Origin of the sequence: Acinetobacter sp. Gutcm_16, from assembly GCF_028649355.1 — a bacterium.
Classification (GTDB): Bacteria; Pseudomonadota; Gammaproteobacteria; order Pseudomonadales; family Moraxellaceae; genus Acinetobacter; species Acinetobacter johnsonii.
This window is the reverse complement of sequence record NZ_JAQSUV010000035.1, coordinates 57,672-115,342: the sequence shown is the minus strand read 5'-3', so window position 1 is coordinate 115,342 and position 57,671 is coordinate 57,672. Positions and strand designations below refer to the sequence as shown.

Here is a 57,671-nt window from a genome sequence, read left to right as displayed (position 1 = left end):
ATACCTCACGAAAACCACGAAACTGAAATGCGTCGGTGAAAAAGTTTTCACCATTTAAGATGCTCAGCATTTCTGCAGGCGTTGCTCGCCCCAGCATCGCTGTCATAATGGCACCAGCACTTGAACCAGACAGCACTTTCGGCATCAGGTCTTGCTCAAGCAAAGCCTTGCACACACCTGTATGAAACAGTCCTAATGTTGCACCGCCTGAAAACATCATGGCTGGTTGCCCAAAAGCTTTTTGACAGTGCTGAAAAAATTCAATTTTTTGCTGTTTATCTAAACACTGGCAATCCGTAGATGCTACAAATGCTAAACCTCGACTAACTTCTTCAATATAGTCTTCAATAATTTTCTTGGTGCCGACATAGGTTGCAGTAAACAGCATGGGGTGAGCAATATTGGCAATGTCATAACTCAGACCTTCACGTAGCAGGTACATTAAATCGGTCGTACGCTTTTGTTGGCGATAACGCTTCAACAACCCTAAACGATGGGTAATCACTTCTGCATCGAAATAAGGTGAACAGTTGTCATACTTCCACTCTTGCGCCCCTGACTCTTCATCAATTCTAAGCGCAATGCTTTTCCACTCAGTATAGTTGTCTGCCTGAGCCAATTGGTTTTTCAGTTTTTTGATTCGATAGGCTTGGTGCGGGTTGATTTCCCGTGTGAAATCTTTAAACAACATATTCATCCTCACCCACTTTTTTTGTTTTCCTAAAATTTCACTGACACGTTCAACCGTCAGTCTAACTGACTATGTGCAAATTATGTGAGCATTACAATTGCCATTTCAACCCTAAAATTGGCAAATCTACACCACGTTAAGGGTTTGATACGACTAGATCGGATGTTAAGATCGACGACAAGTGTAATTATAAGCTGATTAATCATGGCGACCATTGACCTACCGAACAATATCTTAGAAGCACTATCGACTGTACTCCAACAACTACAGCAAAGCCTACCAGAAGTTAAACAAGCACCTGATTTTTCAGCGATTGCCTTTAAATGGGAAAATGGCGAATTAAAAGCGATTCATCAGCTCAAACGAATCGAATTAAATGATTTAAAAGGCATTGAGCGTCAAAAAGAAAAAGTACTGCAAAATACAGAACAGTTTCTCAATGGTTTACCTGCCAATGACGTCCTGCTTACAGGCTCTCGCGGGACAGGCAAATCCTCTATTGTGCGTGCTTTATTAACGGAATACGCAGAGCAAGGCTTAAGGCTGATTGAAATTGAACGTGATGATTTATCCGAACTGCCTGAAATTCAAAAGCTGATTGCAGAACGTCCTGAAAAGTTTATTGTGTATTGTGATGACTTGGCTTTTAACGCCGAAGATGAAAACTATCGCAGTTTAAAAAGTGTGCTAGATGGGTCTTTGCAGTCAGGTTCAAGTAATTTTATTATTTATGCCACCAGTAACCGTCGTCATTTGCTGCCTGAGTTTATGCATGAAAACACGCCTGTGACTCGAGTCGACGTACCGCAGTACACTGAACTGCATCCACAAGAAGCGATTGAAGAAAAAATTTCACTCTCCGATCGTTTTGGATTATGGCTGTCTTTTTATCCAATGGATCAAAACTTATATTTGGACATTGTGCAGCACTACTTAGCAAAAGCTCAAATCGCCATGGACGATATGGTACGAGCCGAAGCGCTTCGTTGGTGTCAAGCGCGTGGACAACGCTCTGGACGTGCCGCGTATCAATTTTCTAAACACTGGGTCGGTTCACAACAATTAAAGCAGCTTTAGGATAAAAATACTGATAGGAACTTAAGCATCTATTTTATCTAATTTTTACGACTAACAGTTCAGTCTAATCAAAGAAATAACCCAAATTCCACATTAGAATTTGGGTTATTTCTTTAAAAAAATGAGGGATGAATATCAGTTCAAATAGGTTTGATCTGATTATTGATATTTATCCAAGTTTGTTTCTGGCCCATCTTTGACCACAGCTTGCGCTTTTGCATAACTCTCCATCAAGCATTTATATTCTGGGCAGACATGATCTGAAAGAATTTCAGCAAAACGAGAGCCTTCCGGACGGTTCCAAGTACGCATTAACTCAGCCACGATTGCAAAAGTATCAGTTGGAATTGCGCCCGCTTGTGTGATACGAGCAATCGTTGTATCTGTGGCTAACTTGCTCCAGTTACCTGATGCATCCACAACACAATACACATTATAACCTTCCTTTCGTGCACTCACCGCTGGAAATGCAAGACACACACTGGTCAGTGTTCCCGCAATAATCAGTGTCTTCCTACCCGTTTTTTTTACTTCATCTACAAATAATGGATTGTCCCAAGTATTAATTTGTCCAGTCCGCGGTACATAAACTGCGTGCGGAGCAAAGTGGTGAATTTCAGGAATTAAAGGACCATTGGGGCCATCAGGTACAGAAGCCGTAGTAATTACAGGTATATTTAATAAAGTTGCTGCTTTTGCAATTGCAATCACATAATTGCGTAAGTCGGGTACAGGTACATCGCGTACGGTATTAAAAAGTCCACTTTGATGATCAATCAATAGAATTATCGAATCATCAGGGTCTAGCATTCCATTAGTAGCCGCCATGGGTAACACCTCTAAAATTTTCTTCTAATTATGTACTTCCATTGTTGTAATGAAAGTTCCTAAGACAGACCGTCATAGCTTTGTGATTTATACGACCAAGATATTTTTAATAAAATCTATATCTGCCTTTCATATAAACTAAAGAATATCCTTAAGCTCAGGAAGCTAAATCATGTTACGTGTTGTAATTGGCCTTCGTGGCTTTGAGTTTTATCCTCGTATAGAAATAAAAACTTAAGAAAAATACAAACTATTAATATTAATCAATATCTTAAAACCATATAAAATAGAATTTCAATTGAAGTCAAAATACTCAAAGTTTTAATCTTTTGAGATCAATCAAAAACTACGCTAGGCATACTTATCCCCAATTTCTATGGATAAACCTATGGGTAAATACTTTTAACTTGATGCTAAGCTACATTTAAGTAAGTCAAAAAATATTCTTAAAGTCTAAGCAGAGCATTTTTAACAGCCCTTTGGTAAAGACCTAAATGTAAAAAAGCCCAACATTTAGTCGGGCTTTAAGCTTATCAAATGAAAGTCTTAGACTTCACTGGGATTGGTCAACTCAGTCATTGGCCAGCGAGGTGTTGTCGTTACAGCCAAACCGTCATGCTGCCCTGCTTTTAAACGCTGATAACCAGCAAAAGCAATCATAGCACCATTGTCCGTACAAAGTGCAGGTTCAGCATAGTAAACCTGAGCACGAATCTTGGTTAAATCTGCTTCCAAACGCTCTCGTAAACGTTTATTGGCACTGACACCACCTGCGATCACTAAGCGTTTTAAACCTGTTTGCTTCAACGCTTTCACAGATTTTTTAACCAAGGTATCCACAATGGCTTCTTGGAAACTCGCTGCAATATCCGCATCACGGTTTTCGTCACCGAGTTTTTTCATTTGCACAGATACGGCTGTTTTTAAACCACTAAATGAAAACTCCAAACCTTGATGCAGCATTGGACGTGGGAAAGCAAAGGCATTCGGATCACCTTGCTCAGCCAGTTTTGAAATATTTGGGCCACCTGGATACGGTAATCCCATCATTTTCGCAACCTTATCAAAGGCCTCACCTGCAGCATCATCAATTGATTCACCCAATAATTCATACTGCCCAATCCCATAGGCGGCCATCAATTGAGAATGTCCACCTGAGACCAAAAGTGCTACAAAAGGAAATTCTGGCGGCGTTTCCGATAAAAGTGGTGCCAACATATGCCCTTCCATATGATGCACACCAATTGCAGGTTTATTTAAAGCAAAGGCCAAAGTTCGACCAAACAGCGCGCCTGTCATCAACGCACCCATCAGCCCCGGGCCACGCGTATATGCCACGGCATCAATTTCAGATTTTTTTACACCACTTTCTTCAAGCAGTTGATTCATCAATGGAATCAGCTTACGCACATGGTCACGCGATGCCAACTCCGGCACTACACCACCATACTCTGCATGCAGTTTAATTTGGCTGTACAGCACTTGCCCACGCAAACCCAACTCGCTGTCATAAAGGGCAAGTCCTGTTTCATCACAAGATGTTTCTAAGCCTAAAACGATCATTAAACTGCCTATAACCTGTATCAAATCTATTGCGTGAACCATTATAGACTTGTGGTATGAGATGTAAATGAGTAAAATACTGACCTTCACTTGTGATCAGGGCAATATCGCCCAGATCTTATCCATAACTTAATGAGGATTCTTCATGCCACAAGTTAAATTGAAAGAAGGCGAACCAGTAGACGTAGCTATCCGTCGTTTCAAACGTTCATGCGAAAAAGCGGGCGTTTTAGCTGACGTACGTAAGCGCGAATTCTACGAGAAACCAACTCAAGAACGTAAGCGCAAAAAAGCTGCTGCTGTTAAACGCTACCAAAAGAAATTGGCGCGTGAATCAGTACGTACTACTCGCCTTTACTAAGATTAATTTGTGATTGACTGCCTGGACTAAATAATGACTACTTTAAAAAGCCAAATAACTGAAGTTTTGAAAGCCACTATGCGTGCTAAAGAAATGGATAAGTTAACGGTAATTCGTGGTCTACAGGCGGCAATTAAGCAAATCGAAGTCGATGAGCGCAAAGAACTTGACGACGCTCAAGTTCTTGCGGTCATTGAAAAACAAATTAAACAACGTAAAGAATCGATCAAAGCCTTTGAAGGCGCTGGTCGAGAAGATTTAGCTAGTAAGGAACAAGCCGAACTTGAGGTTTTATCTCAATTTCTACCAGAAGCTATGACTGAGGAAGAACTTGATTCCATGATTGCGCAAACGATTGCAGCGCAAGAAGCTACTAGCATGAAAGATATGGGTAAGGTGATGAATTCTCTGCGTCCGCTCATAGCCGGGCGCGCCGATCCTTCTCAAGTTTCAGCAAAAATTAAAGCAAAACTGGCTTAATTTAAAAATCTTTAAATCGATTACGTTGAACTGACCTTAAAAAGGCAGTTCAAAGTTCTACTTTATATAAAAATTATTATTCTTCTTTTATTTTATCTCTTCATTCTCAGCTTTAAAACAGCTCCTGACTCATCTCTGTTTTACCCCCCTATTTGCAATGCCACTTTTCTAAGCTCTAAATTGTCGATCCTTTTGCATTTGGGTTAAACGCGTTTTAATGGTCGCTGACATTGATTCATTATCTTTTGCTAGACGCTGAGCATGCAATAAAGATTTAATCGCTTCTTCTTCAAAGCCCGACCAAAACTGCACTTCAGCCCGATAGCGCAAAACATTAATGGTATGCATTGGCGACTTTTTATCTAAACTTGCGGCTTGTTGCATCAGTCTCCACGCATTCACATCACGCGGATTATTTTTCAAAAAACGATTGAGTACAGGCTGCGCAAGCTCAGGTCGATTCTGACGAATGTAAACTTCAGCCAATTTATAATTTAAAGCCCGATTTTCAGGCATGATGCTCGCAGGTGATTGAATCACTGCTAAAGCCTCATTCACCCGATTTTGTCCAAGCAAAATATCAGTTTGAATTAAGATTTGTAGATTATGTAATTTCTGATCCGACTTGGCCTGATCTAACACTTGTTGAGCAAGCTTATAGTCACCTTGTTTAAGGTAAAAACTGGCCAAAGCCAGGTGTGCTGCATAACTGTTACGGCTTACCAACATCTGTAGTTGCTGTTCTGTCGCCTGATTCGAGATCACCATGGTATACAGCTTCAAGATCTCAAAGTCTTCATCACGCCAAGTAGATTTCACTTTAGGCAACTGATTCGCTCTCAGTCTCGCCTCACTCATTCGCTCAGTCGTGAGTGGGTGTGTGAACCAAAAGTCAGGTAAAAAACTCACTCGACTGGTTGCACGGTGCATCACTTCAAAAAAATCAGCCATACTTTGTGGATTATAACCAGCGCTATACATGTACTGCATCCCTATACGGTCAGCTTCACGCTCTTGGTTACGACTATAAGACAGCTGCTTGTCCATGAGTGCGGCTTGCGTACCAACCATGACCGCTGAACCGACATCACCATCGGCTTGAGACGCAACCAAAGCACCAACCAAAATCCCTGCCAGCGCGAGTAATCCCTGCCCCTTAAACGCCTCTTGCGAACGGCTGTAGTGGCGCTGTGTGACGTGCGCAATTTCGTGCGCCATTACACCAGCAACTTCATCCATATTATTGGCATTGGTAATCAAACCAGCGTTTAATGCAAACAAGCCACCCGGAACTGCAAAGGCATTAATTTGCGGGTCATTAATGACCACCAGACCAATCGGTTGACCAAGTTGGGTTTGACTCAAAATGCTTGAAAAAGCATTCATCAGTTGATCTTCTAGCCACGGATTTTGCGTAACAGGTAGCTGACGCTGTACTTCACGATAAACTTTTTCACCAATATAGCGCTCATTATATTGATCAATAAAACCTATACCCGAACCAATCTCAGGCACATTAAACTGTGGGGCATTCGTAAGAAATTGACCTTCTGCAAAACCAACAGTCGAAATAAGACTTAAACTGCACGCACACAGAAAACGCTTCAACCCTCACCCCGACTTTATTTAAAGGAATCGAATGACTATAACATTGATAATTGAATGAAAATGCAATGAAGTGTTATCAAATTTTTATCTAAATTCAGGATTCACCACATATTGAGGTTGACCACCCTCCAACGCTTTCACCAAGTTTTGGTAAGCCAACTCTGCCATTTTTTTACGTGTTACAGATGTTGCAGAACCAATATGTGGCAACGTTACCACATTATGCAGTTGGAACAGTGCTGAATCTTGTAAGGGTTCTTTTTCATAAACATCCAGCCCAGCTGCAAAAATTTGCTTTTGCTCCAAGGCCTGAATAAGTGCCTGTTCATCCACTACGGCACCACGCGAAATATTTACAAAGACGGCATGAGATTGCATTTTCTTAAAAGCTTCTGCATCAATCAAATGCTGCGTATTCGCGTTTAGATCAACCGCCACGACAATGAAGTCTGATTGCTCCAACAGCTCATCTAATTCACAAAAACGTGCATTTAATGGCTGAGCCAATTCTAATTTTTCTCGGCGCCCGTGATACAAAATATTCATATTGAAACCATGAAAACCACGTCGCGCAATTCCCGCACCAATATTTCCTAAACCAATAATACCCAATGTTTGACCAAATATTTCCTGACCAAATTGTGCCTGCCCGACAGTACGCGACCACTGACCTGTTTTGGTCCATTGATCTAAATAAGGCACTTGACGTGCCGCACTCATCAACAAAGTAAAGGCCAAATCGGCAGTCGTTTCAGTTAGCACATGAGGGGTGTGACTGAGCCAAATTTTTGCTTGGTTTAAGTAGTTCAAATCATAGTTGTCATAGCCAACACTGACACTAGATATAATTTTGAGCTGTTTCGCCGTTTCTAGGTTATTTTGATTAAGTAAACGCCCTGCACCAATCATGGCATCCGCATCCGCAACTTGCTCGCGGATTTGCGTATTTACATCACCTGCTTTCGGGTTGATGACCACCACGTGATAACGCTGCTCTAGGCGCTGTAATACTTCTGCATCTATTTGACTAAAAACAACGACTTTCTGCTTCATACCTATTCCATATTTTGTTGTTTTGCTCGCATCATGTGCCACAGGGCTTTTTTAAGTAATGGCTGATCAAGCATTTCTTGTAAGCTTGCTGCTTGTGTGACTTTTATACCATTAGCATTTGGTATAGAGCCCAATGCAATAACAGTTTTACCCTGACTTAAACCATCAAAGAAACCTTGAATATAACTCTGGACACCGCGCCCATCTTGTAAGTTCAACAAAGGAAAAGGCCAAGTCAGCGCATACTTTTGCGCTGGTAAGGCTTGCACAATATTTTGCCACAGCTGTTGCTGCTCCACGCTCAATTGTGTCGCTTCAATGACCAAGGCGCAGTGCTCCAAGGCAACAGCTTGCAACTGAAAAGCCTCAACATGGATGGCCTCTCGGACAATCTCTTCTTTTAATGCTGTAACAGTTTCTTGTTCAATCGGTTGTGTTGCAATTTCAGCAAGAGGCGCTGGATGTGGAAGCTTATTCTTTACAGGTGGATGTTCAGGAATGCTTTTGGCTTCGGGCTGAGACTGAGGTCGCACAATTTCAGAAATAATCTCAGTCGCGTTTTGATCTCGCCAGATCGATGTGGCTACATTTTGTTGAGACGGCAAAAAATCAGGAACCCACAAATCAATTCCTAAACTCGCCAAAACCTCACGCTGATGCCCGATCATCTTTTACCTTCACACTTAATTCAGTGCATATTCTATCGAGAAATGCCTAGAGATGCTGTTCTTTTCACATTTTATTCGCATAGACACTAGGCAAATATCAAGAACATGCTCAAGGCCAAATTCACCACTCAATTAAACAATCATCAAGCGATTCTTCTTTTGCATTTGCTCAACGATCTCTTCACTGTCAAAACCGAGACGCCAATAAAGCAACTCCAAAACATCCTGCTCATCTTGAGTAATAATGCGGTCATTCCATAGACAAATTTCAGCCACCCCCAAAATACTCAAACGATCTCGCAGCAGCAGCCCTGCCATATCATTTAAAATTTCAGCCAAATCAATCGGCTCATCTGAAATTTCCGCATACTGCTCCAACTCTTGCACAGTTAAAACTCGACGTAAAATTTTCTCTCGTACCTCCAACTGTGTTTCGCTATTGATTTGTTGCACATGTAACAAAGCATCAATTAAACGCACAATCTGCGGTTTAACTTCATCTAGGGCCGCAGGTGTATGTACAGGCAACAAATTCAGCTCAAACTTGACTCGTTCGAGCAACAGCGCATCCAACAGTCCAATTTCACCATCTTCCTGAATAATCCTCGCCAACTTTAATAAAAACTGGCGTGCAATTGTTGCTGGCATGCCACCAATATTTCGGCATGCCTCATGGAAAATTGAAATATGAACACGACCATCTAGGTTTAACAATGAATCAACAATGGCACGGCTGACTTCAGCCTCAGCAGGAATAAACTCACGGAATTGGCGAATCATTAAAATCGCGACCATCAGCTCGCGTGATCCTGTTGCGGTCTGTAAAGCACGCTGAATTAGCTCTGGACGTTCAATATGTGCACGTACTTCAGGGTTAAGCGGTTTAATTGCATCTTTAATGGCAAAACTAATTGGAGACAGTCTTAATAAGGGCAAAGGCTGCGGTGAAGTCCAAGGCGCTTGGAAATCTGCGTACTGCTCTTCTAAGGAACGAAACAAGCCAAATAACGGACGGTTGCGCAGTTTTTCTAGGTTTTCTAACTGTATGTCTTGAACCAAATTCGGATTCATTTCATAAATACGCTCTTCAATGCTTGGATGAATATTCATCCAACTTTGCGCACTTAATGAATTGGCAAAACACATGTGTGCAATCGATTCAGAGTATTCACTGTGAATTTGTGAACCTGCGTGATGCACATAGATACGCATCAAGGTTTGAATATTGGCATCATTTTGCATCAGACGACGTGTTTTCATATCATTTTTTAAAGTACGCCCCCCCAACGTCAGAAACTTAATGCAGCGGGTAACCAGCACCCCCAAACTACCAATCAGCCAGATCACACCACCTGTTGCGACAAAAGTGGTTTCAAAACTTTGCGACTTTTTATGATGGGTTGAAAATCCCAATTTAGCAATTTTACTGCCCCACTGACTAAAGGTCGTGAGAGCACTATATAAAATTTTTAACCGTGTGTTTTCAGCGGTCTCACCCGATAAAATTTGATTAAACTCATGATTCAACAAACCCGTCAGCTCAAGTTCATCGAGATTTTGCAGTGCGCCCCACGTTAAAATAATCGCAATATCTTTGGGATAAAAACCAGCAGTTAAGGCATTTACCCCCACTTCATCGGGCAAAACATACACAGCAGGTGTTTCAATTAAAAAAGTATCCGCTAGTTTTTCTGTAATTTTCAGCGCAATACTTTCTTCTGGTGTGCTTTCAATCAAACTTAAACGTCGTGCACGCAGTTGCTTGGCCAGACTATGTCCGCCTGAACGGAACACATACAGCTCATACACCACGGAATAGCTCATCACTAAGAGCAATAAACCAATGATATAAATACTCAAGCTATGCCAAAAAATGCTTTGACTCGAATCAAAATAAAAAACCAGCAGTCCAGCCACAGTATTTAAAATAAATAGCGACAAAAGTACCGCCAGCAAACAAATACTTGCAGACCACAACATATTTTTATTCTTTATGATTGAATAACTTACACCCTTCAATGTAAATCCCTTTTCTTACATTGTTTGAATCAATCCATCATAAATGAAAAAAGCGGGAAACTCCCGCTTTTCTCAAATCTAAATCAATTAGACTTCTTTCACACCCGTCAAATCAACGGAAGCTGCATCAATATTGACATCAATATAGCTGTCTTTCTTTTTCGATGTTTCACGACGTTTTGCCTGTAATTCATCTAAATAAGCTTCATCGATACCGCCAGCAACATATTTACCATCAAATACCGAGCAATCAAACTCTTGTAAATCTGGCACTTTGCTGGTGCGCACAGCTGCTTTTAAGTCTTCTAAATCTTGGAAAATTAGGCGATCTGCACCAATAATTTCACGAATTTCTTCAACTGTACGCTCAGATGCGATCAACTCTTCTTTTGCTGGCATATCAATGCCATACACGTTTGGATATTTCACCATCGGTGCAGCAGAAGCAAAGAAGACTTTTTTTGCACCCGCATCACGTGCCATTTGGATAATTTCGTTACACGTAGTACCACGTACAATTGAGTCATCCACCAAAAGTACATTTTTACCCTGGAACTCAAGTTCAACAGGGTTCAACTTTTGACGGACTGATTTTTTACGTAATTGCTGACCCGGCATAATGAAGGTACGGCCGATGTAACGGTTCTTCATAAAGCCTTCGCGGAACTTCACACCCAGCATATTTGCAAGTTCAAGAGCAGAAGTACGCGAGGTATCTGGAATTGGGATCACAACATCAATATCGTGCTCCTCACTCCACTCCGTCAGGATTTTCTGAGCAAGCTTTTCGCCCATTTTTAAACGTGCTTTGTAGACTGAAATGCCATCAATAATCGCATCTGGACGCGCAAAGTAAACATATTCAAAAATACATGGGCGGTATTCAGGCGCTTCAGCACACTGCTTGCTAAACATCTGCCCTTGTGAGTCGATAAAGATCGCTTCACCCGGCGCAATATCACGCTCAACTTTAAAGCCAAGTGCCGTAATAGCGACAGACTCAGATGCAATGATATATTCCATACCTGCATCAGTTTCACGCGAACCGTAAATCAGTGGACGAATACCATTTGGATCACGGAAGCCCACTAAGCCATGCCCAGTAAGCATTGCAACCACGGCATAACCACCTTTACAGCGCTCATGTACTTTACTAACCACATGAAAAATGTCGTCTGCTGTAGGCATCAATTTGCCGCGTTTTTGCAACTCATGCGCGAACACGTTTAACAGTACTTCTGAGTCTGAATCCGTATTCATATGACGTAAGTCTGTTTTAAACAGATCGTCATGAATTTCTTCAGCATTGGTTAAGTTACCATTATGCGCTAACGTGATCCCGTAAGGTGAGTTCACATAGAAGGGCTGCGCTTCAGCACTGCTCGATGAACCCGCTGTAGGATAACGCACATGCCCAATACCGTAATTACCTTGTAATGCACGCATATGGCGAGTGTGGAACACATCACGAACCATACCATTGTCTTTACGTAAGAATAAACGACCTTCGTGGCAGGTTACTATCCCAGCTGCATCTTGCCCACGATGTTGTAACATCGTTAATGCATCAAACAACATTTGGTTAACAGCTGATTTACCAGCTATACCAACTACTCCACACATAGCAACCTCGCAGACAAGCTAGGATTAATAAAAAGGATTATTTGTTGACTCACCCTGTCCCTCAGCATTTTTCGAGGAAATTTTCGGTGAAGAATCTGAAGATACATGTGTATCTTTAGACTTGATATGTGACATCGCCTCGCTTGCAGCCTCTTTAGAAAGCTCCATCGCCCATGGCGCGTAAGGCAAAAGTGTTTGGACAAATTTGGATTGTCTCCAATATGGAGAGCTTTCAACCCAAGACCCGACACCCTGCATCGTAATCAGAACAATTAACAACCCTTTTAATGAACCAAAAGCACCGCCGGCTAATCGATTCAAAGGCCCGAGTTTTAAACTCTTCAATATGTTATTCAGCAATGCCGTGACAATCCACGTCAAAACTACAATAACCAATACAATAAATGCAAAAGCTGCAATTTTTTGAACCACTGGATCTTCACTGAGTGAGACCATCGAAGGTGCTAGGACGCTTGCAAATTTAGCACCAACAATCAGCGCTAAAATCCATCCTATCAAGTTCGCAAAGGCTTTAACAAATCCTTGACGCAAACCGTTGAGCCCTCCAATGAGCAATACAATCAATATGAAGATATCAATGGCATTCATGTTGTTTTCATTGCAGAGACGCAGTCTTGAATTAAGGTTGGTCCTGTATAGATGAGGCCACTATAAACTTGTACAAGGTTTGCCCCTGCATTTTGTTTTGCAAGCGCCTGCTCACCCGACAAAATCCCACCCACACCAATCAAAGGAATCTGACCGTTTAAAACCTCAGCAAAGGCTTTTAAACACGCTGTGCTTTTCTCAAACACAGGCGCACCAGATAAACCACCCGCTTCATCACCAAAAGGTAAGTTTTCCACCCCTTCACGAGACAAAGTCGTATTGGTCACAATCAGACCATCAATTTTAAACTGAAGCAGTTGTTTCGCAATAAATTGAATATCTTCCGCTTCCAAATCTGGCGCAACTTTCAGCACCAAGGGTACATAGTGCTGTTGCTCTTCAGCCAACTCTAACTGACGTTTTTTCAGCGTCTCTAGCAGCTCGGTTAAAGCATCACCACTTTGCAAACTACGCAGGTTTTTAGTATTTGGAGAAGAAATGTTAACGGTAATATAAGACGCATAGTTATAGACTTTTTCTAAACAAATGAGATAGTCATCTACTGCCTTTTCGACTGGGGTATCCGCATTTTTGCCGATATTAATCCCCAAAACACCTTTAAATTTTGCTGCTTTGACGTTTTCAATCAGTTGATCCACACCATCGTTGTTAAAACCCATACGGTTAATAATGGCTTTAGCTTGTGGGATACGGAATAAACGTGGCAGAGGATTACCCTGCTGTGGACGCGGAGTAATGGTTCCAATTTCAATAAAACCAAACCCTAGACCTGCCAGTGCGTCAATATAAGCACCATTTTTATCTAGACCAGCAGCCAAACCTACAGGATTGGGGAACTCGATGCCCATACATGTCACCGGTTTAGCCGCTATATTTTGACGCATTAAGCCTAGCTTATGCGTTGATTTCAATAGCGATAGTGTTAGCTCATGTGCACGCTCTGGTGCTAAAGTAAACAACAAAGGGCGGGCAAGAGAATACAACATATCTGTAAAAGTCTACTGCTTTTTAAGTCGCCATATTATAGGCATAGCCTCGCTAAAACACCATGCTTCGTCTGGCTTTATTTTTAGCGATTATTTAACGCTAGCCGATAATTTAATCTGCCCTGCATCTGAGACCAACTCCATTTTTTCAATACTCAAACCATTTTGCGTCAGTTGGGTCAAAAAGTTGGCTAACACTACATAGTTGGCATGGCTTACTACCAACTGAATTTGTTCAGCATTCTGCTGCGAAGCAACCGACAAACCTTGCTGCTGTGCAATACGCTGGATCTGTTCCATCGGGGTTAGTTGACCATCTGAGCTCGATTTCATGGTGACTGCATTGCTCTGCATCCATGTCATGGTTTCTTTGAGCTGGTTCACGCGTTTTTGCTGTTTCTCTGCCGCAGCATGGGTATACCAAAGTGCAGCCCCTATCGAGCTCACCAATACGAAAATGAGCAAGAAGATGACTAATACACGGTCGCGCGGTGTAAGACGATCAAAATAAGTACTGATCAGCTCTAAACGCTGATCCAAAACAGTTTGTAAATTTTGCATGGCTTTCATTATTGTATTTTCACCATTCCAATTGCCCCACCCGTGGTCGGCTGAATATTGCCTAATTCAACCTGAAAACCTTGTTGATTAAGCTGCTGAGTGAGTGTCTGTAAAGCCTCTGCCGAGTTGGCTTTAAGTTGCATATTTAGGCTATTCGCTTCATACACCACCTGATTAGCCACAATTTGCTGTTGCATAAGCACAGGCCCAACGCGACTCAATAAAGACAAAGCTTGCGCATCCGCTTGTTTATTCATATTCAGTTGATATTCAAACTGGCTTCGCAGCGTTTGCTCGGTCACAGGATAGTTCGCACCAAACCAATATTTAAATTGATCGACCGCCTGAACAGCCACTTGCTCTGCAAGCTTTTTATTTTGATACCAACGGGTCGCATCATAGGTCAATTGCGTCACAATCAATGCAGCCAATACCGCTGCACAGGCTTTCCAATAGCCCGTTGAAACATGTTGCTCTTTCACCTTCGGCAAAAGATTCCATGGATGTTGTTTTGCTCTTGGCAATGCCATCCATTCATAATGGAAAGACTCAAGCTGCTCCTGCGTCACACTGGCGTTTAAGCTATGCATGTGCGAAGCACTAAAGTTACAAATTTTATATTTTTGGTTGACTGCTTGATAATCTAAAAATACAGCAAGATCATCAATTGATCCGCCCAACCAAGTATTAGCGCGAAACAGAAGTCGCTCTTCAACATAGCCCAAGATTACCTGTTCTGCGTCAGGTACAGGCAAAATCAGAAAATCAGGCAATAGGCTGACCAGCTTCACAGGAATCAAACTCAAGGCATGCTGTAAAGTCTCTAAACGATGCTTTGAAATACCCAAAACAGTGAGTTGCTCAGGCGCTTGAAAGTGATGTAATACTTTCATCTGATCGATTGAGCTCAATACATATTCTTCCAGCAAATACTTCACACCTTCAGCCCCCAACTGCTTGTATTGGGCCATAGGCATATTTTGCTGAATAATTTGCACATCACGGCTTGGAAAGAAAACAGTTGCTTCCTCACCATGATGCGCTTGTATATCTTGGATCAATTGCTCAATTGTATGAGCTGATTGCCATCTTTCCCCTATAGACCAGTGCCATGTTCCATCGGCTTCGGGCATCCAAATTTGCAACATGTATTATATTCTGCCGTTTTAATTCGTTTTTTATATGCTAGGTATAAATGCTTTTGTTTGTGTCGACAAGCCTTCCGCAATAACCGCTTGCTCATAAATCCGCGCTTCAGCCAAAGCATAAGGATTGAAAGATTCTGTCACCAAAATCGAGGCCATATGTGCCACCACATTCATATGGCACACCACCACAATAGACTCATACGGCAAATGTGATAACCATTCCACAGCCGCTTTTGCATCATCATCCGGCTTAATGGTATTGCAGATTACAACAGGCACATCCGAAAAATGCTGTTTAACGTGTGCCAATGTTTCTTGTGCACGCAGCAATGGGCTAACTACAAAGACATCAGGTTGGATCCGTGACTTTAAAAAGTCAGCAGTTTGCTCTGCCTGTGCATGCCCACGTTCGGTGAGTTGGCGTTTAGTGTCATTCCCCATGATCGGTGGCGCAGCTTCGCCATGACGTACCAAAGTCAGTTGCATAAAAAATCCTTATTCAAATCCTGATTATTTTAATTAATTTTTATGACAATTCAGTCATTCTACCCACTTAAACGCTCATTTTATTTCGTTTTTTAAGTGACTTTATACCTCATGATGCGGCAAAACAAACTCCACATCACTGCGGTGTCCATTTTTCATTAAGGATAATGCAATTGTCATTGGTGGCGCATTTTCAAAAATAACACTGTATAAAGCGCTAGTAATCGGCATATACACATCTAGCTCTTCAGAACGTGCTTTGACTTGTACAATGGTGTTAATGCCTTCTGCTGTTTGTCCCAATTCAGTGGTCGCCTGTTCCAAGCTCTTACCTTGACCCAGTGCAAAACCGACTTGATAGTTGCGACTCAGTGGACTGCTACACGTTGCAAATAAATCACCAACACCAGACAAACCCAAGAAGGTCAGTGGATTTGCCCCTAACTTCACAGCAAAGCGACTCATTTCCGCCAAAGCACGGGTCAAAATCATACTCTTGGTATTTTCACCGACTTTGTATGCAGCAGCCATTCCCATCGCAACCGCATAAATATTTTTAAGCGCACCGCCGAGTTCTACACCATGCACATCATCGCTGGCGAAAACACGGAACAAGGCACTATGTAAAGCTTGCTGTACCGCATAACGCACCAAGTCAGACTGGCTTGCAATGACCGTCCCAGCCGGTTGTCCTGCCACAATTTCCTTGGCTAAGTTTGGCCCAGATAACACGCCATAAGGCACTTCTGGTAGCTCTGAGCGAATAATATCACTCATAAAACTAAAAGTATTCGCTTCGATACCCTTGGTCAAAGACACCACGGCTTGCGAAGTAATAAACGGTTTAATTTGTTTGAGTACATCACGGAAAGAATGACTCGGAATCGCCACCAAAATAATATCGCGATCACGAACAGCCTCTTCTATATTTGAAACTGCACGTAAACCGTCTTCAAGTTTAAAATCGGGCAAATAGCGTTTATTCACATGTGTCGCATTGATATCAGCCGCAACCGCTTCATCACGAATCCAAATCATGGTATCGCAGCCATTACGAACCGCGGTATTCGCCATCGCTGTCCCAAAACTACCACCACCCAAAACGGTAATACGTAGTGCCGTTTTTTGATCTACTGCTACAGGTTCAACCAAATCTGAAAACTTCAACTCTGACATTATTTTTATATCCTAAAATGGAACTATTGATTCCAATAACTTACATAATCTTGGGTTTGAATTTCGGCACGTGGCGGAATCGCTTTAACTGCCGTACCAATATATAAAATACCTGAGATCAAATCATCTGCGCTGAGGCCTAAAGCCTGTTTGAAATGCACCGACTCCACCACTGCCCCACTACGCCACATACTCGAAAAACCTTGAGCTTGTAGGGACAAAATAAAATTCTGAATAGTAGCCCCACTACTTAAAGTCTGCTCAAAATTAGGGACTTTCGGATGCGATTGAAATTTAGTCAATGCCAAAACCAGTAATGGGGCACGAAAAGGATGATTTTTAACACGCTCTAACTGTGCTGACTCAGTCTCACCCAAATCAGCCAAGGCTTGTGACAATAACTCACCAAATGCCTCACGTTGATCTTCAGCAATTACGATAAAACGTGTCGGCTTTAAACGATGATGATCTGGTGCAGTCAATGCGGCTTGAAATGCCCGCTCTAATTGTTCTGCATTGGGAGCAGGCTCGACCAAATGGCCAATCGATTGACGTTGATGCATATTCTGGTGAACGATATCTACCGCGAGTTCCGTCATTAGGCTCTTAATCTTTCAAATTAAACAATACGTTTTAGAGTAGCACACTCTGAAAAGTTTGCTCTAGGGCTTCAGTATGAAATACCCAGTTTCGGCAAAACTAATTTTAAAATTTTGAGCACTTTTCAAACTGTTCGATAAGACTGCATTTTTCATACATTTCTTACATGATTCATCCTACAAGCTATGTTCCAATAAACAATGATTTAATAAAACATGACTGGGGTATGAAATGAAAAAGAATATCGCTATTGCTGGAGCAGCAGCACTAACACTACTTCTAAGCGCTTGTGCATCGACACCAAGCAACTCTTTAGCGATCCAAAAAGCTGACAATCAATACGAAGTTACGGGTATTGGGAAAACTGCATTGATTGCAAAAAACAACGCCATTGAAGCAGCAGCTAAAACGTGTGGCTCTAAAGCAACAGCGATTGTGAGTGATGAAAAAACTGAATATCAAGGTGCTTTGAAAGGCGTGGTGAGCGATGAAACTGGAAAAATGATCCAAGCAGCCGCATCTGTACTAGGTTCTATTTCGGGTACAAACTCAGGCATTAACCAAGACAGTGACTATCAAACAGTCCTGACTTTTTCGTGTAAAGCAAAATAAAGATGCCATAAAAAAACCGCTCATCTGAGCGGTTTTTTTACACCAAACACGTCAAACGATTAGCAATAGCCTTCTAAACGTGTCAGTGGCAGTTTTTGCCCAATGGCTTTTTCAATTTCGGGTAGATAGAACGCATCATCTTCAGATAAGAAACTAATACTCACACCACGCGTACCAGCACGACCTGTACGACCAATACGGTGCACATAGTCATCCGACTGTTCAGGTAAAGTGAAATTGACCACATGCGATACACCATCCACATGGATACCACGTCCCGCAACATCGGTTGCAATCATGATGTTATGTTGACCATTTTTAAATTGATCTAACATTTTCAAACGTTTGTCTTGTGCAATTTCACCTGACAGCATCACCACTTTATAGCCATCACGCTTCAAGTTGTCATAGAGCTTACGCACTTGATCGCGACGATTTGCGAAAATCATCACTTTTTCAATGGGCTCATCACGCAGAATGTCTTGTAGCAATTTATATTTATCAGACTTTGCGACCATGTACACCCGTTGTTCAACGTCTGCATTGGTCTTCTTCTCTGGCTCAATTTCAACAGTTACAGGTTCAAACAACCACTGCTGCGCAAGGTTTAAAACATCGTAACTAAACGTTGCAGAGAACATCAGAGTCTGACGTTGTTCCTTACGCGGTGAGAAACGAACAATACGTTTGACTGAAGGAATAAAGCCCATATCTAATAAGCGATCGGCTTCATCAATCACTAAAAATTCAATCTGGTCGAGCCAAACTTCTTTTTGTTCAACAAAGTCAATCAGACGACCTGGCGTCGCCACCATAATATCGACAGGTTTTTTATCAAGTTGTGCTTTTTGTTTATCAAAGTCAACGCCGCCTAAAAGCGTCACGACATGTAAATCTGAGAATTTTGTGAGTTCTTTCGCATCGCTTTCGATTTGCAGTGCAAGCTCTCGAGTCGGTGCTAAAATCAAGGCACGAGGTTCACCGCGGTAGCGCTGCTCTTGAATTGGATTATTCAGCAAGTCGTTAATCACGCTCACCAAAAATGCCGCTGTTTTACCAGTCCCTGTTTGCGCACGACCAATTGCATCGTGTCCCGCCAAAGTGAATTTTAAAACCTTTTGCTGAATAGGCGTCATATCCTTAAAACCTAAAGCATCAATAGCTCGTTTAAGTTGAGGATGTAAATTTAAGGTTTCAAAACCTGATGACATATAAGTGCGCTCTGACGAAAAATCACGAAAATTGATCTGTAGTATAAACAAAAACGCCCCAATTTACATTGGGGCGTTTTAAAGTACGTTCAGACAATTAGTCTAAAGGTTGTACTTCTTCAGCTTGGAAGCCTTTTTGACCTTTTACAACGCTGAATTCAACGCGTTGGCCGTCACGTAGTGAACGGTGGCCGTCGCCTTGGATTGCACGGAAGTGAACGAATACATCGTCGCCGCCATTGCGTTGGATAAAGCCGAAGCCTTTAGTGTCGTTGAACCATTTAACTACGCCTTGTTCACGAGCTGTCATAAGTTAATCCTCATTGTATCTAAAAGAAGGACCACCCGGTGTTGCAAACAGCAGACCAAACAAGGTTTAAAAATATTTATTATTTCTAAGCTTGTAATCATTCTGTATAACTATTAACAAAATCCCGGTTACATCCATTTGTAAAATAGGCTTTAAAACAATTTATGGTTGTGTTAAATCCCAGTACGCGACGAGCTTAACATGGGTTAAAAACAATTCATACCCTTTTTTTTGATTAATCGTCTTTTTAATTCAGCATATTTTTTAACTAGTTATTTGTAATTTTAGATATAGCGACTATAGGCCTATAACACATGAAATATTTGGGTTTTGGCACTGAATTTGCTACTATTTCTATCACCCTGAATGTTGTGAAGCCTTACTAAGCTATATGAGTGATATCGAACAAAATACCAACATTATTGATGTAATGGGGCAACCATGTCCTATGCCTCTGTTGTTGCTTAAACGCGCACTTAAGAAGAGTCCGGCGCAGCATTTTCTATTAAAATCGTCTGATCCACACAGTCAGATCGATATCACGCGTTATTGCGAAATCCATCATTTAACTTGCGTTTTGAAACAAATTAATGAGCATGAATTTCACTACTTCATTGAATCTTAATTCTTTTCAATTACACTAAGTCTATTCACATTTGCATAAAAGTTTACATTTCTATACCCAATTTTCCATTATTCAGCGGAAGATTGGATTAAGATAAATTCAATTGTTGGGTAAAAATGAAATCCCTAAGGAGAACACATGAGTGACAGCAGCAATCAATTGATGCCCCTGTCATTATCGGCACCAGGTGTAAACTTGGGCGCTTATATTAGTACTGTCAACCAAATCCCGATTTTGACAGCGGAACAAGAAAAAGAGTTAGCTGAACGCTACTATTATGACCAAGACCTCGATGCCGCTAAACTTTTAGTCATGTCGCATCTGCGTTTTGTGGTTCATATTGCCCGCAGTTATGCAGGCTACGGCTTACCTCAAGGTGACCTCATTCAAGAAGGTAACTTGGGCTTAATGAAAGCTGTTAAACGCTTCGACCCAAACATGGGCGTACGCTTGGTCTCTTTTGCGGTACACTGGATTAAAGCCGAAATTCACGAATATGTGATTCGTAACTGGCGTATTGTCAAAATTGCAACGACTAAAGCACAACGTAAACTGTTCTTTAATTTACGTAGTCTAAAAAAATCGTCTAAAAAGCTCACTCTAAAAGAAGCTCAATCGATTGCAAATGACCTCAATGTGACACCTGAACAGGTGTTAGAAATGGAAGGTCGTTTAACTGCTTATGATGCAGCGTTTGAAGCTCAGGGCGATGATGACGATGAAGGTTCAACCCATGTTGCACCTGCACTCTATCTTGAAGATAACCGCTACGACCCAGCGCGTTTGGCTGAAGAAGAAGATTACGAAGAACAGAGCACCAATGCTTTGCATGATGCGATGGAACAACTTGATGACCGTTCGCGTAATATTTTACAGCGCCGTTGGTTAGATGATGAAAAATCGACACTGCACGAACTGGCTGCTGAATATAATGTTTCGGCCGAACGTATTCGTCAGCTTGAAAAAAATGCCATGGAAAAAATTAAAGTGGCAATGTCATCAAACTAAGATGATACAGAAAAGGGCGAAATGCCCTTTTCTTTTTACCAATAAATGAGGCTTTTTGTCTTTTAACCTTTCTTCAAAATATGCTACTTTGTTGCGCACAGTGATATAAGTAAAGCATTGCATATGTGGATTGCGATTTCAGCGCTGAATTTAGCGTTTGCCGTTATATTAGGTGCCTTTGGCGCACATGGTCTCAAAGCACGTGCTACTGAAGCCCAATTGGCTTGGTGGCAAACTGCAACTGATTACTTTTTTTACCATGCGCTTGGTTTACTGGCGCTCGGCATTTTGGCCAAAGTTATTCCTCAACTTCCCATCAAAACCAGCTTTTTACTGATTCAAATCGGCATCTTCTTTTTCTGTGGTTCCCTCTATGTCATGGCATTGGGCTTACCGCGTGGCCTAGGTGCGATTACCCCGATTGGTGGTGCATTGATGATTGCAGGTTGGTTGGTTCTGGCATGGAATGCCATGAAATATGCCAAGTAAACAACTAGAGATGAGCACGATGCAGATTTATTTAAACGGCGAACTACAGCACACCGAATGTAAAAACCTGCTTGAACTGGTGCAAACCTTTGCACTTGAAGGCAAACGTTTTGCTGTTGAGCAAAATGAAAATATTATTAGTAAAAGTAAATTGGAACACACTCCAATTTGTGCAATGGATCGAATTGAAATTATTCATGCCGTCGGTGGCGGTTAATACGGAGTTCACATGCAAGACAGCCCTCTCATCATTGGTTCTAGATCATTTCAATCTCGTCTACTGGTGGGCACAGGTAAATATAAGGACCTGCTAGAAACCGATTTGGCCATTCAAGCCAGTGGTGCAGAAATCGTGACGGTTGCGATTCGTCGCGTCAATATTGGTCAGCATCCTGATCAACCAAACTTATTGTCCGTGGTCCCACCTGAAAAATACACCATTCTCCCAAATACAGCAGGCTGCTTTGATGCCAATAGTGCCGTGCGCACCTGTATGTTGGCGCGTGAATTATTAGACGGTCATAACTTGGTCAAGCTTGAAGTATTGGGCGATGAAAAAACGCTATATCCAAACATTACCGAAACATTGAAAGCGGCACGCACCTTGATTGACGATGGTTTTGAAATCATGGTCTATACCTCGGATGACCCAATTGTGGCACAAGAACTTGAAAGCATGGGCTGCGTTGCCATCATGCCTTTAGGCAGTTTGATTGGTTCGGGTCTAGGAATTTTGAATCCACACACGATTTCTATTATTAAAGAAAATGCCAAAGTGCCAGTATTGGTGGATGCAGGTGTGGGTACGGCAAGCGATGCAGCCATTGCCATGGAACTCGGCTGTGACGGCGTGTTGATGAATACCGCGATTGCTGCCGCTCAACATCCAATTTTAATGGCTTCTGCAATGAAAAAAGCAGTTGAAGCGGGTCGAGAAGCCTTCCTCGCAGGTCGTATGCCTCGCAAACGTATGGCCAATGCAAGCTCACCAGAAACAGGTTATTTCTTTAAGTAATGTCTTAATCTGTGTTAAGCAATCAAAAAGGACTCTTCGGAGTCCTTTTTTATTTATCTCAACACTAGGACAACACTTTATGATCACCTAGTTTGTAAGGACATTTCACCACACGCTTTGATACACTCAACCATCTTTATTTATTAACATCGATAACCATATAAAAATGAGAGGAAATGATGCCCATGCAAAAATGGATTAGACCAACACACATAGTCAATGCCCTATTTTTCATAACTTTTACCAACAGTACTTGGGCCAAAGTAGAGGCAAAACCTACGCTCAAAACGAGCTACCAATCTTTTGTGCCAAAAAACTGGAAGATTTTAGAAAAAGTCCAAGGCGATTTAAACCAAGATGGTCAAGCGGATATTGCCCTGATTATTGAAGACACCAATCCTGAACATATTGTTAAAAATGATCGCTTAGGGAGTGATGTCCTCAATATCAATGAACGAAAGCTTTTGGTTTTATTGAAGCAAACGCATGGTTATCAACTTGCGGCAACTAATACTACTTTGCCGACAGAAGGCGATATAGAGTCCCCTTGCCTTGCTGATCCACTCGGTGAGACTGAAGCGTTAAGCATTCAAAAAGGTGTGCTCAAAATTCATCTGCACTACTGGTTAAGCTGTGGTTCGTGGTATGTGACCAATCACACGTATACCTTCCGATACCAAGACCGTGCATTTAAACTGATTGGTTATGATGTCGATGATTTCCACCGTGCATCAGGCGACATCACGGCGCGAAGTATTAATTTTATGACAGGCAAAGTAAAAAGTACGACAGGCCAAAATGAGTTTGCTGAAAGCACTCAACCTGTCAAAGTTCAATGGACAACACTCAAACAGCGCTACACATTGAAACTCGAACAGGTTCAGTTCAATGAGCCACTGGAGTTTAAATAAACAGAGCGAAGAAAAGCGCTGTTAAACTCATATGTGTAGCTTATTTCACTTCTAAAATACGAATTTGTACATGAGCAACTGCACCTTCAGTTGCTTGAGCATGTTGCTGCATATTGATACTGTGCATATGTGTTTCTAAATGCTTCATGCTTTCCCATTTTTCATACATCATGATTGAAAACGGTACTTTGGTTTGTAATGCACTCTCAACAGCAGGATGGTCGATATGCACATCATAGAGATGGCAACCGGGCTCTTGTAATACTTGCTCACGGATGTTGTTGAATGAATCAAGAACCGTTGTAAAATCTTGCTCTGAATGACAAATAATTTCAGCAATGACAGTTAACATGGTCACTTCTCCCGATTAAGCAAAAACTTGCGTCAAATGGTCACGGTACTGTGCCATATAGGCTTCAACTTCAGGGGCTTTAATCACATCATTGACAATAAACGTCGGTAAGGTTTGCATCCCTAAAAATTGATTGGCTTTGTGAAAAGGTAAATAAACCCCGTCGACCCCAACCCCATGGAAAAATTGTTCAGCGTCGTTAAATGCATCCATCGGTGCATTCCATGTCAACGACAGCATATAGTTTTTATCGTGAATCAGACCGCCTGAACCATACTTTTTTGAAGCATCCGAACGTGAGCGACCATCATTGGCATACAGACTACCGTGCCCTTCGGTAAAGACATCATCGATATATTTTTTCACAGTCCATGGTGCACCCATCCACCAACCCGGCATTTGGTAAATCACGCTGTCTGCCCACAGAAATTTCTCCACTTCAGCTTTTGTATCATATTCACTGTCGGCACGGGTCACTTGAACCTGATGTCCTAGACCTGACAAGACCTCTTGTGCAAGTTGAGTTAAGGTATCGTTTAACTGACCATTCGAGTGTGCAAAAGTTTTTGCACCGTTAATTAATAAAATATTTTTCATGGGAATAGCCTAAAAGCCAAAATCTATGCAGGCACTATAAAGATTCTGTTCAACACTAAAAAGGAGTGAATCTGCAAAATATTATTGACTAAATATCAACAATAAACTTTAGAGTAATAAAAAAGCGCCTCTCGGCGCTTCTTCAATGCATCAAAATTAAGGAATTAGACCTTCATCTCGCATTGCAATTTGTACTGACTGACGTTCAGCTACTTTATTACGGATAAAGATAATATTTTTATATGGTGATAAATCATGTTCGATGCCATTTGACCAATTGGTAAGGACAAATAAATATGCATCTGCGGGGCCAAAATTATCATCGACCAAATAGTCATGATCCGACTCACCAATTTGTTTGTCGATATAACTGAGTAAACGATCAATCTCTGCATAGGCTTTTTCTTTGGCAGCAGCATCTAATGGTGCACCGAAAAAAACGGCATAAGCATCGTGCAATTCAGAGTTTAAATAACCTAACCATTCTAAAACTTTGGCACGCCCCAAACCCGATGGCGGAATAAGATCTTGTTTTGGATCATGTTGTGCTAAAAATGGCAAAATGGCTACATTTTCAGTCAGAATCAAACCTGGATTAATCTCTAAAGCGGGGACATATCCTTTTGGATTAATTTCGTAATAATCAGCACCTTTTTCTGTTTTATGTGTTTTTAAATCTACTCGGACTAAATCAAAGTCAACATTAATTTCATTGAGGATAATGTGCGCCGCAAGCGAGCACGCACCCGGTGCATAATAAAGCTTCATATCTGATCCTTGTTATAACTCTATTCTCTGTTTTAAATGGCTTCTAACAAACTTTCAAGTGATCAAAACCTGTAAATTGCAAAAAAGCGTAAACGAAAAATCATCCGTTCGCCTATTGAATATTGTCTAATTCACATTTTTTTTCAAGTACAACAACACTGCAATTTGCAACAGAGTTGTTTTATCATAGCCCCCTTGACCCTAAAATGAATTTGATCTGTGATTAGCTTTAAAAAAGATGAATGGTTTTCTAACATTCGTACCGATGTTCTTGCTGGTTTAGTGGTAGGACTTGCACTGATTCCCGAATCTATTGCTTTTTCAGCAATTGCAGGTGTAGACCCTCAAGTCGGACTGTATGCCTCCTTTTGTATCGCAGTGAGCATTGCTTTTTTTGGTGGTCGTCCAGCCATGATTTCAGCAGCAACAGGCGCCATGGCCCTACTCATGATCACGCTGGTCAAAGAGCATGGTTTACAGTATTTACTGGCGGCAACCATTCTCACTGGGGTCATTCAAATCATTGCAGGTTATTTTAAAGTCGCCAAACTGATGCGTTTTGTGTCGCAGTCAGTGGTGTATGGTTTTTTAAATGCACTGGCGATTTTAATCTTCGTGGCACAACTTCCAGAGCTCAGCCAAATGAATTACTGGGGCTATGCATTTGTCGCTCTTGGCCTCGCTGTGATTTATCTGTTTCCTTATTTGCCTAAAGTGGGGAAAGCCATTCCTTCACCGCTTATTTGTATTCTTGTCCTGACCGCTTTGGCGCTGTTTTTAGGCACAGACATGCGTATGGTCAGTGACTTAGGTCATTTCCCCGATACTTTACCTATTTTTCTATTACCTGATATTCCACTAACCTTTGAAACGCTACAAATTGTCTTCCCTTATGCCATTACATTAGCGACCGTCGGTTTGCTTGAAAGCATGATGACCACGACGGTGGTAAATGAAGTCACAGGCACTGAAGGTGATCGTCATCAAGAATGTCGTGGACAAGGCATGGCCAATATTGTGAGCGGTTTTATGGGCGGTATGGCAGGCTGTGCCATGATTGGACAGTCTGTGATTAATGTCAGCTCAGGTGCACGTACTCGGCTTTCAACCTTAGTGGCTGGTGTGTTTTTACTGTGTTTGGTGGTGTTTTTTAAAGACTGGCTGTCTTATATTCCAATGGCAACTTTGGTTGCCATTATGATCATGGTGGCATTTACAACCTTTCAATGGGACTCGGTTAAAAACTTCTCTAAACACCCGCTACAAAGTAATGTGGTGATGCTCAGTGTCGTGATCATTGTCTTAGCCACACATAATCTTGCCTTGGGTGTCTTTGTCGGAGTTTTGCTGTCCGCATTATTTTTCATCAATAAACTGGAAAGTACGGTTCATGTTCATTCCGAACTACACAATCATACCCGTCGCTATCTGGTAAGTGGTCAAATTTTCTTTAGCAGTTCAGAGAAATTCTTTCAGTTTTTTGACTTTAACGAACATATTCAGAAGGTTGAAATTGAACTCAGCCATGCACATATTTGGGATATGACTTCAGTCAATATGTTAAATGCGGTAGTTGAAAAGTTTGAAGCCCAAGGTGTTGTGGTCGAGGTGTTAGGCTTAAATGAAGCCAGCAGCACCCTCATTGACCGTATCAGCTCATAAAGTTGAAACCATAGACAAAATAAAAGGGCGATGACGCCCTTTTATTGTCAATGAAGCGGATTAAAACTGATGCTTGCGGCGTCTTAGACTGCCATACAAGGCCAAACTAATTAATCCTAATGCAGACCACAGTCCTGTACTTCCCGCACTGGTTTTATCCTCATCGTTAACCACTGCATCGTTTAAGTCTAAATCCACAATCACAGGATCATGGTCAGAAGAGCGGTAAGCATCGTCCGCATAGAATGCAGCAATTTGCTCCTCCGTTTTATATTCTTCGTTATAGTCTAGTGCCGTCGGTTCATCTGCATTGATATGCCATGCAAATGCTTTTTTCACCAAAGGATAAAGTGCTGCATCGGCAATCGCATGATCTAGATTTCCTGCACCACCATAACCTTGAGCATTACTGGCTACGCCGAAAACATAGCTATAAGCTGCTTTCCCCTGACCAATTTTTTCATCATTCAACAATACTTTATAGTTGGCTTGTTCAAGCGCCAGAATTGGATCTTCTTTGGCATAACTGTTCAGATCACCTAACAGTAAGACATTCGGTTTACTCACCTGTGTTGGATTCTTAGCGAGCCACTGCATTAACGCTTGTACCGCTTTAACGCGGGTTGGATTCCAACAACCTTGACCATCGCCCTGATCTGCCTCTATCGAAGTTTTATCATCTGGACAACTACCTTTAGACTTCAAATGGTTCGGAATAACTGTAAAAGTCTTCCCGCCTGATAAGGCTTGAAAGGTCTGCGCCATCGTGACTCGGTTTTTCTGGCTCTGGTCATCAAAGACCGCTGCAACATTGATTGGTTTGACCCGCTTAGCATTATAAATAATGGCAACAGCAATCGCATCGGTTCCAAGTTTGTCAGCATTCGGAGGCGTTACATATTTCCAGTCGCTTCCAAGCGCCTGAGCTAAATAAGCAACTGCGCTACGCTCGCTATAACCATTGTTGGCAATTTCCATCAGACCATACACATCTGCATCAATCGCTTTTAATGCACTGACAATTTTCAGATGTTGCTTTTTAAACTCAGCCTCAGAACTTGCACCACGTTCCGTAGGAAAACCTTGCGCCAAACCATTGTCATAATTCAGTACGTTAAATGCTGCAATACGAACTTGTTGTGCAGCTTTTGCTGGAACGCTTGCACGTGGGTTTGTCGCATCTAAGACTTGTGGCGCTGTTGCCCCAAGCACAGGCTGAATTCGCCATTGGTTATAGCGGTATTCTAAAATGCCTTGTACATTTTGCAGTTGTGCACCTGTACGTAGGGTGTTTTTAGCACTAAAGGAAGTTGGCAACCACGGCGTTCTGTTCTGATTGTTATAGCCATCATCCAAAATAAGTTTAGAACGTAAATTTTGTTGTGCAAGCGCTTTGGCTTCCGTTGAGTTGGCAGGATATAAATTGGTTGGAATATATAACCGCGCAGGGCTTAAAGCCAGTTCTCCAAAACGCCCATGGTTATAGTTTTCACTGACCGTTAAGGTTTGAGGAATATTGACCAACATGCCTTGATAGCGTTTTGGTGCATGGCCTGACATTTCAGTCAAATTATCAAAGGGCAAATTGATCGCCATTGGCTTAACCAAGTCACTCGCCGAAGGATTACAGACGTTAATATCGCTGCTTAAATCTTGAAGCTGTAATTGGTTTTGATAGGTTTTCAATTTGCCTTTGAAAATGACTTCCTGCCCCACTTGACCACCTGTCACACTACTTGAAGAAGGAACATAGACAAACACCGCATTACTGCTATTGGCTTTGGCTTGAGCATCTGGGGTTTGGACAAAGAAACCTGAGAAACCATTGTTATAACGATAATCTGCCGTAATTACGCCTTTCACCACATATTCCTCCTCTTGCGCTGCACTTTGCAATGTCGCAATTGGGGTCGCTGTCGTACTACAGCTCACGGAGCTTAGAGGGGGTGCCGTATTTCCAGCAAGATAACTGGAAAATGCATTTCGGTCTGACCATTTTTCCCATGCCGATGCCAAATCAAACGGTGCAGTAACGTCAATCCCTGCACTGGAAACATGATTACTTAATAGTGTGCGTTTAAAACTATTCGCTGTTGCAACACTACCCCATCCAGTGCTTGGTCTTTCACCCACTGTGCCAAAGCGGTCAATCGCAACGCCATTATGATAAAGCACCAAAGCATCGTCACCATTGAAAGCTAAGTTCGCCTGCTGTTGCACCGCATCGCCCAGAGCTTCTTTTAAAGCAGAATGTCCGACCAAGTAATGCCCCCTTGCCGCCAATTGACCTGTCAAATTCACTGTCAAATTTGCACTGGTACTGCCATTTGCAAACTGCTTGATCTGATATTCTGCCAAATTGACCATAGTCGGGTCTGGATTATAAATTTCCAATCCTTTCTTATTTGAAGTTCCATCTACATACTGACTAAATAACAGTTGTGCATAGGCAGGAAAGGAGCAACCTGCCAAAATCAGGCTCAGGCTTAATATCTGTGGCTTAAATTTTTTCATCATTTTTTTATCAGTTGGTTAAATCAGCTGGCAGGTTAATTTTTATTCGTTACATCATGATTAATAAATGATGACAGTTTCTAGGCTGCGCAAACATGGTGGTGCTGAATTTAATAAATTCTGAGTAAAAAATTTGACTTGTCCTGCTCAGGACTTACAATACCGCTTTCGAATTTCACATCTGCCAAAATTATGACGAATGATCAATTAGACCAGCAAGTCGTCGAGCTAGACAACTTAAATGAACACCGCGAAATTGTGACATTTATGCGTCGTTCATCTCCGCTGAACACCTCGCAACGCACTGCGCTTGAACAATATGGTCACATGATTTTGGAATATCCTGTAGGTGACTTACGCCAGCAGTTTGAACATCCAGAGCGTCCGCTTACGGTTGAAATCGGCTTTGGTATGGGACGTTCATTGGTCTTGATGGCGCAGGCCAACCCTGAACGTAACTATGTCGGGATTGAAGTGCATGTTCCAGGGATTGCGCAATGTGTGTATGAAGCTGGAATTGCAGGTTTAACCAATCTTCGTCTTTTAGATGCAGATGCTATTCAAGTATTACGTGAAATGCCAGATAACAGCATCAACGCTGTGCAACTGTACTTCCCAGACCCATGGCAGAAAAAACGTCACTTCAAACGTCGCTTCGTGTCACATGACCGTATGCCACTGGTGGAACAGAAATTGGAAATGGGTGGAACATTCCACGCAGCGACAGACTGGGAACCGTATGCAGAGTGGATGATTGATGTACTCGATAACCGTCCAAATCTTGAAAATATGGCAGGCAAAGGCAACAGCTACCCACGTCCGGACTGGCGCCCACAAACTAAATTTGAACGTCGTGGACTCGAAGAAGGTCATAAGATCAACGACTTCTTATTTAAGAAAATTAAATAAATTTTAGATCTCATAAAAATAGGGCCTAGAGCCCTATTTTTATGTCCGATGTTTTAAAACACATGCCGAATTTCAACCGTTGGATCATGTTCATCCAAACGTTTTGCCAAAATATGTAAACGACGAGTTGGCACTGCGGGAAACAAATGATGCTCCACATGATAAAACATGTTGTAGGTTACGACCCGTTTAAACTCATTACGCACAGTACGCGCCATATAGACATGATCTTTTGTATCATGATGCACCGTCCACACCGCAAAAAATGCCGTCATGCATTGCCCAATCAACATGGCACTGACATGGTATTTTAAGATACTGATGTCCAAGATGACAAAGACCAAAAACAATACAATGACGTTGGCAATCAGTTCAGCCGTCATCCATTTTTTCTGCGTTTTAGTCCCAACCTCAAAGGCTTTTTTATGTAACATCCACGGAAAAATAGGTCCAAAAAGCAAAGCTTGCCACCACTTCATAGTTGCACTTTTCGCTTCAATATCCTCTTCTTGCATACAGTGCTGATGGTGGCGGAGGTGATTAATTTGTACTGCATGCATCGCACCAAGCATCATGATGCTTAAGACAAACATGGCCCAATGTGTCGCGGGTCGGCTAATGCCTAAAGCAAAATGAAAAGCATTATGCACTTGTCTAAGCCCCGTTAAGAAAAACATAAACGAGCAAAACAGCGCCAAGAGATACCACTGCAAACCCGCAAAAATGAAAGAGACAACTAACCACGGTAAAGAAATGAATAACTCACTGATGACATCAGTACGGCCTAACTGCACAAGATCTTTCCATTGCACTTGTTCTAATAATGAATGTGAACGCATACGCCCTCTATTTGTTTGTATTTATTTTAAGCAACACTGTACCGAATCTTAGGGCATAAAAAAAGCCACGTTTTCAGTGGCTTTGCTTGTTCTTTGTGACTTGCATCTTCGTTTATTATATTGAATGTCAACTGTGACGTTGACTGATCTGCTGACTCATTAAGGCATACACTTCAGCAAGATCTGCTCGTTGAACTTGTGCAAGCATGTGTTGATGCATCTGTAAAATATTCTGATCTTGACGCATCGCAGGGCCAGTTTGCATCTGCTTCGGATCATTCTGTGTGGCTTTCTGTGCGGTTTCTAAGATCAAGGGATACAAGAGATTAAAATCGACCTGCTCTGCATCCACCACTTGTTTTGCCATGTCATAGCAATAATTACTAAAATTACAGGCAAAAACAGCCGCTAAATGCAAACTTAGACGCTGCGCAGAGCTATAACTATACACGCGTTGGCTCAGGCTTTCTGCCAGTATATGTAGTCTTTGAAGATCCGTATTTTCAGTGGCTTCTACAAACAACGGTGTATTTGACCAATCAATTTCACGTTCTAAGCTAAAGGTCTGTAAGGGATAAAAAACTCCTGCACGTGCATGTTTCGTCGACAAAACTGAAAGTGCTGTACTCCCTGAAGTATGTACAATCAACACATTCGGCAGATATTCAGTCAATGCCGAAATCACGCTTGGAATAGACTGATCACTTACTGCAATCATCACCAAATCCACATCAACATTTAACTGCTGAAAATGACTGACCGCCTTTGCATGTACGACTTGCGCCAAATCTGTAGCTTTGTCGAAGCTTCGGCTATAAATATTGATGATTTCATGCTGAGACATCAGGGCTTTGGCTAAATGATGAGCCACCCGCCCGGCTCCAATTAAACTGATCCGCATCTTCATTTCACTATTTTAAAGTGCCTACAGCATGCCAATAAAAAAAGGATGAAGCAATTCATCCTTTTTTATTAAATTGACACTGACCAACTAAAACTTACGCAGGGTCAAAATCTGTTCACTACGACCAAATGGCCCTTGCTCATCGTGCAAAACCGCACTGGTTAAACCGATACCATCATCACCATATTGCTGAGTCGCTTCCAAACCTAACCATTTCCCTTGGGGTAAACGGTATAAATGCAGTTGTAGATCTAAATTAGGAAAGCCCCATCCAGATGCTGGATTTTGACGTGGCACAATACCGTTGGCTGTGTCGACCATGCCCAATAAGCGCACAAAACTTGATGTTTCCTGAGCTTCCACCATGTCCAAATCATTATGTAACCAGACAATGCCTTTACCCGCACGGTGCCCTTCTGCCGCACGTGTCTCAATACTCTGGATATAACCACCCGGCCAACATTTCATCCCATCCCATACTGGCAAAGTTTCAGGATGTACAATCGATTGATCTTCTAGCCCTGCAATTGCACTGGTATCTTGCTTCATCATTTTCCAAGCACGGGCCACAATACAAGTCTTCCCATTTGCCTGCATTTCCGCCTCGATTAGTTCAATGGTTTTTCCAGCACGAATGACACGGGTATGCACCGTAAACTCACCAAAAGCGATCAGTCCAAAAATATCTAAACTCACGCGTCCAATGCGCATCTCATCACGTGGTTGAAACTGCTCTAACTCTGCACACAAAACCCCTGTTGCAGGTGCCATGTGCTGTTCATGCGGGTTCCATGCTCCTTGTGCATGAATATTGGAAAGATAAGACGCCGTACAGCTCCCATCACTGTGCTGTTCACGATTTAAAAGTTGATAATATGCTGCCATGTATATTCCTTCACTCTTATCTTTAAAATGTATCTTTTTACTGCCATTGGTTTTTACTTTTGTGCAAAAAAACCATAATAATTCAACAGTTGACTATAAATTCGTACTTCATTAAATCCAACTTTAGTCAGAAGCTCTCGCATCTGGTTGACCGAAACCAAATAAAAATCTTGTTGCAGGCGCTCAATCATTTTTTCACTCTGTACCACCGTCAAACCATTGCTCTGACATAAGGTTTGTAAAACCTTGAGTTCAGTGTCACCACTGGAACACATCAGGTCATAACTCAATAAAATGGCTTGCGTCTTAAGACAGCGTAAAATGTCGGCAAAGAAGAATGACTTTGCTTCAAGTGGAATAAAATGCGCCACCAATATGGCTAAAGCGGCATCAAACTGTACACTTTCCTGTAATGCCGTCGTATCACCATGAACAAAGTGAACCCGCGTTAAATCACTATGGGTCTCGCTCAATAACTGCTGCGCTTTTTCAATCATGGTCAAAGATGGGTCAACCGCGGTAAAACTCCACGTTGGATGCTGCGCCAACAAATATGAAAGCTCATAACCTGTACCACATCCCACAATCAATACATGCGCATGTTCTGGTAGATGTGTTTTTAAAATGGCTTGAATTTGCAGATGAACCAACTCATAACCTGGAATGAGCTTACGAATATGTTGATCATAACCATCCACTACAGTTTGACTCTGAAAGTCTTTCGCCATTTTATTGTTCACTCATCTACTTTTATTCGTCGCCCTAAATCTACACTTTCATCACCGCATGTTCTAGCACTTAAGCCACAGCCATAGCATCGACCGTTAACTCAGCAAGTTGCGGTTTGGCTTTTTCTGCATGTAAACCCAGTTTTTGAAAGAGTTGTTGATCCTTGCCTTGCGCTGTATTTGGCGTAGTCAGCAATTTCTCACCAGAAAACAATGAGTTTGCACCGGCCATAAAAGCCAAAGCTTGATCTGCATCGGACAGCGATTCACGTCCCGCGGACAGACGAATATAACTTTTCGGCATAATGATCCGCGCTACGGCAATTGTGCGAATCCACTCGGTCACATCTAACTTTTCAACTTCTGCCAAAGGCGTACCTTGCATTGGAACCAACATGTTGATCGGCACAGACTCAGGATGTATCGGTAAAGTCGCCAATTCAAACAGTAATCCAATTCGATCTTTGGTCTCTTCACCTAGGCCAACAATCCCGCCACTACACACTTTTAAGCCTGCTTCTCGAACATGACTTAAGGTATCTAGACGGTCGTCAAAGCTGCGGGTACTAATCACATTTGGATAGTACTCACGAGACGTGTCTAAGTTATGGTTGTAATAATCGAGTCCTGCACCTTTTAAACGTTCGGCTTGAGAGGCATTCAGCATGCCTAGCGTCATACAGGTTTCTAAACCCAAAGCTTTGACTTCACGCACCATATCCAAGACATAAGGCATATCGCGCTCATGTGGATTTCGCCATGCCGCGCCCATACAAAACCGTGTAGAACCCGAGGCCTTCGCCTGCTGTGCTTCGCTAATGACCTTTTCAACCGCAATTCTTTTTTCAGCTTCAAGCTTTGAGTCATAGCGCGCAGACTGTGAACAGTATTTGCAGTCTTCAGGGCATTTACCCGTTTTGATCGACAGTAAAGTACTGACTTGAATCGCATTCGCTTCAAAGTACTGACGATGAATTTGCTGTGCTTGAAAGACCAAATCTAAAAAAGGCTGTTGGTAGAGTGCTTGTATTTCAGCGCGAGTCCAATCATTTCTCAGGTGCATATGCTATTCCTTTTGCTTTTCACTTCAGACTTTCCTTTGGCTTTAACCCAGCAAAGGAAAGTCCGTCTTCAACCTTATGCGATTTCTTTCAAATCCAGTTCATTACGCATAAATTCCTGCAATTTAAACTTCTGCGCTTTCCCCGAAGCTGTCATTGGGAACTCATTAAAAAACCGAACATAACGTGGAACTTTATTGTGTGAAATATGTTCCGCACAGTACTGACGGATCGACTCTTCAGTAATTTCATGATGCTCATGTAAAATAATACAAGCACACAATTCTTCACCATAACGTGCATCGGGCAGACCAATGACTTGGACATCGCTGACATCAGGATGGGTATATAAAAAGTCTTCGATTTCTTTCGGGAATAAGTTTTCTCCGCCACGAATGACCACATCCTTAATTCGGCCTTTAATTTTCACAAAGCCAGCTTCATCCATTTCTGCGATGTCACCTGTATGCATCCAGCGTGCTGAATCAATCACTTCTTGTGACTTCTCATGGTCTTCCCAATACCCCAACATTACCGAATAGCCACGAACACACAGTTCACCCAACTGACCGCGCGGTACGACTTTGCCTTGCTCATCTACAATTTTAATTTCAAGATGTGGATGGACACGCCCCACAGTTCCGACCCGTTGTTCAACTGAATCTGAAGTTGAACTTTGTGCACTGACTGGTGCCGTTTCAGTCATACCATAGCAAATCGTAATTTCGGACATGTGCATCCGATCGATGACACGTTGCATAATTTCACGTGGGCACGGACTACCCGCCATAATGCCTGTACGTAAACTGGAAAGATCAAAGTCATCAAACTGTTCATGCTCTAAAATGGCAATGAACATGGTCGGTACACCGTATGCAGCCGTACATTTTTCTTGCTGAATGGCTTTTAACGTTTCTAAAGGATTAAACACCGCCGATGGATAGACCATGGTTGAACCATGCGTAATACAGGCCAAATTACCCATCACCATACCGAAACAGTGAAAGAGCGGTACAGAAATACAAACACGATCGGAAGGACTTAAGTGAATGGCTTCACCAACAAAATAACCATTATTTAAAATATTATTATGTGTCAGCATTGTGCCTTTCGGGTTACCCGTGGTGCCCGAAGTAAACTGGATATTGATGGTTTCATCAAACTGCGATTCGCTTGCAACGAGCTCTAGTTGATTGAGCTGTCTCTTGCTGGGGGGAGTGAGCAAATCGCTAAAACGATGCAAACCCGTATACTCTTCTTCATCAATTTTAATAATATATTTCAAATGTGGCAGTCGTTCTGCCTTTAACATTTTATTTTCAGCACCTTTAATTTCAGGTGCAATTTTCATTAGAATATCTTGATAATTCGTGCTTTTAAATTGCGATGCAATGACCAAGCCCTTACAAGAAACTTTATTCAATACATATTCGAGCTCATTACTTTTATAGGCAGGGTTCAAGTTGACTAAAATGATGCCCGCTTTAAACGCAGCAAACTGGGTAATCGTCCATTCCACACAGTTCGGTGACCAAATCGCAAGTCGATCGCCTTTCTTCAAGCCCAGTTTTAGTAAACTACAGGCAAACGCATTGACCTGAGCTTGTAATTCCTTATACGTGAGTCTGACATTTTGATGCAGGCTGACAACAGCATCTTGTTCCGCATACTGCTGACAAGCCTGATCAAATTTCTCACCAATTGTCATGCCTAATAGGGGCTGACTGCTCGTTCCATAGGCATAACTTAACCGTTCTTGTGTCATCGAATCGATCTCCTTGATTCATTGTAATCTTGTTATTCAACTTTAATTGTTCTATGACTACTTCCCTTCAAACACCAAGCCTTTGTGTTCACACCTGCTACTATTTTTCCTCCTGAACCTGAACTGCATTGACACAAAATTCGGCAATTTGTTTCACAAAGTAGTCTTTATAGTTTTGATCAAACATCACATTTCGAGACGGATTTAAAGGCTCAATCACCACAAAAGTCATGGCGCCGACCACACAAAGTGCTGCGGTATTTAAATCTTCAAATCCAAACTCACCGTTAATTTTCCCTGCGGCCAGTATTTCTTTGATGCTCTGTTTAATCAGCTGTTTACTGCGAAAACGTTCATGTTCTAACTCAGCATCGACTGGCTCAAACATGAGTGAATACGCAAGTTGGGGGCTATTCATGGCACGTTTCACAAACGTGGTTACCGCCTTGTCCAATTTCTGTTTTGACGAGAGCTCACTTTCAGCAATGTGATTTAAAATTTTTACCTCATGCTGAATGGCCTCAGACAAAACCTCAATTAACACTTGGCTTTTGTTATCGAAGTATCGATACACCAAACCACTCGAAACACCCGCGCGTTCAGCAATTGCTTGAATTTGCGCGTCTTTAATTCCCCCTTGAGCAATAAGTTCACGAGCGGATTGCAAAATCGCTTCACGATTTTGTTCCATTCGTTCTTGCATCAACGATGATCTTTTATAACTCATAATTCTATTCTCAACCAGATAAAATGAATTGTAAATCAATTTGTGAATTTTAGTTCACTTTTTTAAAAATTCGATGTATTGTAAAAATCAAGCACAACAAAAATGCTTTATCAGGAACAATAAATACACTCATAGGACGAATGAAGAAATGACCCTACAAAGCTTAAATTTCGGTTTAGATGAAACACTCATTGCGCTGCGTGATTCCGTTGCGGCTTTTTGTGCCAAGGAAATTACTCCTATTGCGCAACAAGTCGATCAGAACAACGAATTTCCAGCTCAGTTGTGGAAAAAATTTGGCGATATGGGCTTACTCGGTCTAACCGTCAGTGAAGAATATGGCGGTACAGGCCTAGGTTATTTAGCGCATATCATTGCCATGCAAGAAATCTCACGTGCTTCAGCTTCGATCGGTCTTTCTTATGGTGCACATTCTAACCTATGTGTGAATCAAATTAACCGAAATGGTAGCGAGGAACAAAAGCAGCGCTATTTACCGAAGCTAATTTCAGGTGAGTATGTTGGTGCACTTGCCATGTCTGAACCAAACGCAGGCTCAGACGTAGTCAGCATGAAACTCAAAGCTGAAGATTGTGGCGATCACTTCCTGTTAAATGGTTCAAAAATGTGGATCACCAATGGTGGTGATGCTGATGTGCTTGTGGTGTATGCCAAAACTGATCTGCATGCAGGTGCTAAAGGCATGACAGCCTTCCTTGTAGAAAAAGGCATGGAAGGTTTTAGTCATGGCACACATTTAGACAAGTTGGGTATGCGTGGTTCGAACACTTACCCTCTGTTCTTTGACAATGTGAAAGTGCCAAAAGAAAACGTGATGGGCGGTGTAGGAAACGGCACGAAAGTGCTGATGAGTGGTTTGGACTATGAGCGTGCAGTTCTGAGTGCAGGTCCTTTAGGCATTATGGATGCCTGCATGGACACCGTAATTCCCTATATCCATGACCGTAAACAATTCGGCCAAGCGCTCGGTGAGTTCCAGTTGATGCAAGGCAAAATTGCCGATATGTATTCGACTTGGTTGGCATGTAAAGCGTTGGTTTATGCCGTGGGTGCTGAGTGCGACAAGGCTGACCATAGCCGTAGCCTACGTAAAGATGCAGCCAGTGCAATTTTATATGCTGCGGAAAAAGCCACATGGATGGCAGGTGAAACCATTCAGACCTTAGGTGGAAATGGTTATATCAATGAATTTTCTGCAGGCCGTCTATGGCGCGATGCAAAACTCTATGAAATTGGCGCGGGAACTTCTGAAATTCGCCGTATGTTGATTGGCCGTGAACTGTTTAATGAAACAGCTTAACCCTCCACAACAATAAAAATGACAAGGATGTTCGTGATGAATCAATTACATAGCAAGATCAATATTCGAAGTGAAGACTTCAAAACCAACCAAACCGCGATGCAAAGCTTGGTCGATGACTTAAAGCAAAAAGCAGAACAAATTGCTTTAGGCGGCGGTGAAGCGGCGCGACAAAAACATTTGGCACGCGGAAAACTGTTAGCACGTGATCGTATTGATCAGTTAATTGATGCAGGCACGGCATTCCTTGAAATTGGTCAGTTGGCAGCACAAAAAGTCTATGCAGACGATGTGCCTGCGGCTGGTGTTGTTGCTGGTGTAGGTCAGGTCAATGGTGTGACCTGCATGATCGTCGCCAACGATGCGACAGTGAAAGGCGGCACGTACTACCCACTGACTGTGAAAAAACACTTACGTGCTCAAGAAATTGCGGAGCAAAACCATCTGCCATGTATTTATTTGGTGGACTCAGGCGGTGCCTATTTGCCGATGCAGGATGAAGTTTTCCCTGACCGTGATCACTTTGGCCGTATTTTCTATAACCAAGCACGCATGTCGAGCATGGGAATTGCCCAAATTGCGGTGGTAATGGGCAGTTGTACGGCTGGGGGGGCATATGTACCTGCCATGTCTGATGAAACCATTATTGTGCGTAACCAAGGGACGATTTTCTTAGGTGGCCCACCATTGGTGAAAGCAGCAACGGGTGAAGTGGTTAGCAGTGAAGACTTAGGTGGTGGTGATGTGCATACTCGCCTGTCTGGTGTGGCCGATCATTTGGCTGAAAACGACGAACATGCCATTGCCATTGCTCGTAACATCGTAGCCAACCTGAATAAAACACCACATACACGTGCAACAGAGATTGAAGAACCGTTATTTGATGCAACTGAACTGTATGGTGTTGTGCCAAGTGATGCACGCAAACCATTCGATATTCGTGAAGTGATTGCGCGCATTGTCGATGGTTCACGTTTTGATGAATTCAAAGCCCGCTTTGGCACCACCTTAGTCACAGGTTTTGCCAAAATCTATGGCATGCCCGTTGGCATTATTGCCAACAACGGTATTTTATTTTCAGAGTCTGCACAAAAAGGGGCTCACTTTATTGAACTCTGTACGCAGCGCAATATTCCCCTACTGTTCCTCCAAAACATCACTGGCTTTATGGTCGGTCGCCAATACGAAAATGAAGGCATTGCCAAAAATGGCGCCAAACTAGTCATGGCTGTTGCAACCGCGAATGTCCCAAAACTCACCCTAGTGATTGGTGGTTCATTTGGTGCAGGCAACTACGGTATGTGTGGTCGTGCATATTCACCACGCTTCATGTGGACATGGCCGAACTCGCGTATTTCGGTGATGGGTGGTGAACAAGCGGCAAGTGTATTGTCGACCTTAAAGCGTGATCAAATCGAAAAACGTGGCGAGTCTTGGTCTGCGGCAGAAGAAGATGATTTTAAACAACCTTTCCGCGATCAGTTTGAACGTCAAGGCCATCCATATTATGCATCGGCACGTTTGTGGGATGACGGTGTGATTGACCCTGCACAAAGCCGTCAGGTGCTCGGTTTAAGTTTAGCCGCAGCCTTAAATGCACCCATCCAACCGACCAAATACGGCGTGTTCCGCATGTAGGAGATGAGCGATGAGCTTTCAATATTTACAACTCGAACAACGCGACCAAGTGGCAACGGTATGGATTAATCGTGCAGAAATGCATAATGCCTTCAATACTCAAGTGATTGAAGAACTGCACCGCTGCTTTAGCGAACTCAACACGCGTGATGATGTTCGTGTCGTGATTCTAGCTGGACGTGGCAAAAGCTTCTCAGCGGGTGCTGACCTGAACTGGATGAAAGAAGCGGGACAAGCCTCACAGGCTGAAAATGAAGCCGATGCATTAAAACTAGCGAAAATGCTACAAAGTTTAGCGACTTTAAAACAACCGACCATCGCCCGCGTACAAGGCATTGCTTTTGGTGGTGGCATGGGACTGGCTTCTGCCTGTGATATTTGTGTCGCAAGCAGTGATGCTAAGTTTGCAACCTCTGAAGTGCGCTTAGGTTTAGCCCCTTCAACCATTAGCCCTTATGTGATTCGTGCGATTGGTGCACGTCAGGCTTCACGCTACTTTTTAACCGCAGAGCGTATTTCTGCGGAGCAAGCCCTACACATTGGTCTAGCGCATGTGGTGGCCGATGCTGAACAGTTAGATGAAAAAGTCACAGAAATGGTCGATGCCTTACTTTTGGGTGGGCCAGCAGCACAAACGGCTTCAAAACAACTTATCCAAATGGTCGATCAGCAAGTGTTAACCGAAGCATTGTTGTTGCAAACAGCACAACATATTGCCCATGTACGCCAAGGATCAGAGGCGAAAAATGGCTTAAATGCTTTTTTAAATAAACACAGTCCAGTCTGGATCAAGACGACGGCATAACAACAAGAAAGGATATCGATATGTTTAATAAAATCTTAATTGCAAACCGTGGTGAAATTGCTTGTCGCGTGATCCGAACTGCAAAAAAAATGGGCATTGCCACCGTTGCAGTCTATTCAGATGCTGACGCTCAAGCACAGCATGTGCAACAAGCCGACGAAGCCATTTATATCGGCGAATCTCCTGCTGCACAAAGCTATCTACAAATTGAACGTATTATCCAAGCTGCCTTAGACACGGGTGCAGAGGCGATTCATCCAGGTTATGGCTTTTTGTCTGAAAATGACCAATTTGCCAATGCCTGCCAAAAAAACAACATTGTCTTTATTGGCCCACCTGTAGATGCCATTTTAGCCATGGGCCTCAAAGCCACCTCAAAATCGTTAATGGAAAAAGCAGGCGTACCGCTGACACCGGGCTACCATGGCACCAACCAAGACCCTGATTTTTTAAAACAACAAGCCGATGCCATTGGCTACCCTGTGCTGATTAAAGCCAGTGCTGGCGGTGGTGGTAAAGGCATGCGTTTGGTTGATCGCGGTGAAGACTTTTTAAGCCATTTGGCTTCATGTAAAAGTGAGGCGCGTTCAAGCTTTGGCAATGATGATGTACTGGTTGAACGCTATGTAGTACAACCGCGCCATATTGAAGTGCAAGTTTTTGGTGATACACATGGTAACTATGTGCACCTCTTTGAACGCGATTGTTCGGTACAACGTCGCCATCAAAAAGTATTAGAAGAAGCACCTGCACCCAAAATGGCAGAGCCAAAACTCGAAACCATGCGCCAAGCCGCTATTGATGCAGCACGTGCAGTAGATTATGTCGGTGCAGGGACTGTTGAGTTTATTGTGGAACAAGACGGCACGGCGTATTTCATGGAAATGAATACCCGCCTGCAAGTTGAGCATCCTGTAACAGAGATGATTACAGGGCAGGATTTGGTGGAATGGCAACTACGTGTCGCTTTTGGTGAACCGCTGCCTAAACAACAACACGAGCTCAGTATTCATGGTCATGCATTAGAAGCGCGTGTCTATGCTGAAGAGCCTGAAAAAGGTTTCTTACCTGCGATTGGTAAAATCCACTACCTGCACTACCCTCAGCAAAATGAGCATGTCCGCGTAGACAGTGGCATTGTTGAAGGGGATGAAATCACGACCTTTTACGACCCAATGATTGCCAAATTAATTGTTTGGGCAAAGAATCGTGAAGCAGCACTCACCCAAATGCATCATGCACTGAGTCAATTTCATGTCGATGGCTTGGGCAATAACATTGCATTCTTAGACCGTTTGGTCCGTTCAGAATCGTTTAAAACCGCCAACCTAGACACCAACTTAATTCAACGTGAAGAAGCATTTTTACTGCAACACAATGAAACATCCTCTTCAGAGCTCATCATCACGGCGGCATTAATTGAACTCTTGTCTCGCTTTGCCAGCAATAAAATAGCTGCAAATCCTGTATGGCAAACCGAGTCTCTATGGCGTTTAAATATTAATGCTAGCTATGCCATTAAACTGGCACTAAACGATGAAGAACATAAAGTCTATTTCAGTCCAACGGCAAAAGGCTTTACAGCAAAGTACAATGGACATAGCGTTTTCATTCAGGGTGAATTGTTAGATGCACATTTAGCTAAAATTGAATGTAAAACAAGCAAAAAGACCTATGCTTATAGTTCAAATTCACACGGCCTAACGCTGTATGCAGATGGTCAAAGCTATAAATTTGCACATATTCAGCCTAACTTTAATACGGAAGATGATGCTTCTGATGCCAACAACTTAAAAGCACCAATGCCAGGTGTGATCACGCAAGTCTTGGTACAAAAAAACAGCGCAGTGAAAAAAGATGATGTCCTCCTCACGCTGGAAGCGATGAAAATTGAATATTCAATTCGTGCTCCACATGACGGCATTGTCTCTGCGGCTTACTTCCAAGTCGGTGATCAGGTCAAAGCAGGCGATGAATTGGTTGAGTTTTCAAGCTTGGAAGGTGCCGCATGAGTGAATTTGTCAAAATTATCGAAGTCGGGCCGCGAGATGGTTTGCAAAATGAAAAGACACCGCTCACTTTGGATGACCGTCGCAAACTGATTTTAGATTTAATGCAGACAGGACTCAGTGCCATTGAAGTGGGCTCTTGTGTCTCTGCAAAGTGGGTTCCACAAATGGCGCAGAGTGACGAACTCTTTGCCAGCTTACCTAAAGATCCGAATATCAGTTTTAGTTTACTGACTCCGAACTTGAAAGGGTTTGAGTCTGCTTTGGCTGCCGGCTGTCAAGAGGTTGCCGTTTTTACTGCAGCCTCCGAAAGCTTTACCCAAAAAAACATCAATTGCTCCATTGACGAAAGCTTTGAAAAATTTGCAGACATCATGACTGCGGCGAAAGCCCATAACATCAAAGTGCGTGGTTATGTGTCTTGTATTGTGGACTGCCCCTATGAAGGTGCAATTGCACCGAGCAAAGTTGCACACGTCAGTCAACGTTTGCTAGACATGGGCTGTTATGAAGTGTCCTTAGGTGAAACGATCGGCACGGCGACACCAGACCGTGTGAAAAAAGTCTGGCAGGCATGTTTAGCTGAAATGGATGCCGCGAGTTTAGCAGGACATTTTCATAATACCTATGGCATGGCCATTGCCAACATTTACCAGTCTTTAGAACAAGGCATTCGTGTATTTGATTCGTCCATTGCAGGTCTAGGTGGCTGCCCTTATGCCAAAGGTGCATCGGGCAATGTCTCCACAGAAGACCTTTACTACCTACTCTCAAACATGGGCTATGACACAGGGATTGATCTTGATGCACTGATGATTGCCAGCCAAAACATCAGCCAAGTACTACAACGTACCAATCCATCTAACTATGCCAATGCCTACTGGCAAAAGCGCTGTGCCTAAGCCATTCAATTGATAACGAGAACACTATGGTCAATAAAGTTTATTCAAGTGCAAAGGATGCACTGCAAGATGTGGTTCAAGATGGTCAAACCCTAGCGGTTGGTGGCTTTGGTTTATGCGGTATTCCAGAAAGTCTAATTACGGCCTTAAAACAAACGGGCGTGAAAAACCTCACCTGTATTTCAAATAATGCAGGCGTCGATGGTTTCGGCTTAGGACTCTTATTAGAAAGCAAACAAATCAAAAAAATGATTGCTTCCTATGTAGGTGAAAACAAAGAATTTGAACGTCAGTTCTTAAGTGGTGAGCTTGAAGTGGAGCTCACCCCTCAAGGTACACTGGCAGAAAAACTCCGTGCTGGAGGTGCAGGTATTCCCGCTTTCTTTACCGCAACAGGCGTCGGTACGCTTATTGCTGAAGGCAAAGAAGAGCGTGAGTTTAATGGCAAACCATATATTCTAGAAAACTCGCTCACCGCTGACATTGCACTCGTGAAGGCTTACAAGGCCGATACTGCAGGTAACTTAATTTTCCGTAAAACCGCACAAAACTTTAATCCTGTATGTGCGATGGCTGGAAAAGTCTGCATTGTCGAAGTTGAGGAAATTCTTGAAATTGGCGCTTTAGACCCAGACCAGATTCACCTGCCGGGTATTTATGTCAATCGCATTGTGCTAAATGCAACCCCTGAAAAACGTATCGAACAACTCACATTAAAAGAGGAGGCTTAACCCATGGCTTGGTCTCGTAATGAAATGGCACAACGTGCAGCGCTTGAGCTGGAAGATGGTTTTTATGTCAATTTAGGCATTGGCTTACCCACACTGGTGGCCAACTATATTCCTGAAAACGTCAACGTCTGGTTGCAGTCTGAAAATGGATTGTTAGGTATTGGCGAGTTTCCAACGGCGGAAACAGTCGATGCCGATTTAATCAATGCTGGAAAACAAACTGTTACTGCACGTCAGGGCGCCGCATTTTTCTCTAGTGCAGATTCTTTTGCCATGATCCGTGGAGGTCATGTCAATATCGCCATTTTAGGGGCAATGGAAGTCTCACAAAATGGCGATTTGGCCAACTGGATGATTCCGGGTAAAAAAGTCAAAGGCATGGGTGGCGCGATGGATTTGGTCGCTGGAGTACAAAAAGTGGTGGTGCTCATGGAACACTCTGCAAAAGATGGTACGCCGAAAATTGTCGAGCAGTGTAGCCTGCCTCTGACAGGTAAAAATGTCGTACATCGCGTGATTACTGACCTCGGTGTCATGGACATTACGCAGGAAGGTGTGAAATTAGTTGAACTGGCGAAAGATGTCAGTTTTGAAGATATTCAAAAAGTGACAGGTGTTGCTCTGATCCGCTAATTCGACATCATTTATACAATAGAAAAAATAATCCAATGCCTTTAAAGCAGCGATCCTGTTTTAAAGGCATTTCTATCAGCACGGATAGGCTGAATCAAAAATTCATACCTCATAGATAAAAATGGAATCAATGCATGGAAAACTCTCAAAATATTTTGCAACGTTTTGCACTACGTGTCAGTGATTGGTCGGAGAAATGGTTTCCAGACTCTTATATTTTTGCCCTATTGGGTGTCGTGATCGTCGCGATTGCTTCGATCAGCATTGGCGCACCTGCCAAAGATGTCGCAGTGTCCTTTGGTGATGGTTTTTGGAGTCTGATTCCTTTTACCTTACAAATGTGTATGCTGATTGTGGTTGGTTATGTGGTTTCTGTTTCAAAGCCTGTAGAGCTGCTGATTCAAAAAATGGCTCGAATTCCCCATAGTGGACGTGGTGCGATTGTACTTGTTGCGACGGTCAGTTTATTAATTTCGCTGATTAACTGGGCCATGAGTACAGTACTGACTGCCCTGCTGGTGATTGCGTTAGCTAAACGCAAAGAACTGAATATGGACTATCGTGCTGCCGCTGCCGCCGCGATTATTGGTATGGGAGCAACGTGGGCCTTAGGTATTAGTTCTTCTGCGGCACAACTGCAAGCCAACAAAGCCAGCCTGCCCGAATCGATTTACAATCTAACCGGTGTGATTCCCTTCACCGAAACCATTTTCTTGCCTCAGTCGATGATCATGACGGCTGTATTGATTATTGCCTCGATTGCTATTGCATTTTGGTCTGCACCCAAAGGGCAAGACATTAAAACTATTGATCAATTCCCCATCCAGTTTGAGGAAGAAACTAAGCCGACAGCAACCACAAAACGCCCAGGAGACTGGTTAGAGAACTCGCCTTTATTGAGTATCTTGATTGTGCTCTTGGGTCTAGTTTGGATGTTCAATGAGTTCAGCAAAAGTAATCCGATCTTGGCCATTTCAAGCCTAAATACCTACAACTTTATTTTCCTGATGCTGGGTATTGCACTACATGGTACGCCACGAAATTTCCTCAATGCTGTCACCAAAGCCGTGCCAGCAGTCTCAGGTGTCCTGATTCAGTTTCCACTGTATGGCAGTATCGCCTTTATGATGACGCAAGCACTGAACAGTCATGATTTGTCGCTATCACATTATATTGCTGAGTTTTTTGTTTCGATTGCCTCCAAAGAAACCTTTGCCATTGTGATGGGCTTATATTCTGCCATTTTAGGCTTTTTCATTCCTTCTGGCGGTGGTAAGTGGATTATTGAAGCACCCTATGTCATGCAAGCTGCACATGATTTAAAAGTGCATTTAGGCTGGTCGGTGCAAATCTATAATGCTGCTGAAGCCTTGCCGAATTTAATCAACCCATTTTTTATGCTGCCAATGCTTGGCATTCTCAAATTAAAAGCCAAAGATGTGATCGGCTTTACTGTCACTCAATTGGTTTTCCACCTACCTTTGGTGCTGTTCCTACTTTGGATTTTAGGCCGTAGCCTGACCTATATGCCACCTACCTTCTAAACGAGGAAAAAAACACAATCTAAATAAAAAAGGACGAATCATATTCGTCCTTTTCTCATTCTATAAAGCGTATTTTTAATGTAGCCCAATTAATTAAACACATTATTTAAATACACAATGCGCTCATTGGTTTTTTGGTTAAAGCACTTGGTATATTGCAATTGTTGATCTTGGGCACGTAAAGCATCATCCCAATATTGCGACTGCTTTTGATAGGTTTCTTTTTCACTATCCGTCATTTGGTAGACACTTTTTTGAGAAATCACTTTACAGTCTACATCACGTTTTTCAAACCAATCCGTTTGGTCTTGTTGAAGCTGCTGTTTTTGCTCCTCAGTGAAATTGTCCCAAGTTTGGTTCAGACGTTCCACCACTTTGACTTGGTCAGCGTCCAATTCCTTCTTACGAATATTCATGGCTTTTTGTGCCAGTTCCATCTGCGCAACTTCTTGCTCATTATATTGTTTTATATTCTTTTGTATTTCTGCATTTTCTTTTTCATATGCCGCAAACTGAACCGCATGCTGCGTCACCAACACTACACCATCAATCACGCCATTTTGATTGGGTACATTCAGGCTAATGCCTTCTTTATCCGTTTTAATGATGTTATAGCTAAATGCACCTTGTAGCTGATCATTGTCTAAGTTGAGTGAATATTCACCCTCTTCTAAGACATCACGCAAAGTACTTTGATAACCGTCCTCACACTCTTCACATGGACGCGCTAAAAACGCATTTTCAGCACGTTTCTGTAACCCTTTCGGGAAAATCACCACCAACTGGCTTTCGCAGTCCAATTGCTTCGCTGTATCAGGCTTTTCTGTGGTCGTTGAAATCCCTTTAATTTCAAAGCGAATACCGTTATTAATCTGCGTTAATAATTTTTCATCGGCCTCATATTCACGGCTATCACGCAAACGGCGGTCTAGGGCTTTTAAGTATTCAGCTTTTAAATGCGCTTGAATTTGTTCGACATTGGCAGGAGCCGTACAACTCCAATCTGACATTTCTTGCGGTTCAGCAACCGTTTCTGTTTTATTCTCTGTTCGGCTACAAGCACTTAAAAATAAACTGCTCAAGATTAGACTGGCAAAAATTGTTTTCTTCATCATTGTTATAAAACCATAAGGCTGTTGTTTTTCGCAGCGTATTTAACCAAAAAATAAGCTTTTATGCGAGTAGCTATATAAAAGAACCCTGCCGTAGCAGGGTTAAAATATCGTTTAGTTGGCCTTTTCAACACCACGATCATCCACTTCACGCACCACACCCGAGTCTGTATTTAAAACCTCAAATTCAATACGACGGTTTTTAAATTTACCTTCATCGGTTTGATTGTCTGCAATTTGCTTTTCTTGCCCATAACCAATCGCTCTCAACTGCGCAGGATCGACGCCTTTAAAAATTAAATAATCCACCACCGCTTGTGCCCGATTTTGCGACAAAGTTTTATTGACTGCCGCATCTCCCGTTGCATCTGTATGCCCCATCACGGTAAGTTTGACTTGCGGTGCTTTTTGCATCAGCGCTGCGGCCTGATCCAAGATCGACTTATTGACATCAGGTATCGTCGATGAAGCTGTATCAAAGTTAATAATTTGCAAATTCAATGCCGTGGCAACATCTAATGCTCGAACTTGCTCAGGATTAATTTCTGCCAGCGCACGCTCAGCATCACTAATACTGGTATCCACGGCACGGTTTACATCCAGTGGTTGCTGCGTCACAACTGTCATATTACGCAGTAAAGGTTTAATTTGATCTGCCACTTTAAGTGCATTGGCTGGATCTTGTGATTGAATCGATAACTGATTGCCAAACCATGTTAAATTTATATTTGGCACACCTTTCAATGCACTGATTACACTGGGTATCGCATCTTGGTCGATAAATTCAGTGTGATACATACTCTGCATATCTGCACCACAGCCGATGCTGTTATTAAAAATTTGCTTTACTTCTTTTTGCAAAATTTCAACATAAGCCGCATTGGCTGAGAAAATTTGGCAAGTGACCAAATCTCCTGTTGCCCCTGTGGTGATTTGAAATTTAGCAGGTTGGCTGGCATTCACATTTGCAGCAGGTGCTGTTTCAGTTGTGGCCTTTTCGGTACAGGCTCTAAAAATAAAAGCAAACAATGCCGCAAAAATAATTAAAGCCAAAACTGGCAGTAAAAATGACCGTTTCTCATCTACTTTTGTAGCATGTACGCTTGCAGGTGCAACATGTGTAGCTTGTCCTTGTAAGATATTTACCCCCAATCCAGCCAGTATTGCAGTTGCCCACTCAGGTAAGGCACGACTAATGGAATCTGTGTTGACCTGTAGTAAATGGGAAATCGCTTCAGGTTCTGAAGAACCAGCCTCTGTCGTTAAAAATGCTAATGCAGGTGTAATCGAACGGCTCAAGGTACTTTCAATTTCATCTGCGGACGCTGCCCCGCGAACATGCTCCAAAAACTGTTGCTTGAGACTAACATTCGATGCAAAAGCATCATTAAGACGTGGATTCAACTGCTGTTGAAATGCAGGAATCAGTTCAGACTTTGACTTTAATATAGACAGTAAAATTGGTAAAAAGGATTGAATTGCTTGATTTTTTTCAAGTAAATGTTGTGTATCACCCTCTAAAACAATTGCAGAGACATTTTGTTTTAGTAAATCCATAAAATCGACATTCATGAAGCCTTACCCCACTTTTTCTCATTGTTTTCATCGTCATTTTCCAGTTTATCTGTTCATTTTTTATACTTTGTAAAATATTGTATTTGCATCAGTTTTATCTAGGCCCAATAAAAAAGCCAGCCGAAGCTGACTTTTTAATCCACATTTAATGCAATATTTAAGCTGCAAAAGTTTTTAGAACTTTTCCTTTCACCACTTGATTGATCAAAGGTGTATTTTTACCTTGCGACAAAATATTGTCTTTATTCACAATCCAGTCTAACTCAGGATCAACCAATACCCAGCCTGCTTCAGCAGTCCAACGTTCAAGCATATTGGCTACCGTGGCAGGTGCAATCGTGACTTTTTCGACCCATTCCAAAGGACTAAATAAACCTTCACGTACCAATTGCACACCAAAAGCTACATAGGTATCAAAAGCAGTGATGCCCGGTTGTGTTTCAGCAAATGGTGCTAGCTTTGCAGAACTGCTTAACGGTTCATGATGTGTACAAATCGCATCGATCACTCCACTTTTCACACCTTGGCGAAGAAGCTCTTTATCCGACTCAGCACGTAACGGCGGACGGACATGTGCAAGTGAGTTGAAGCCATCAATCAGCTGATCTGTTAAATGCAGCTGATGCATCGCCACATCGCATGTGACTGGTAGACCTTTATCTTTAGCGATTTTAATCAAATCAACAGAAGCACCTGTAGACAATAAACCAAAGTGGGCACGAACACCCGTCGCTTCAATCATTAACAAATACTTGGCAATGGCAATGGTTTCGGCAATCGCTGGGATGGTCGGTAAGCCCTGACGCGATGCCACAAAGCCCTCATGGACACAGCCATCTTTGGCAATTTGCGGTTCTTCGGCATAAAACACCACCGTCATACCAAGGCCTGCTGCGTATTCTAAAGTGCGCAGCACCACATCGTCATCTGCAAAAGGCGCATTGGCATTTGAAACTGCTTTACAACCGCCCTTTTTAAGACCCGCCATATTTGCAGGTTGGTTGCCTTGTAAGCCTTGGGTTTGAGCACCAATCACTTCAAGATAAATGCCGCCATCCAACATGGCTTTTTCCATCAAACCATGAATCAAAGCACCATTGTCTTGCACAATCGGTTTTGAGTCTGGCGGTGTAAATACATGCAAAATACCATTTTCACGCGCAGCACAACCTTCTGATTTTAATGTCCCGTGCTGTTGCTGACCCGGCTCACGTAGGCGTGCACATAAGTCCACCATGGTTGGCATTAACCACTTGCCTTGACCATCAACTGTTTCAGTGAAATTGGTTGTTTCAGCAACCAACTTGCCATTTTCGATATATACCGTTTGAACGGCATCTGTTTGATGAATTGGGTCAAGAACACGTACATTTTCAATTTTTACAACAGTCATGACTTATTCCTTATCCCGCAATCGCGTCTAACAAACCTTGCTCTTGCAGTTGACCTTGCATTGCAAGCGCCAAAACTGCCATACGTACAGCAATCCCGTTGGTCACCTGATTTAAAATCACAGACTGCGGACCATCGGCAATACTGGAATCAATCTCTACACCACGGTTCATAGGCCCCGGATGCATAAGGATGCAATCAGGTTTTGCCATCGCAAGACGTTCTTTGTTTAAACCGTACATTTTGTAGAATTCAGCTTGAGATGACAGCGCAGGCGAATCAATACGTTCATTTTGAATGCGTAAGGTAATAATTACATCGCAGTCTTGAATCCCTGCTTCCATGTTATTAAATAAACGTACACCTTCACCATATTCGTCAAAACCATATGGCAGCAGCGTATTCGGTGCAATTACACGAATATCTTTACACCCCAGTGTTTGTAATGCAGCAACATCTGAACGCGCCACGCGTGAATGTTTAATATCACCAATGATGGCAATTGAAATATCTTCAAATTTCTTTTTGGTTTCACGGCGAATGGTCAGCATGTCCAACATAGCTTGTGTTGGATGCGCATGACGGCCATCACCTGCATTGATAATTGCAACATGCGGACAAACGGTTTGGGCAATAAAATGTGCCGCACCCGACGAAGAATGACGTACCACAAAAGTATCCGCAGCCATCGCTTCTAAGTTCCACAAAGTGTCTCTGAGCGTCTCCCCTTTGGAAGTACTTGAACGTGCGATATCGATATTTAATACATTTGCAGAAAGTCGTTTTGCCGCTGCTTCAAAAGTGGTACGAGTACGGGTTGAGTTTTCAAAGAAAAGGTTCATTACCGTTCGACCTTCTAAGAGGTTGTTGGTAATCAGCTGATTTTGGTCATTAAAAAAGGACTGCGCGGTGTCCAATATTTTTGTAAGAGTTTCTTTAGAAAGGCCTTCGATGGTGAGGAAGTGTTTGAGATGACCATCTTGGTTGAGTTGAATCTGACTCGGAGTATGCAATGCTGCCAAGTGCATGAGAGATTCCTTGTACGTTAAGTTAACGCATTATACAGATTTTCTTTTTGATTTGGACCTCAGTTTAAAACAATTGTCTTAATTATCATCGGCTTCAAAACTAAGATTATGAAATTCTTATCTATTATTTCAATCAGTTAAATTAAACCATTAAAGGCTAAATTAGCCAAATTCAGAGTTCATCAAATTGCTATAAATATCAATTCTATAGAGTTTCTTATCTCATTTATCCCAAGCGGACATTTTAAAAAGCTCTCTTGCGAGAGCGATCCAACTTCAGCGATTCTTATCGTAAAGCGCCAATATAGTGATGTGACACTTGGGCACGGTAGATTTCTTCTTCAGTGGCTTCCAACTCATGTCGTGTCGTGTCGACCTGTTTAGGTTTTTCGATCACGGCGGTTTCTTCATAGTTAAAAACATCCATGACACTGTCTAAACGACTCACCAATCGAATCAGTTCAGTATCTTCTGTACTTAAAGCAAGCTCTGCCATCTGACGTGCATAACTTGGATTTTCCACCAAATACATCACATCAATTACACGCCCCGATACACGGCGCAGACGTGCATAAAGTAAAGTTGCAATTGAAAAAGCATCAGCATGACTTACAACACCGCGATCTAACTTGGTCGACATATTCATCCCCTTTCAAGTGAAAAATATTTACTGACGATCTATCAGAAATCAGTCAGTAAATTAAACTTGCAAGGATTTAGCAAAATACGTACCAAAAACGTTATTGTTCACATGGTGATTCATTTATTTTAATATTTCCGCTGAGTAGAGGCATATTTAAAAAACCATTCAGAGGCAAAATACGTTAAACTTTAGCGAGTTTATTTTGTTTTATTTTGGTCTCTCAAATTTATGAAAACCGCTTCGCGTTTAAGCAGCTATTGGGTTACGTGTGCCGATGGCTTAGAAACCTTACTCCAAGAAGAATTAGAAGGTTTAGGTGTTCAAAACATTGAACGTTTTCCTGGGCGTTTAGTTTTCAAAGGTACACTGGAACATGCCTATCGCATTTGTATGTGGTCGCGTCTTGCGTCGCGTGTACTCGCACCAATTCATGTCCATGAGCTGGAATTTAGCCATGACGCACGTGATGTTGCTGAAGAGCTCTACGAAGGTGCAATGAACTTTGATTGGTCGCTGATTTTTGCACCACAAAGCACCTTCGCCGTTCGTTTACATATTGAACGTGAAATTAAGGTGAACAGCCAGTTTGCAACTCTACGTGTAAAAGACGGTATCGTGGATTCATTCATGGAAGCTGTTGGTAAGCGTCCAAGTATTGATATTAAGCAACCTGAAATTACCATTTATGCACTCGCAGGAAAAACTGAACACACCTACTGTTTAGACTTATCTGGTGATTCATTACATAAACGTGGCTACCGTCGTTATATGACCGATGCCCCAATTAAAGAAAACTTAGCCGCTGCGATTTTACAAAAAGCTAAGCTCCTTGCAAAAAGACCCGATATTTTCCTTGACCCAATGTGTGGTTCTGGGACGTTTATTATTGAAGCATTGATGATGCTGACTGACCGCGCACCTGGTTTAGTTCGTCGTTTCGGTTTCAATGGCTGGAATGGCCATGATCATGATCTGTGGATGAGCATTAAAGCGGAAGCAGCTGAACGCCATCAAACAGCCTTGGAACAACCGCTCCCTAAGTTCTACGCATTTGATGCAGACTGGGAAGCGGTAAAAGCCACCAAGCAAAATATTATTGCTGCTGGTTTTGAACGTGTACTTGACCAGATCCAAATCGAAGAACGAACTTTAGCCGATTGGCCAAACTTTGAAGCCGAAGGAAAAACAGCCTTTATTGTGACCAACCCACCTTATGGTGAGCGTTTGGGTGATAAAGCCTCAAACCGTGCTTTATATTTAGGCTTATCTGCTTTGCTGCAAAAGAACTTCCCAAATCAAACCGCAGCCGTTATCGCCGCAGCCGTCGAGCAAGCCGATGTATTGGCGCTGAATGACCCGCAAACCATGCGTTTGATGAATGGTAAACTGCCAATTTACGTACGTTCAGGTTCAGTTAAGCCAGTTGCAGTAGTCAAACCTTTCTTGGAAACATGGCAACCGCAACAGTTTGAAGCGATTGAAGGTGCTGAAGACTTTGCTAACCGTTTACAAAAGAACATGCAGACCTTAAAGAAATGGGCAGTAAAAGAAAACATTCACTGTTTACGTTTATATGATGCTGACCTTCCAGACTTTAACGTCGCAGTCGATTTGTATGGTGAACGTTTACACGTCCAAGAATATGCGCCACCGAAAAAAATCGATCCTGAAAAAGCCAAGAAGCGTTTCAATCTTGCTTTACAGGCGATTCGTGCTGTAACAGGTTTAGGCCGTGATGCGATCTTTATCAAAACACGTGCTCGCCAAGAAGGTAAAAACCAGTATACCAAGCAAAGTACTGCTTCTAAGCGTTTTATCGTGCAAGAAGGCAAAGCAAAAATCTTAGTGAACTTAACTGATTACTTAGATACTGGCTTGTTCTTAGACCACCGTCAAATCCGTCTACGCATCGCACAAGAAGCGCGTGGTAAGCACTTCTTGAACTTGTATAGCTATACCTCTACAGCCAGCTTACATGCAGCTTTAGGCGGTGCGGCAAGTACCACCAGCGTTGATCTTTCAAATACATATTTGAACTGGTCTAAAGAGAACTTCGTCTTGAACGGCTTAACAGTCGATCATGCCGATGAACAACATCAGTTCTTTGCTAGTGATTGTTTTGAGTGGTTAAAAGAAGGTCATGAACAGTATGAGCTGATCTTTATTGACCCACCAACCTTCTCAAACTCGAAGAAGTTCTACGGTACCTTTGATGTACAACGCGACCATTTATCATTGCTCAAACGCGCGATGAACCGTTTAACTACGGATGGTACTTTGTACTTCTCGAACAACTATCGTGGTTTTGAAATGGACGAAGAAATTTTAGCATTCTTTGATGTCGAAGAAATTACCAGTGAAACCATTGGGCCTGATTTCAAGCGCAATCAAAAAATCCACCGTGCATGGAAAATTACCCATCCAAAAAACTAATGCACTGAAGATGAAATACCAGCAGGTCTTTCATCTTCGCTAAATTTTGCATTAGACAATTTTCAGATATAAAAAAGGGACGAAATACGTCCCTTTTATTATGTTAGATCATCATATTTTGCATTATTCAGTCAGGAAATTGGTTTGCCCATATTTGTAATCAACTGACATTTTCATGGTATTCCCTTCACGTTTCACCTGCCCTGAACTCTGCATCGTCGAAAGCATGCTTTCGATCTCTTGATCAGACATGCTGATGCCTCCTTTTTGCAGATAATTATTCATGATGCGCGAGATCATATTTTTATCAAACTGAATATCTGCTTTGTATTCCATTAAACTCGGCATCATTTTCACCATACCCATCACCGTCGATTGATGACTCGGCATAATACGCCCCGTCACACTCGCTTGTGCAACCCCTTCCCCGATAGCAAATTGGTTCTCTTTGGATTCAAAACGGAAACCTTCATTGATCACAGCCAATAAAGCAGGTTCCATATCTTTTTCCATTGCCTCTTTTGCCAAACAACTGTTTTCACTTTTCGCCAAAATATCAAACAGCGTCTGCAATTTTTGTCGGTTTATATCAAGTACATTAAAATTAAACTGTACGTTTTGGACAGCGGGCGCTGAAGGCATTTTCATTTCATCTAGACGCAATAACATTTCAGTGTTTACAACTCGGTCCGTCAGTTCACTTTGCGTTTCTATACTAAAATTCTTCAGTTCGGCATTGATCGGTTTATTGATATCTCGATCTGACATTTTCAGTAGATCCATCTTAATTTTGGTTTCACCCGCCTCAAGATATTCACCATTCAGCCCTTGGTTACTTTCTAGCTTTAGTCCCACCATTTGCAAATGTATATTTGGATCGGTGACTGTTAGATTCGGAATTTCAAGCTGTAAATCCAGTATCTTTAACTGTTGTTCGATCGGTTTTGCCCGAAACTTTAATGTCATCGGGTCTAATCTAGACTGGAGTTGAGCTTCATTGCGGGTAATCACTGGCGTAGTCAAGGTACTATTCAAAGTACCCAACCAATTCACTTTGCTTTGTACTTTAAGTGGTTCCTTCAACAAGGACTGAAGTGCACCGGGTGCCTGAGTAATGTTAATATCTGAACGAATCGCATATCCATTCCAACTCCGTTGAATATGATCCTGCCCCTTCAATTGGATCACTTCTTTCGGTTTACATGGGTCTAGTACTAATTCAGCGGTCCAGTTCGCACTGCCATTTAAAGCACCCATTTGAAATTGTTGATATTGCAACTTTAAATCATTCGACTGTTTGGTGCTGTGTTGATAATAAGCCTTCAAGCTTTTATCCGCATAAAGATTACCCCCCACTGCGACCACAGCAAGCGTAAGTACGCCTCCAATACCCCACTTCAATTGAGTCATTTCTTCTATCCCAAGTTGTTTGTTTTTTATTAAAATAAATTATAAAGAGAATCTTCGAATAAAGATAATTGTTTTGCAAATAAATCACTTATATGCCATACCTATCACATAAATGTGAAAACTTAGGTCACATTTTTGCTTAAAAGTGTCATCTTTTAACATTTCTATCACGCAATAAAAAACCCAGCCGAAGCTGGGTTTTTTAGTTTCAAGGAACCATGTAAATGATTAACTCATTTTCACTTTATCAAAGCTCAACTGACCATCATGTGCAGTGATCATAATATTGTCTCCAGCCACATAGTAACCAGACAATATTTTTTGCGCTAAGTTGTTTTCAACCTGTTGTTGGATGGCACGTTTCAATGGGCGAGCACCGTAAATTGGGTCAAAACCAGCGTCAATCAATAAGTCAAAGGCTTGATCATCCACCGTTAAGCGCATATCTTTTTCAACCAAACGATCACGTAAACGATCCAATTGAATATCTGCAATACCACGAATTTGCGCTTTTTTGAGTGAATGGAAAACCACTAACTCATCAATACGGTTGATAAACTCTGGACGGAAATGTTGCGTCACGGCATTCATCACCACTGCTCGCACTTCTTCATCCAAAGGATTATCACCCAACTCACGCACATCACTCGAACCTAAGTTCGATGTCATAACGATTACGGTATTTTTAAAGTCAACCACGCGACCTTGTGAATCCGTTAGGCGACCATCATCCAACACTTGGAGCAAGATGTTAAACACATCGGGATGTGCTTTTTCTACTTCATCGAACAGTACGACACTATACGGTTTACGGCGTACAGCTTCGGTTAACACACCACCTTCTTCGTAGCCGACATAACCAGGAGGCGCACCCACCAAACGACTGACAGAGTGTTTTTCCATAAACTCGGACATGTCGATACGAATCATGGCATCGTCACTATCAAACAAGAAGTTTGCCAGTGCTTTGGTCAACTCTGTTTTACCAACACCCGTTGGACCTAAGAATAAGAACGAGCCACTCGGTCGGTTCGGGTCAGACAAG

The 57,671-nt window shown here is 42.3% G+C and carries 56 protein-coding genes (2 of these 56 cut by a window edge); 21 read left to right on the top strand and 35 right to left on the bottom strand.

Features of this window, described 5'->3' with window-relative positions; genetic code table 11:
• A protein-coding gene (locus PTT44_RS12955; RefSeq protein ID WP_168158903.1) for a DUF3336 domain-containing protein crosses the window boundary here: on the bottom strand, positions 1–691 show its start. It extends 821 nt beyond the left edge of the window; only the first 691 of its 1,512 coding nucleotides appear in the window; it begins with the start codon at positions 689–691; the stop codon falls past the left edge of the window.
• 204 nt (positions 692–895) lie between these two features.
• On the opposite strand from PTT44_RS12955, the gene PTT44_RS12950 reads away from it, so the two are divergent.
• A complete protein-coding gene (locus PTT44_RS12950; RefSeq protein WP_010327089.1) occupies positions 896–1,768 on the top strand; it encodes an ATP-binding protein in 873 nt (290 codons plus the stop codon).
• 159 nt (positions 1,769–1,927) lie between these two features.
• On the opposite strand, the gene PTT44_RS12945 is transcribed toward PTT44_RS12950, so the two are convergent.
• Positions 1,928–2,596 (bottom strand): isochorismatase family protein, encoded by a 669-nt coding sequence (locus PTT44_RS12945; protein ID WP_168158904.1) that lies wholly within the window; start codon positions 2,594–2,596, stop codon positions 1,928–1,930.
• 546 nt (positions 2,597–3,142) lie between these two features.
• Positions 3,143–4,159 carry a tRNA (adenosine(37)-N6)-threonylcarbamoyltransferase complex transferase subunit TsaD gene (gene tsaD / locus PTT44_RS12940; protein ID WP_125273486.1) on the bottom strand — a complete coding sequence of 339 codons (1,017 nt, stop codon included), beginning with the start codon at positions 4,157–4,159 and terminating at the stop codon, positions 3,143–3,145.
• A gap of 145 nt (positions 4,160–4,304) precedes the next feature.
• On the opposite strand from tsaD, the gene rpsU reads away from it, so the two are divergent.
• Both rpsU and PTT44_RS12930 read left to right on the top strand, forming a co-directional pair.
• Positions 4,305–4,520, top strand: a complete 216-nt coding sequence (gene rpsU / locus PTT44_RS12935) for a 30S ribosomal protein S21 (RefSeq protein WP_001136722.1) — start codon at positions 4,305–4,307, stop codon at positions 4,518–4,520.
• A gap of 33 nt (positions 4,521–4,553) precedes the next feature.
• Positions 4,554–5,000: a GatB/YqeY domain-containing protein gene (locus PTT44_RS12930; protein WP_004982206.1), complete on the top strand. Its 447-nt coding sequence runs from the start codon at positions 4,554–4,556 to the stop codon at positions 4,998–5,000.
• A 168-nt stretch (positions 5,001–5,168) separates the two neighbouring features.
• On the opposite strand, the gene PTT44_RS12925 is transcribed toward PTT44_RS12930, so the two are convergent.
• The 12 genes from PTT44_RS12925 to PTT44_RS12870 all read right to left on the bottom strand — a co-directional run bounded on the left by PTT44_RS12925 (position 5,169) and on the right by PTT44_RS12870 (position 17,557).
• Entirely contained in the window at positions 5,169–6,608 is a 1,440-nt protein-coding gene (locus PTT44_RS12925) for a M48 family metalloprotease (RefSeq protein WP_168158905.1), read from the bottom strand.
• Positions 6,609–6,692: 84 nt separating this feature from the next.
• Positions 6,693–7,661: a 2-hydroxyacid dehydrogenase gene (locus PTT44_RS12920; protein ID WP_168158906.1), complete on the bottom strand. Its 969-nt coding sequence runs from the start codon at positions 7,659–7,661 to the stop codon at positions 6,693–6,695.
• Between the two features lie 2 nt (positions 7,662–7,663).
• Positions 7,664–8,329 carry a hypothetical protein gene (locus PTT44_RS12915; protein WP_062033874.1) on the bottom strand — a complete coding sequence of 222 codons (666 nt, stop codon included), beginning with the start codon at positions 8,327–8,329 and terminating at the stop codon, positions 7,664–7,666.
• Between the two features lie 132 nt (positions 8,330–8,461).
• Entirely contained in the window at positions 8,462–10,348 is a 1,887-nt protein-coding gene (locus PTT44_RS12910; RefSeq protein ID WP_168158907.1) for a M48 family metalloprotease, read from the bottom strand.
• An 87-nt stretch (positions 10,349–10,435) separates the two neighbouring features.
• Positions 10,436–11,971: an amidophosphoribosyltransferase gene (purF, locus tag PTT44_RS12905; protein ID WP_168158908.1), complete on the bottom strand. Its 1,536-nt coding sequence runs from the start codon at positions 11,969–11,971 to the stop codon at positions 10,436–10,438.
• Positions 11,972–11,995: 24 nt separating this feature from the next.
• Complete coding sequence (locus PTT44_RS12900) at positions 11,996–12,580, bottom strand: CvpA family protein (protein ID WP_004696270.1); 585 nt, start codon at positions 12,578–12,580, stop codon at positions 11,996–11,998.
• Positions 12,577–13,587: a quinone-dependent dihydroorotate dehydrogenase gene (locus PTT44_RS12895; RefSeq protein WP_168158909.1), complete on the bottom strand. Its 1,011-nt coding sequence runs from the start codon at positions 13,585–13,587 to the stop codon at positions 12,577–12,579. Before PTT44_RS12895 ends, PTT44_RS12900 begins: the two co-directional genes overlap by 4 nt.
• A gap of 90 nt (positions 13,588–13,677) precedes the next feature.
• The gene (gene gspM / locus PTT44_RS12890) at positions 13,678–14,157 is read right to left on the bottom strand and encodes a type II secretion system protein GspM (protein WP_168158910.1); all 480 of its coding nucleotides are present in this window, start codon (positions 14,155–14,157) and stop codon (positions 13,678–13,680) included.
• Positions 14,157–15,296, bottom strand: coding sequence for a type II secretion system protein GspL (gspL, locus tag PTT44_RS12885; RefSeq protein WP_168158911.1), 1,140 nt, complete (start codon positions 15,294–15,296; stop codon positions 14,157–14,159). The genes gspM and gspL overlap by 1 nt, the downstream gene beginning before the upstream one ends.
• 30 nt (positions 15,297–15,326) lie before the next feature.
• Complete coding sequence (gene sixA, locus PTT44_RS12880; protein ID WP_168158912.1) at positions 15,327–15,782, bottom strand: phosphohistidine phosphatase SixA; 456 nt, start codon at positions 15,780–15,782, stop codon at positions 15,327–15,329.
• 102 nt (positions 15,783–15,884) lie between these two features.
• A complete protein-coding gene (locus tag PTT44_RS12875; RefSeq protein WP_004982230.1) occupies positions 15,885–16,958 on the bottom strand; it encodes an NAD(P)H-dependent glycerol-3-phosphate dehydrogenase in 1,074 nt (357 codons plus the stop codon).
• Between the two features lie 23 nt (positions 16,959–16,981).
• Positions 16,982–17,557: a nitroreductase family protein gene (locus tag PTT44_RS12870; protein WP_168158913.1), complete on the bottom strand. Its 576-nt coding sequence runs from the start codon at positions 17,555–17,557 to the stop codon at positions 16,982–16,984.
• 232 nt (positions 17,558–17,789) lie between these two features.
• On the opposite strand from PTT44_RS12870, the gene PTT44_RS12865 reads away from it, so the two are divergent.
• Positions 17,790–18,170, top strand: a complete 381-nt coding sequence (locus PTT44_RS12865; RefSeq protein ID WP_078388929.1) for a hypothetical protein — start codon at positions 17,790–17,792, stop codon at positions 18,168–18,170.
• Positions 18,171–18,229: 59 nt separating this feature from the next.
• Here the strand turns inward: PTT44_RS12865 and rhlB are convergent, their stop codons facing one another.
• Both rhlB and PTT44_RS12855 read right to left on the bottom strand, forming a co-directional pair.
• Complete coding sequence (gene rhlB / locus PTT44_RS12860) at positions 18,230–19,381, bottom strand: ATP-dependent RNA helicase RhlB (RefSeq protein ID WP_005400612.1); 1,152 nt, start codon at positions 19,379–19,381, stop codon at positions 18,230–18,232.
• A gap of 97 nt (positions 19,382–19,478) precedes the next feature.
• A complete protein-coding gene (locus PTT44_RS12855) occupies positions 19,479–19,691 on the bottom strand; it encodes a cold-shock protein (protein WP_004648643.1) in 213 nt (70 codons plus the stop codon).
• A 391-nt stretch (positions 19,692–20,082) separates the two neighbouring features.
• On the opposite strand from PTT44_RS12855, the gene PTT44_RS12850 reads away from it, so the two are divergent.
• The 6 genes from PTT44_RS12850 to PTT44_RS12825 all read left to right on the top strand — a co-directional run bounded on the left by PTT44_RS12850 (position 20,083) and on the right by PTT44_RS12825 (position 23,739).
• Complete coding sequence (locus PTT44_RS12850) at positions 20,083–20,316, top strand: sulfurtransferase TusA family protein (protein WP_168158914.1); 234 nt, start codon at positions 20,083–20,085, stop codon at positions 20,314–20,316.
• A 138-nt stretch (positions 20,317–20,454) separates the two neighbouring features.
• Positions 20,455–21,324 carry an RNA polymerase sigma factor RpoH gene (rpoH, locus tag PTT44_RS12845; protein ID WP_004982243.1) on the top strand — a complete coding sequence of 290 codons (870 nt, stop codon included), beginning with the start codon at positions 20,455–20,457 and terminating at the stop codon, positions 21,322–21,324.
• Positions 21,325–21,447: 123 nt separating this feature from the next.
• Positions 21,448–21,813, top strand: a complete 366-nt coding sequence (locus PTT44_RS12840; protein ID WP_062033855.1) for a DUF423 domain-containing protein — start codon at positions 21,448–21,450, stop codon at positions 21,811–21,813.
• A gap of 19 nt (positions 21,814–21,832) precedes the next feature.
• The gene (thiS, locus tag PTT44_RS12835; protein WP_004696245.1) at positions 21,833–22,030 is read left to right on the top strand and encodes a sulfur carrier protein ThiS; all 198 of its coding nucleotides are present in this window, start codon (positions 21,833–21,835) and stop codon (positions 22,028–22,030) included.
• A gap of 12 nt (positions 22,031–22,042) precedes the next feature.
• On the top strand, positions 22,043–22,828 hold the full coding sequence (locus PTT44_RS12830; RefSeq protein WP_168158915.1) for a thiazole synthase: 786 nt from the start codon (positions 22,043–22,045) through the stop codon (positions 22,826–22,828).
• Between the two features lie 185 nt (positions 22,829–23,013).
• Positions 23,014–23,739, top strand: a complete 726-nt coding sequence (locus PTT44_RS12825; protein ID WP_168158916.1) for a hypothetical protein — start codon at positions 23,014–23,016, stop codon at positions 23,737–23,739.
• 40 nt (positions 23,740–23,779) lie between these two features.
• Here PTT44_RS12825 and PTT44_RS12820 read toward each other — a convergent pair whose 3' ends face one another.
• The 3 genes from PTT44_RS12820 to PTT44_RS12810 all read right to left on the bottom strand — a co-directional run bounded on the left by PTT44_RS12820 (position 23,780) and on the right by PTT44_RS12810 (position 25,456).
• Complete coding sequence (locus PTT44_RS12820; protein WP_168158917.1) at positions 23,780–24,091, bottom strand: putative quinol monooxygenase; 312 nt, start codon at positions 24,089–24,091, stop codon at positions 23,780–23,782.
• 15 nt (positions 24,092–24,106) lie between these two features.
• Positions 24,107–24,688 (bottom strand): NAD(P)H-dependent oxidoreductase, encoded by a 582-nt coding sequence (locus tag PTT44_RS12815; protein ID WP_168158918.1) that lies wholly within the window; start codon positions 24,686–24,688, stop codon positions 24,107–24,109.
• Positions 24,689–24,844: 156 nt separating this feature from the next.
• A complete protein-coding gene (locus PTT44_RS12810) occupies positions 24,845–25,456 on the bottom strand; it encodes a glutathione binding-like protein (protein ID WP_078388936.1) in 612 nt (203 codons plus the stop codon).
• A gap of 219 nt (positions 25,457–25,675) precedes the next feature.
• Between PTT44_RS12810 and PTT44_RS12805 the strand changes: the two genes are divergently transcribed.
• Positions 25,676–27,118, top strand: coding sequence for a SulP family inorganic anion transporter (locus PTT44_RS12805; RefSeq protein ID WP_168158919.1), 1,443 nt, complete (start codon positions 25,676–25,678; stop codon positions 27,116–27,118).
• 60 nt (positions 27,119–27,178) lie between these two features.
• Here the strand turns inward: PTT44_RS12805 and PTT44_RS12800 are convergent, their stop codons facing one another.
• Complete coding sequence (locus PTT44_RS12800; RefSeq protein WP_168158980.1) at positions 27,179–29,632, bottom strand: ExeM/NucH family extracellular endonuclease; 2,454 nt, start codon at positions 29,630–29,632, stop codon at positions 27,179–27,181.
• A 192-nt stretch (positions 29,633–29,824) separates the two neighbouring features.
• On the opposite strand from PTT44_RS12800, the gene trmB reads away from it, so the two are divergent.
• Positions 29,825–30,541: a tRNA (guanosine(46)-N7)-methyltransferase TrmB gene (gene trmB / locus PTT44_RS12795; protein ID WP_005400603.1), complete on the top strand. Its 717-nt coding sequence runs from the start codon at positions 29,825–29,827 to the stop codon at positions 30,539–30,541.
• Between the two features lie 53 nt (positions 30,542–30,594).
• Here the strand turns inward: trmB and PTT44_RS12790 are convergent, their stop codons facing one another.
• The 7 genes from PTT44_RS12790 to PTT44_RS12760 form a co-directional block, all read right to left on the bottom strand.
• Positions 30,595–31,380, bottom strand: coding sequence for a fatty acid desaturase family protein (locus PTT44_RS12790; protein WP_168158920.1), 786 nt, complete (start codon positions 31,378–31,380; stop codon positions 30,595–30,597).
• 127 nt (positions 31,381–31,507) lie between these two features.
• Positions 31,508–32,281: a Rossmann-like and DUF2520 domain-containing protein gene (locus PTT44_RS12785; RefSeq protein ID WP_168158921.1), complete on the bottom strand. Its 774-nt coding sequence runs from the start codon at positions 32,279–32,281 to the stop codon at positions 31,508–31,510.
• Between the two features lie 90 nt (positions 32,282–32,371).
• Positions 32,372–33,169 carry a thioesterase family protein gene (locus PTT44_RS12780; protein ID WP_168158922.1) on the bottom strand — a complete coding sequence of 266 codons (798 nt, stop codon included), beginning with the start codon at positions 33,167–33,169 and terminating at the stop codon, positions 32,372–32,374.
• Between the two features lie 53 nt (positions 33,170–33,222).
• A complete protein-coding gene (locus tag PTT44_RS12775) occupies positions 33,223–33,897 on the bottom strand; it encodes a class I SAM-dependent methyltransferase (RefSeq protein WP_168158923.1) in 675 nt (224 codons plus the stop codon).
• Between the two features lie 70 nt (positions 33,898–33,967).
• Positions 33,968–34,960, bottom strand: coding sequence for a biotin synthase BioB (bioB, locus tag PTT44_RS12770; RefSeq protein WP_168158924.1), 993 nt, complete (start codon positions 34,958–34,960; stop codon positions 33,968–33,970).
• A gap of 74 nt (positions 34,961–35,034) precedes the next feature.
• Entirely contained in the window at positions 35,035–36,723 is a 1,689-nt protein-coding gene (locus PTT44_RS12765; protein ID WP_168158925.1) for an AMP-binding protein, read from the bottom strand.
• A gap of 100 nt (positions 36,724–36,823) precedes the next feature.
• Positions 36,824–37,450 (bottom strand): TetR/AcrR family transcriptional regulator, encoded by a 627-nt coding sequence (locus PTT44_RS12760; protein WP_004982268.1) that lies wholly within the window; start codon positions 37,448–37,450, stop codon positions 36,824–36,826.
• 148 nt (positions 37,451–37,598) lie between these two features.
• Between PTT44_RS12760 and PTT44_RS12755 the strand changes: the two genes are divergently transcribed.
• From PTT44_RS12755 to PTT44_RS12720, 8 genes are all read left to right on the top strand, one after another.
• Positions 37,599–38,771, top strand: a complete 1,173-nt coding sequence (locus tag PTT44_RS12755; RefSeq protein ID WP_005400596.1) for an isovaleryl-CoA dehydrogenase — start codon at positions 37,599–37,601, stop codon at positions 38,769–38,771.
• A gap of 36 nt (positions 38,772–38,807) precedes the next feature.
• Positions 38,808–40,409 (top strand): carboxyl transferase domain-containing protein, encoded by a 1,602-nt coding sequence (locus PTT44_RS12750; RefSeq protein WP_168158926.1) that lies wholly within the window; start codon positions 38,808–38,810, stop codon positions 40,407–40,409.
• 10 nt (positions 40,410–40,419) lie between these two features.
• Positions 40,420–41,214 (top strand): enoyl-CoA hydratase/isomerase family protein, encoded by a 795-nt coding sequence (locus PTT44_RS12745; protein WP_058869944.1) that lies wholly within the window; start codon positions 40,420–40,422, stop codon positions 41,212–41,214.
• A 20-nt stretch (positions 41,215–41,234) separates the two neighbouring features.
• Positions 41,235–43,226 (top strand): acetyl/propionyl/methylcrotonyl-CoA carboxylase subunit alpha, encoded by a 1,992-nt coding sequence (locus PTT44_RS12740; protein ID WP_168158927.1) that lies wholly within the window; start codon positions 41,235–41,237, stop codon positions 43,224–43,226.
• Entirely contained in the window at positions 43,223–44,125 is a 903-nt protein-coding gene (locus PTT44_RS12735; RefSeq protein ID WP_168158928.1) for a hydroxymethylglutaryl-CoA lyase, read from the top strand. The genes PTT44_RS12740 and PTT44_RS12735 overlap by 4 nt, the downstream gene beginning before the upstream one ends.
• 26 nt (positions 44,126–44,151) lie before the next feature.
• Positions 44,152–44,856 carry a CoA transferase subunit A gene (locus PTT44_RS12730; RefSeq protein WP_168158929.1) on the top strand — a complete coding sequence of 235 codons (705 nt, stop codon included), beginning with the start codon at positions 44,152–44,154 and terminating at the stop codon, positions 44,854–44,856.
• Positions 44,857–44,859: 3 nt separating this feature from the next.
• Positions 44,860–45,489 (top strand): CoA transferase subunit B, encoded by a 630-nt coding sequence (locus PTT44_RS12725; protein ID WP_078426227.1) that lies wholly within the window; start codon positions 44,860–44,862, stop codon positions 45,487–45,489.
• A 134-nt stretch (positions 45,490–45,623) separates the two neighbouring features.
• The gene (locus PTT44_RS12720) at positions 45,624–47,033 is read left to right on the top strand and encodes a short-chain fatty acid transporter (RefSeq protein WP_004696201.1); all 1,410 of its coding nucleotides are present in this window, start codon (positions 45,624–45,626) and stop codon (positions 47,031–47,033) included.
• A gap of 89 nt (positions 47,034–47,122) precedes the next feature.
• On the opposite strand, the gene PTT44_RS12715 is transcribed toward PTT44_RS12720, so the two are convergent.
• The 5 genes from PTT44_RS12715 to PTT44_RS12695 all read right to left on the bottom strand — a co-directional run bounded on the left by PTT44_RS12715 (position 47,123) and on the right by PTT44_RS12695 (position 52,780).
• A complete protein-coding gene (locus tag PTT44_RS12715) occupies positions 47,123–48,145 on the bottom strand; it encodes a DUF1311 domain-containing protein (RefSeq protein WP_435781933.1) in 1,023 nt (340 codons plus the stop codon).
• Between the two features lie 114 nt (positions 48,146–48,259).
• The gene (locus PTT44_RS12710; RefSeq protein WP_168158931.1) at positions 48,260–49,717 is read right to left on the bottom strand and encodes an OmpA family protein; all 1,458 of its coding nucleotides are present in this window, start codon (positions 49,715–49,717) and stop codon (positions 48,260–48,262) included.
• 160 nt (positions 49,718–49,877) lie between these two features.
• Positions 49,878–51,113 (bottom strand): dihydroorotase, encoded by a 1,236-nt coding sequence (locus tag PTT44_RS12705; protein ID WP_168158932.1) that lies wholly within the window; start codon positions 51,111–51,113, stop codon positions 49,878–49,880.
• A 10-nt stretch (positions 51,114–51,123) separates the two neighbouring features.
• Positions 51,124–52,140 carry an aspartate carbamoyltransferase catalytic subunit gene (locus PTT44_RS12700; RefSeq protein WP_273795665.1) on the bottom strand — a complete coding sequence of 339 codons (1,017 nt, stop codon included), beginning with the start codon at positions 52,138–52,140 and terminating at the stop codon, positions 51,124–51,126.
• Between the two features lie 286 nt (positions 52,141–52,426).
• A complete protein-coding gene (locus PTT44_RS12695) occupies positions 52,427–52,780 on the bottom strand; it encodes a hypothetical protein (protein ID WP_168158934.1) in 354 nt (117 codons plus the stop codon).
• Positions 52,781–53,011: 231 nt separating this feature from the next.
• Here PTT44_RS12695 and rlmKL point away from each other — a divergent pair, with 231 nt between their 5' ends.
• Complete coding sequence (gene rlmKL / locus PTT44_RS12690; protein WP_168158935.1) at positions 53,012–55,216, top strand: bifunctional 23S rRNA (guanine(2069)-N(7))-methyltransferase RlmK/23S rRNA (guanine(2445)-N(2))-methyltransferase RlmL; 2,205 nt, start codon at positions 53,012–53,014, stop codon at positions 55,214–55,216.
• A gap of 123 nt (positions 55,217–55,339) precedes the next feature.
• Here the strand turns inward: rlmKL and PTT44_RS12685 are convergent, their stop codons facing one another.
• Together PTT44_RS12685 and clpB are read right to left on the bottom strand one after the other, a co-directional pair.
• The gene (locus PTT44_RS12685) at positions 55,340–56,626 is read right to left on the bottom strand and encodes a DUF945 family protein (protein ID WP_168158936.1); all 1,287 of its coding nucleotides are present in this window, start codon (positions 56,624–56,626) and stop codon (positions 55,340–55,342) included.
• A gap of 228 nt (positions 56,627–56,854) precedes the next feature.
• Positions 56,855–57,671: the end of an ATP-dependent chaperone ClpB gene (gene clpB, locus PTT44_RS12680; protein WP_168158937.1), read on the bottom strand. The gene runs 1,763 nt beyond the window's last position; 817 of the gene's 2,580 nt are visible here — the last part of the coding sequence; the start codon falls outside the window, past its right edge — the gene reads right to left on this strand; it ends in the stop codon at positions 56,855–56,857.

Excerpts from the sequence above, each read along its gene's own strand:
- PTT44_RS12920 (WP_168158906.1), bottom strand. The coding sequence starts at position 7,661 with ATGAAGCAGAAAGTCGTTGTTTTTAGTCAAATAGATGCAGAAGTATTA.
- PTT44_RS12710 (WP_168158931.1), bottom strand. The coding sequence starts at position 49,717 with ATGAATGTCGATTTTATGGATTTACTAAAACAAAATGTCTCTGCAATT.
- PTT44_RS12685 (WP_168158936.1), bottom strand. The coding sequence starts at position 56,626 with ATGACTCAATTGAAGTGGGGTATTGGAGGCGTACTTACGCTTGCTGTG.
- PTT44_RS12950 (WP_010327089.1), top strand. The coding sequence starts at position 896 with ATGGCGACCATTGACCTACCGAACAATATCTTAGAAGCACTATCGACT.
- PTT44_RS12900 (WP_004696270.1), bottom strand. The coding sequence starts at position 12,580 with ATGAATGCCATTGATATCTTCATATTGATTGTATTGCTCATTGGAGGG.
- PTT44_RS12735 (WP_168158928.1), top strand. The coding sequence starts at position 43,223 with ATGAGTGAATTTGTCAAAATTATCGAAGTCGGGCCGCGAGATGGTTTG.
- PTT44_RS12840 (WP_062033855.1), top strand. The coding sequence starts at position 21,448 with ATGTGGATTGCGATTTCAGCGCTGAATTTAGCGTTTGCCGTTATATTA.
- rhlB (WP_005400612.1), bottom strand. The coding sequence starts at position 19,381 with ATGTCATCAGGTTTTGAAACCTTAAATTTACATCCTCAACTTAAACGA.
- PTT44_RS12810 (WP_078388936.1), bottom strand. The coding sequence starts at position 25,456 with ATGAAGCTTTATTATGCACCGGGTGCGTGCTCGCTTGCGGCGCACATT.
- PTT44_RS12715 (WP_435781933.1), bottom strand. The coding sequence starts at position 48,145 with ATGAAGAAAACAATTTTTGCCAGTCTAATCTTGAGCAGTTTATTTTTA.
- PTT44_RS12875 (WP_004982230.1), bottom strand. The coding sequence starts at position 16,958 with ATGTCAGAGTTGAAGTTTTCAGATTTGGTTGAACCTGTAGCAGTAGAT.
- purF (WP_168158908.1), bottom strand. The coding sequence starts at position 11,971 with ATGTGTGGAGTAGTTGGTATAGCTGGTAAATCAGCTGTTAACCAAATG.
- PTT44_RS12790 (WP_168158920.1), bottom strand. The coding sequence starts at position 31,380 with ATGCGTTCACATTCATTATTAGAACAAGTGCAATGGAAAGATCTTGTG.
- PTT44_RS12815 (WP_168158918.1), bottom strand. The coding sequence starts at position 24,688 with ATGAAAAATATTTTATTAATTAACGGTGCAAAAACTTTTGCACACTCG.
- PTT44_RS12730 (WP_168158929.1), top strand. The coding sequence starts at position 44,152 with ATGGTCAATAAAGTTTATTCAAGTGCAAAGGATGCACTGCAAGATGTG.
- gspL (WP_168158911.1), bottom strand. The coding sequence starts at position 15,296 with ATGTTGCAAATTTGGATGCCCGAAGCCGATGGAACATGGCACTGGTCT.
- rlmKL (WP_168158935.1), top strand. The coding sequence starts at position 53,012 with ATGAAAACCGCTTCGCGTTTAAGCAGCTATTGGGTTACGTGTGCCGAT.
- sixA (WP_168158912.1), bottom strand. The coding sequence starts at position 15,782 with ATGCAACTGACTTTGGTACGTCATGGCGAAGCTGCGCCACCGATCATG.
- PTT44_RS12720 (WP_004696201.1), top strand. The coding sequence starts at position 45,624 with ATGGAAAACTCTCAAAATATTTTGCAACGTTTTGCACTACGTGTCAGT.
- PTT44_RS12855 (WP_004648643.1), bottom strand. The coding sequence starts at position 19,691 with ATGACAGCTCGTGAACAAGGCGTAGTTAAATGGTTCAACGACACTAAA.
- PTT44_RS12930 (WP_004982206.1), top strand. The coding sequence starts at position 4,554 with ATGACTACTTTAAAAAGCCAAATAACTGAAGTTTTGAAAGCCACTATG.
- PTT44_RS12865 (WP_078388929.1), top strand. The coding sequence starts at position 17,790 with ATGAAAAAGAATATCGCTATTGCTGGAGCAGCAGCACTAACACTACTT.
- PTT44_RS12700 (WP_273795665.1), bottom strand. The coding sequence starts at position 52,140 with ATGCACTTGGCAGCATTGCATACTCCGAGTCAGATTCAACTCAACCAA.
- bioB (WP_168158924.1), bottom strand. The coding sequence starts at position 34,960 with ATGCACCTGAGAAATGATTGGACTCGCGCTGAAATACAAGCACTCTAC.
- PTT44_RS12915 (WP_062033874.1), bottom strand. The coding sequence starts at position 8,329 with ATGATCGGGCATCAGCGTGAGGTTTTGGCGAGTTTAGGAATTGATTTG.
- PTT44_RS12820 (WP_168158917.1), bottom strand. The coding sequence starts at position 24,091 with ATGTTAACTGTCATTGCTGAAATTATTTGTCATTCAGAGCAAGATTTT.
- PTT44_RS12800 (WP_168158980.1), bottom strand. The coding sequence starts at position 29,632 with ATGAAAAAATTTAAGCCACAGATATTAAGCCTGAGCCTGATTTTGGCA.
- PTT44_RS12895 (WP_168158909.1), bottom strand. The coding sequence starts at position 13,587 with ATGTTGTATTCTCTTGCCCGCCCTTTGTTGTTTACTTTAGCACCAGAG.
- PTT44_RS12945 (WP_168158904.1), bottom strand. The coding sequence starts at position 2,596 with ATGGCGGCTACTAATGGAATGCTAGACCCTGATGATTCGATAATTCTA.
- rpoH (WP_004982243.1), top strand. The coding sequence starts at position 20,455 with ATGAGTGACAGCAGCAATCAATTGATGCCCCTGTCATTATCGGCACCA.
- PTT44_RS12695 (WP_168158934.1), bottom strand. The coding sequence starts at position 52,780 with ATGTCGACCAAGTTAGATCGCGGTGTTGTAAGTCATGCTGATGCTTTT.
- PTT44_RS12825 (WP_168158916.1), top strand. The coding sequence starts at position 23,014 with ATGCAAAAATGGATTAGACCAACACACATAGTCAATGCCCTATTTTTC.
- PTT44_RS12850 (WP_168158914.1), top strand. The coding sequence starts at position 20,083 with ATGAGTGATATCGAACAAAATACCAACATTATTGATGTAATGGGGCAA.
- PTT44_RS12780 (WP_168158922.1), bottom strand. The coding sequence starts at position 33,169 with ATGGCAGCATATTATCAACTTTTAAATCGTGAACAGCACAGTGATGGG.
- PTT44_RS12785 (WP_168158921.1), bottom strand. The coding sequence starts at position 32,281 with ATGCGGATCAGTTTAATTGGAGCCGGGCGGGTGGCTCATCATTTAGCC.
- PTT44_RS12745 (WP_058869944.1), top strand. The coding sequence starts at position 40,420 with ATGAGCTTTCAATATTTACAACTCGAACAACGCGACCAAGTGGCAACG.
- tsaD (WP_125273486.1), bottom strand. The coding sequence starts at position 4,159 with ATGATCGTTTTAGGCTTAGAAACATCTTGTGATGAAACAGGACTTGCC.
- PTT44_RS12750 (WP_168158926.1), top strand. The coding sequence starts at position 38,808 with ATGAATCAATTACATAGCAAGATCAATATTCGAAGTGAAGACTTCAAA.
- PTT44_RS12830 (WP_168158915.1), top strand. The coding sequence starts at position 22,043 with ATGCAAGACAGCCCTCTCATCATTGGTTCTAGATCATTTCAATCTCGT.
- PTT44_RS12740 (WP_168158927.1), top strand. The coding sequence starts at position 41,235 with ATGTTTAATAAAATCTTAATTGCAAACCGTGGTGAAATTGCTTGTCGC.
- PTT44_RS12755 (WP_005400596.1), top strand. The coding sequence starts at position 37,599 with ATGACCCTACAAAGCTTAAATTTCGGTTTAGATGAAACACTCATTGCG.
- PTT44_RS12725 (WP_078426227.1), top strand. The coding sequence starts at position 44,860 with ATGGCTTGGTCTCGTAATGAAATGGCACAACGTGCAGCGCTTGAGCTG.
- PTT44_RS12765 (WP_168158925.1), bottom strand. The coding sequence starts at position 36,723 with ATGACACAAGAACGGTTAAGTTATGCCTATGGAACGAGCAGTCAGCCC.
- gspM (WP_168158910.1), bottom strand. The coding sequence starts at position 14,157 with ATGAAAGCCATGCAAAATTTACAAACTGTTTTGGATCAGCGTTTAGAG.
- trmB (WP_005400603.1), top strand. The coding sequence starts at position 29,825 with ATGACGAATGATCAATTAGACCAGCAAGTCGTCGAGCTAGACAACTTA.
- rpsU (WP_001136722.1), top strand. The coding sequence starts at position 4,305 with ATGCCACAAGTTAAATTGAAAGAAGGCGAACCAGTAGACGTAGCTATC.
- thiS (WP_004696245.1), top strand. The coding sequence starts at position 21,833 with ATGCAGATTTATTTAAACGGCGAACTACAGCACACCGAATGTAAAAAC.
- PTT44_RS12760 (WP_004982268.1), bottom strand. The coding sequence starts at position 37,450 with ATGAGTTATAAAAGATCATCGTTGATGCAAGAACGAATGGAACAAAAT.
- PTT44_RS12705 (WP_168158932.1), bottom strand. The coding sequence starts at position 51,113 with ATGACTGTTGTAAAAATTGAAAATGTACGTGTTCTTGACCCAATTCAT.
- PTT44_RS12870 (WP_168158913.1), bottom strand. The coding sequence starts at position 17,557 with ATGACGGAACTCGCGGTAGATATCGTTCACCAGAATATGCATCAACGT.
- PTT44_RS12775 (WP_168158923.1), bottom strand. The coding sequence starts at position 33,897 with ATGGCGAAAGACTTTCAGAGTCAAACTGTAGTGGATGGTTATGATCAA.